This is a genomic window from Streptomyces minutiscleroticus (assembly GCF_014650875.1).
In the GTDB taxonomy this organism is placed as follows: Bacteria; Actinomycetota; Actinomycetes; order Streptomycetales; family Streptomycetaceae; genus Streptomyces; species Streptomyces minutiscleroticus.
The window spans coordinates 1-57671 of the sequence record NZ_BMVU01000026.1 but is presented as its reverse complement, the minus strand read 5'-3'; the positions used below and the strand labels follow the sequence as shown (position 1 = coordinate 57671).

Sequence of the window (57671 nt, the reverse complement as noted above, 5' to 3'; positions counted from 1 at the left end):
ACACACCTCACCTCTGTTGGCTGGCAGAACGAGCGGCCCGCCGGGCTCGCGGCGCCGCGTTTGGGGACGCGGCGGGCGACCGGCGACCGCACAGTGGTGCGCATGCCCGGGGGTACCGGAATTACGCCGAACGTGTGACGTGAAGAAAGGCGCGGCGGGAGGAACGGCGGAAACGGACCGCGCGAGGGCCCGGGGCGGCACCCCGGCCACCCGGTGATCGGCGTTCGGTGTCCACGGCCGGGCACCGTCGGCCGTCGGCGGCGGCCGACGATCGGTGACGGGTGATCGGTGACCGTGATCGGTGACCACCGGTGATCGGTAAATCGTTCGTGCCGGAGCGCGTCCTGCCCGTAGCGTGACCCGGCCGACGGGCCGCGGAGCGGCGGCGCGCGGCCCGGTGCCTCCGCGCCGGACATCGGAGCGCCGGACGACGACCACACGAGGGACGGTAGCGGTGGAACAGTGTCACGGATTCGCCGACGAGCGCTTCGGGGCCGTGGCCGACGCGTTCTCGCGGAACTTCACCGAGTTCCCCGAACTGGGCGCGGCGGTGACGGTGTTCGCGGGCGGCCGCAAGGTCGTGGACCTGTGGGCGGGGGTCGCGGACGAGCGGACGGGGCGGCCGTGGGCCCGGGACACGGTGGTACCGGTCTTCTCCTGCGCCAAGGGCATCGTGAGCCTCTGCGTCCACCTGCTCGCGCAGGAGGGGCGCCTCGACCTGGACGCGCCGGTCGGCCGGTACTGGCCGGAGTTCGCCCGGCACGGGAAGGAGGCGATCACCTGCCGCATGGTGCTCGGGCACCGGGCCGGGGTCCCCGTCCTGGACCGGGTGCTCTCCTTCGAGGAGATCGCCGCCTGGACGCCCGTGGTGCGCGCCGTCGAGGAGCAGCGACCGCTGTGGGAGCCGGACACCGCGTACGAGTACCACGGTCACGTCTTCGGCTTCCTCCTCGGCGAGGTCGTCCGGCGCGTCACCGGACTCACCCCGGGCGCCTGGTTCCGCCGGGCGGTGGGCGACCCGCTGGGACTGCGCGCCTGGATCGGGCTGCCCGCCGCGGAGGCGGACGGCCGCGCCCGGCTCTTCGAGGCCGAGGGGCGGCCCGGGATGCCGGGGCCCGAGCACCTGCTCACCCGCATCGTGACGATGAACGGCGCGCTGGTCTTCCCCGGTCTCGACGAGCCCCACGGCTGGAACGACCCGGCCCTGCTCGGCATGGAACTGCCCGGCGCCGGCGCCACCGCGTCGGCGGGCGGACTCGCCGGGCTGTACGCGGCGGCGGTGACCGGCGTCGACGGCCGGGAGCGGCTGCTGGCACCGGACACCGTCACGGACGCGGTCCGGGAGGTGTCGTCGGGCAAGGGCTGGCTGGGCTTCGACGCCGGGGCGCGCTGGGGCTCTGGCTTCCTGCTGGACTCGCCCGGTTTCCGGCCGCTGCTCGGGCCGCGCAGCTTCGGCAACGACGGGGCGGGCGGTCAGTTCGCCTTCGGCGACGACGGGTTCGGCGTGGGGTTCGCCTACGTCGCCAACCGCATGATCGGCCACGGTGACGCCCGCGCCACCCGCCTGGTCTCGGCGGTGCGCGGGTGCCTGGAGGGCTGACGGCCGCGGTGCGGTCCCTGCCCGCCCACGGCGTCCGTCCGGCGGGCGGCCGCGGGCCGGTGCCTGCCTCGGCGGGCGGTCGCCGTGGCGCCCGGTCCCGGACCGCGGTTCGGCGGACACGCGGGACGCGATGCGCGCGTCCGCCGAGGCGGACGCGCGTGTGAACGGTGTGGGGCGCGGCGGCCTCCGCGGCAGGGGCGGGCAGGACCGCGGCGGGTGCGGCACCGGCCCGCGGCCGGACGTGGAACCGCACGTCGAGGCGTCGCCGCCGGCCGAGGACACGCGTACGGCGGCGGTCCGCGCCGTCGACCGCGGCCGCCCGCTGCCGGCCGACGTGCGTGCGGATGACCGTCACGGGCCTGGTCCGACCTGCTCCGCTCCGCCTCCGGCGCCCCGGGCCGTACCGCTCCGTGCACGCCTTCGCGTACGTGCCCGTGGCCGTACCCGTGTCCGTGTCCGTACCCGTGCCCGTGTCGGCAGGCCGCCGGCCAGGACCTTCGTGACGACCCGTGGGTGGAGCAGTGCCGTCGGCCGCGACAGCATGTTGAGCACGCGGACGAACCTCGTGTACACCTCCGGCTCGGTGGTCGAGGCGCGCAGCACGCCCCGCAGGTACCACAGTGCCATCCGGTGCGGCAGCGACGGTGCGCGCTGCTGCCAGCCCCAGTCGGTGGAGGTCGACAGCAGCCACGGTTCGAGCGTGAGCCGGGCCAGCCTCCGCTGGAAGCGGCGCGTGACGCCCGGCGGCAGGCTCGCGTACGGGGACGGGGACGGGGACGCGCCCGGGAGTGCGGCCGCGCGGCGCGCGTGGGGTGCGAGGACCTCGCGCAGCAGGGCGGCCTCGAGCGCGGCCACGCCCATGCCCTGCCCGTAGACGGGGTTGAAGACGCAGACCGCGTCGCCGAGAGCGACCAGTCCGTCGGGCCAGCGCCGCAGACGGTGGTAGGCCAGGCGGCGGTTTCCGGTGAGCGCGTACGTCCGGGGCGATGTGCGCGGGCGCAGGGGCGCCAGGACGTCGGCGAGGGGAGCGCGCAGGGACCCGGCGAACTCCGCGAAGCCCTCGTCGCCGTGCGGCGGGCGGTCGTCCCCGACGCCCTGCAGGGTGACGAAGAACCGCCCTTCCTCGACCCTGGTGGCGAAGCAGCCGCGGCGGACCGACGGGGCCTGGAGGAACTCGACCATGAGCACCCAGTCGGGCCAGCGGCCACCGGGGTTGTCGTACAGACGGGAGGCGTAGCCCACGGGCGCGTCCAGCACGGTCTCACGGGGGTGCGGCAGTCCGAGGTCGGCCAGCCACGTGGGCAGATGCGAGGAGCGGCCGGCGGCCACGACGACCAGATCGGCCTTCAGTACGAAGGTGCCGGCGTTCCGGCCGGCGGCGCCGGTACCGGTGTTCCGTACGCCGGTGCCGGTGCCGGTGCCGACGTCGGCGTCCCGTACGCCGGTGCCGGTGCCGGTGCCGGTGCCGACGTCGGCGTCCCGTACGCCGGTGCCGGTGCCTGCGTCAGCGTCCCGTACGCCGGGGTCGGTGCTCCGGTCGTGGGCGGTCACACCGGTCACACGTCCGCGGGCCGTGTCCAGTCCCACGACCCGGCAGCCGTCCCGCAGGCGTACGCCCGGCAGCGCGACGACCCGCCGCCGCAGGTGGAACTCCAGGAAGGGGCGGGTGAAGGCCTGCAGGCGCACGCCCATCGTCCCGGAACGCGGTGCCCAGCCGTCGGCGAACAGGGCGCGGGCGTCGGCGCCGGCGTCGAACACCGGCGCCCCGGCTTCACTCAACTCCTGCCTGAACCCGGGGAACATGGCCTCGATCAGCGCGCCGCCGCGGGTGGTCAGCGCGTGGATGTGGTGTGCCTGCGGCACGCCGGAACGCGGGGCGCGCCCCGTGCCGAGACGGTCGCGTTCGACGAGTGTGACGCGGCGGAAGCTGTCGGACAGGGCACGGGCCGCGAGCAGACCGGCGACGCCCGCACCGACCACGACGGCCTCCCCGAAGGGACGGGCCTCGCCCTCGAGGGAGCGAGCGCCGTCCTCGGAGGAGCGAACCTCGTCCTCGGAGGAACGGGCGTCCTCCGCCGCCACCGGTACACCGCCCGCCGAATCCGCCGGCCTGGCCGGACTCACCGACGGCTGCTCGTCCGCAGGTCGGCTCATACGGCCACGCTACTCCTGCCTCGCGCCCGCGTCCCGGCCGCGCGGCACGCTTCTCCCGGCGGGCGGAACAGGCGGTGGTGAACGAACCGGGCCGCGGCGGCGTCGGAGTACGGGGCGTCGGCTTCGCCGCCGCCCGGGCGAGACTGCGAGAGAAGGTGTTCCGATGAGCGTGGCAACCGCTTCCGGCCGGGCCGACGGCCGGCGTCGGGGCCGGCGCCGGCCCCTGTGGCCGCTGCCGGTGGCGGCCATGGCCCTGGTGCCCGTGGCCTGTACGACGACCGCGAGCGACGGTGGCGTGCCCGCCGCGTCGTGCGCCTACATGGTCGAGTTCGACGGCCGCAGGTACATGGACGTGGCCGACGACGGATTCACCGTGGCCGACAGGATCGGCACCGCCGTCCTCCCCCCGTGCGACGACACACCGAACGACGATGACGGCACGGACACGGTGGCGACGTCGGCGGCCGCCTACGCGGTGGAGGGCATGGACCCCGGTGTCGCCATCGCCGTGGGGGACGCGCCCGACGACGTCCGGCTCGTCGCCGTCCACCGCGACGGCGGCCTTCCCACGGAGGTCCGGCGGCTGATCGGCGGGTGACCGCACGTGGGTGCGGGCGGACGCGGATGAACGCACGGACCCGCGGAGTCCGTCCGGGACCGGACGGACTCCGCGGGTGGCGGTGGCGGGGTGCCCGGGTCCCGTGCAGGGTGCGCGGGACCGGGCACCCCGCACGGGACGGTGGGACTTCCGCCCGTCAGTGGGCGAGACCGGCGGGCGGAGCCGCCTCCTCCTCGGCCATGCGCTCCAGGGCCGTGGTGGTCTTGAGCGGCTTCTCCTTGATGAAGAGGACGGCGATCAGGCCGATCACCGCGAAGGGCAGGGCCATCAGGAACAGGTCGCCCGTCGCCACTCCGTAGGCGTGCTCGACCACACCCTTGATCGGTTCGGGCAGGGTGCTCACGTTGGGCACCGCCCCGTGGCCGCCGCCGGAGGCACCCCCGGCGGCGTCGCCGGTGGCACCGGCGGGCAGTCCCGCCAGCCCCTTGGCCATCTCGTCGGCCACACGGTTGGCGAGCACCGCGCCCAGGACGCTGGTGCCGACGGTGCCGCCGAGGCTGCGGAAGAAGGAGAGGGTCGAGGTCGCGGCGCCCAGCTCATGCGCCGGGACGTCGTTCTGCGCGGCCAGCACCAGGTTCTGCATCAACATGCCGACGCCGACCCCCAGTACCACCATGTAGAGGCTGAGTACGCCGAAACCGGTCTCGGAGTCCAGCATGGACAGCAGGGCGAGACCCGCGACCATGATCACGCCACCGGCGATCAGGAACGCCTTCCAGCGGCCGGTACGGCTGATGATCTGGCCCGCGACGGTGGAGGAGACCAGCAGACCGCCGATCATCGGCAGGCTCATCAGACCCGCGACCGTGGGCGACTTGCCGAGGGCGACCTGGAAGTACTGGGCGAGGAACACCGAGCCGGCGAACATCGCGAGACCGACGAAGAAGCTGGCGAGGGTGGCCAGTGTGACGGTGCGGTTGCGGAACACCGTGAGCGGGATGACCGGCTCGGCCGCCCGCGACTCCACGAAGACGGCCGCCAGCAGCAGCACGGCGCCGGTGACGGTCAGCGCGGCGGTCTGCCAGGACGCCCAGTCGAACTGGTTGCCCGCGAGCGAGGTCCAGATCAGCAGGGCGCAGACACCGGCGACGATCAGGAAGGCGCCCAGCCAGTCGATCTTCACCTCGCGGCGTACGGTCGGCAGTCGCAGTGTGCGCTGCAGGATGGCGATGGCGGCCAGGGCGAAGGGGACGCCGATGAAGAAGCACCAGCGCCAGCCCAGCCAGTCCGTGTCCACCAGCACACCGCCGACCAGCGGGCCGGCCACGGTGCCGACGGCGAACACCGCGCCGAAGATGCCGCCGTAGCGGCCGAGGTCGCGCGGCGGGATGATCGCGGCCATGACCACCTGCGCGAGGGCGGTGAGACCGCCCGCGCCGATGCCCTGGATCACGCGGCTCACGATCAGCAGGCCGACACCGTGCGAGAAGCCGGCCACCAGCGAGCCGACGACGAAGAGGCCGAGCGAGAGCTGCAGCAGCAGCTTCTGGTTGAACAGGTCGGAGAGCTTGCCCCACAACGGCACGGTGGCCGTCATGGCGAGCAGCTCGGCGGTGACCACCCACGTGTAGGAGGACTGGCTGGCTCCGAGATCGGCGATGATCCGGGGCAGCGCGTTGGAGACGACCGTTCCGGCCAGGATCGCCACGAACATGCCGGCCATCAGACCGGACATCGCCTGGAGTATCTGACGGGGTTTCATCTGGGCAGGGGGCGCCTCGGCGCTCACAGCACTCACAAGATTCCTTCGAAGACTGGGACAGCTCGGTTCAGGACTCGTCGACCGGACGGGCGAGCCCCGCGGCCAGCTGATCGAAAACCTGGTGGAAGATGTCGAGGAGCGGTTCGGCGCCGTCGCGCTCGCGCCAGTGCGTCATCGCGACGCGGGTCGCGACGGCGTTGAGCGAGGCGAGCAGCAGGGCGTGGAGCTCGGCCCGGGGGCCCTCCGCACCCTGCTTCCTGAGGCGTTCGGCGAACGCCTCCGCGAGCGCCCGCTCCTCCTCCGCCTGCAGGCACAGCAGCCGCGAGGTCAGCTCGGGGGAGCGGGAGAGCACCAGGGCGACCAGCGACAGCAGTTCGCGGTCCAGGTCCGTCCCGGCGATCTGCTCGGCCATGGCGTCACGCAGCACGTCGAGCGCGGAGCGCTCGGCCGGGGCCTCGCGCACCGCCTGCCGGACGCGCTCCCCCGCCTCGGGATCGGGCAGGACGAACGCGTCCTCACGGCACTTGAAGTAGTTGAAGAACGTGCGCGGCGAGACACCGGCACGCTCGCTGATCGCCTCCACCGTCACATGCTGTGCGCCGTCCTCCGCCGCCAGCCGTACCGCGGCCTCGAACAGTGCGTGCCGGGTCGCCTGCTTCTTCTTCTCACGCAGCCCGGCGGGTCGCTCCTTGTCCACCACGCCTTGCACAGTACTGAAAAAATGCAGAGCTATGCAAAATATTTGCCCTCAGCCCGATATTTGCCGGCCACACCACGGTGTCAGGGCGTCGACGCGGCCGCCGCCGCCTCCCGGATGGCGGCGAGCTGCTCGTAGAGGGCGTCACCGGGGCACCGGGTGTTGTAGCCGTCGCGGTGCCCGTGGATGGCGGGGAAGGACAGCTTCGCGCCCTTGACCCAGGTCTTGCCCGCGTAGCTGCGGCCGTCGGCCCCGGCGGTCAGGGTGACGGTGCCGGTGGGGCTGACACCGTACTGTCCCAGCTTCCAGGCGGCGAGGTTCGCCACCGCCGTCATCGACTCCTTGGGCGGAGCGGTCTCCGTGTACGTGCCGAGGACGGCGACGCCGCTGGTCTCGCCGTTGAAGCCGTAGGCGTGCGCGCCCAGGACCGGCCGGTCGACGCCTCCCTTGCGCCCTTCGTAGATGGTGCCGCACTTGTCGACGAGGAAGTTGTAGCCGATGTCTTTCCAGCCCATCTGCTTGACGTGGTACACGTAGATGCCGCGCACGATGTCGGGCGCCTGCTCGCAGGTGTACTCGTTGGACTCGGCGGTGTGGTGCACGACCACCGCCTCGACCTTCCCGCCGGGCAGGTACCCCGGCTCCTCCGGGCTGATCGACTCGTCCGCGCCCCACTGTTCCCGTGTGGTGATCGGCGGCTGCGGCGCGGCGGCCGGCGAGGCCGGCGCATCACCCTCCGTTCCGCCGGACGGAACCGACGACGGCTCCGCCGGCACCGGCTCGACAGGGGGGTCACCGGCGGACGGTGGCACCGCCCCGCCCCCTGCGGACTCGGCCGACTCCGCGTCACCGCCATAGCCACCACCGCCACTGCCACTGCCACTGCCACTGCCACTGCCACTGCCACTGCCACTGCCACTGCCACTGCCACTGCCACTGCCACTGCCAGGGTCGATCATGTCCAGGCGCAGGCCCTGCGGCAGCCCCGCCGCCCCCGCACCGTCGACACGGATCTCGACACCGTCCGAGAGCCCGACCCACGCGGGGCCCGTCCCTCCGCGTCCGGCGCCCTCCTCCCCCGGCCCGCTGTCACCGTCCAGCCGCAGCCACCGCGACCACTCCCCCGTACCGGCGGCCCGGGTCCGCACCTCCACCTCGCCCGTGAGGCGGGCCGACGGCTCGGTCCAGGTCACCCCGACCATGCTGAACGGCCGCACGTCCTCGCGCCGCAGCGCCGTGCGCCGCCCGTCGTCACCGGCGTCCACCGGCAGCGTGCGGGCCGTGACGCGCACCGGTCCTCCGGCCCGCGCCGGCTTCCCCGCCCCCACCGGCCCTCCGGCCCGCTCCGGTCCCGGCGCACCCTCGGCCGACCGGATCGCGCCGGGCTCCTCGTCGGACGTGTAGTGCACCACCAGACCGGCCGTCACCGCGGTGACCACCGCGACCGCCGTCGTCGCCCCTCTCCGACGCCGCTTCATGCAGTTGCCACCCCTCCGTCACACCCGCCCGTACAGTCACCTATGCCTGTTTTGATACCAATCAGCAGATCGGACCGCATCCATCTGCCGGTCGTGTCTCGCTCCGCTCCGCTCCGGTTCACTCCGGCGGGGCAGCGCGGACGGGTGTGCCCGGCGTTTCCGGGAGGGCGTCCTCATGCGGGAGACACCCTTGTCCGGTGGCGCTGTCGACGAGGCGGCGCGGGCCGGCGCCACGGTACGCAGGCCCCGGCCGCAGCGCGACGACTGCGTGCGGCAGGCGCCGTCCTGGGTCGAGGGGCGGGCGGCCTGGAACACCCGGTGGTGGCACGGGGTGCGTTCCGGCGAACTCCCGGCGGAATCAGCGCGGCACGCCGATGGGTGTCCCGTCACCGCACGGCGCCGGAAGCGGCACTGGTGCGGCCCCGGACGGACACCGGCTGACCGACTGACCGACTGACCGGCTGTTTGGCCGATCGACTGTTCGGCTGTCCACTGCCGTTCGCGGACCGCGGGCGGTCACCGGGCCGTCGGGATTCTTCGCACCTGGGCGTCGGGGAGCTTGGCCCACCAGTGGCCGTAGCGGCCGTAGACCCGTGGATCGCGTTCCGCCAGCAGTGCCGTCAGCGCGTGGGCCTCCGCGGCGAGTCCGTCCCACGCCCCGGGCGACAGCTCGTGGAAGGCCGTGGCCTCGATGCCGCCCTCGACCGGTCGCCACACGCCGGCGACCTGGCCGTCGACCAGCAAGGTGGGCAGTACGTCGCCGTTGTTGCGGATCACCAGGGGACGGTAGGCGGGCGGGATCACCCTGCTGCGGTCGGCGTGGGCGAGCAGGACGCTGTCCCACATCGCCATGAGCCGGGGCGGGGCCGGAGTGTCCGCGGGCGGGCGCGGGGCGCCGGGCAGGTCGAACAGCACGGTGCCGTCAGGGCCCCGCAGCTCCTCGACGGCACCGTGGGACTCGTGCAGCGTACGGAGGGCCTGGCGGATCGACGTCCGCCGCACCATGGTGAACTGGGCCATGTCCGCCACCGAAGCCGGCCCGAAGCCGGCCAGGTAGCGCAGGAGGAGGGTGCGCAACGCCTCCTGGTCCGCCTCCCGTCCGGTGGGCACGGGCCCCGTCCGTGGCGCCGCGGCGTACGACGGGTGGTGGCCGAAGGACCAGGGCCCGCCGGTGGCCACGTGCAGCAGCGGCGCGTACGCCCGCAGTCCCCACCACGCCCCGGCCTTCTTCTCCACGCCGAGCCGCTCCTCCAGCCAGGCCTGCATCTCGGCGGCCGTGCGCGGCCGGCCGGCGAACTCCAGCAGGTGCGGGACGAGTTCCTCGCCGTCGGCCGGAGTCAGCCCGGCGGCGGCGAAGCGGGCTCCGAGCCGCGAGGCGTACAGCGTCGACTGCATCGCCCCGCGGAAGACGTGGTGGTCGTCGGCGTGGACGGCGTGGAGTGTGATCCGCATCAAGGTCGCCTTGACGATCGTGCGACCGGCGAACGCGGCGTCCAGTTCGGCCGGCGCGAACCCGGCGAGCCGGTTCCACAGCGCCAGGTACGGCGAGGCGGCGGACTGCGCCTGCAGCGCGACCACGCGGCGCACGGCGTCGGCGACGTCCAGTCGCTCCCGCTCCAGCAGCAGTTGACGGCCGAGTGTGGCTCGATTCAGCTCTCGCGCGGTGATCGACATGGTCGGGGATTGTGCCGTGCCACGCTCTGCGGACGCCAGCGCTCCTCTTCGCTCCCGCACCGCGCAGGGCGTACCTCCCCCGTGTGCACAGGCGTGCGTCCCGTACCGTGCAGGACGCGCGTCCCGTACCGCGCGGGGCACGGCGTGCGAAGTGCGGCGTGTGGTGTGCGAAGTACGGTGTGTGGCGTGCGGCATGCAGCGTGCGGAACGTGCCGCGCGGCGCGTTTTCCGCGCCGTTCAGAAGACCGGCTGCCCGATGCTCAGCAGGTTCCCCTCGCTGTCGCGGAACCAGGCGCCGCGATCGCCCCGCGCGCCCGTGCTCGCGTAGTGTCCACGGACCTCGACGATGCCGTCCCGCGTACGCCCGCCGCCGTACGCCGAGGACAGCTCGAACTCCTCGAACACCACGCCGCGCCGCCTCAGTTCCGACACCACCGCCTCGATGTCGTCGACCCGCCACGACATCTGGGTGAAGGTCCCGGGCGAGGTCCCGGCCGACTGGAAGAGCTGGAACTCCGCTCCCCCGCACCGGTACAGCAGTCCGCCCGGCCGCTCGTCGACGGGTTCGAGGCCGAGCCGTTCGGAGTAGAAGCGGCGTGCCCGGTCCAGGTCCTGCGCCGGAAGCCTGGTCGACACCCGTCCCTGCGCGAGGCCGCCGCCGTCGTCTGCGTCCATGCCCCCAGTGTGGCGCGCGCGACGGCACCGGACGCGAACGATCGCGCCGTTTCCTCTGCACATCGGTCCGCTCCGCATCGCCGCGCCGGCACCGGGGCCGGGACCGGCACCGCCCTGGTCGCACCCCGCACACGGTGTCCCGCACGGTCGGCCACCCCACACTCCGCTCACGCACAACATCTGCGAACGGCCCACACACATGCATCAGATCTGCGACCGCAGGGCACCCCTTCCAGAAGAATCATTGGCCAAAGTTTCCGCCGAATGTTGCAGAGGGACGCGTGGCAGACACCCACGACACATCAGGCCCCGGTCGGCTGTCCGTCATCCGCACCGTCACCGACGGCATCGTCGTCATCAGCCTGCGGGGCGAGATCGACCATCACACCATCGGGCATCTCCAGCGGGCTCTGGCGCCGGAGGACGCAGGGGCCGACTCCCGTGTCGTACGTATCGTGCTCGACTTCAGCGGGGTCACGTTCATGGACTCCACCGGCGTCAACGCCCTCATCTCGGTCCACCGCGCCCTGCGCGGCACGCCGGGCTGGATCCGCCTGGCCGGTCCGCAGCCCTCCGTCCGGCGCGTCATCGAGCTCGTCGGCCTCGACACCTTCATCGACTGCTATCCCACCCTGCACGGCGCGCTCGCACGCTGAGCGCGCCCGCACGGGGGGAAGGCCGCTCCCCGGGCTTCCCGGACTTCCCGGGCTTCCCGGGCTTCCCGGACCGCCCCGGACGGTCGCGCACCCGGTGCCCGGGACAGGAGGGCGTCACCCGGTGCGCGTCAGGATCGTCCGCGCCGCTCGTACGAGTGCGGCGTTGTCCGCGGCGGGAGATCCGTCGGGCAGTACCAGGACGTCCTCCAGGCCGATCCTCGTGTCCAGGCCCAGCCGGACCGCGACCCGCAGCACCGGCCAGGCGCCGCCCTCCTCCCCGTGCAGCAGCAGCGCGGGCGGCCGCGTCGGGGCCAGCTCCTCCAGCAGGGCGACGGCGGTCCCGCCGGCGGTGGCGGGGTCGGTGTCGGTGACCTCGGCGAGTACGCGCAGGACCCGGCCGGAGAGCGGTGAGGCGCGGAACCGGTCCGCCGCGCCGGTCCCCGAGAAGACGCCGGCCTCGACACCGACCCCGTGGCCGAGCAGCGCCTCGGCCACCCGCTCGGCCCCCTCCTCGTGCCAGTTCACCGAGGCGTGGTCGGGCAGGACGGTCCAGGAGCGCACCAGTTCCGCGCGCCGGCCGGGGTCGGGGGCCGCCCACGCCCCGGTCGTCACCCCGATCCGTACGCCGGGCGGCACGGCCAGGCGCACCGCGGTGACCGCCTCCGCGACGACGCGCGGCTCCAGCGAGTCGCGGCCGTCGGCGTCCTTGGGGTGGAGGTGGAGGTCCTCGGCCCCGGCGGTCACCGCCCGTGCCGCCGCCTCGGCCAGTTCGTCGGGCGACACCGGCAGGAACCGGCACTCCTCGCGCGTGCGCGCCCCGTTCAGGCACGCCTGCAACATGGTCACGACTGTGGAAGTGCCCGACGGCGCCGCAAGTACGCCCGGCCGGCGGCCGGGTCAGCGGTGCTTGATGCCGGCCGCGGCGTTGGGGGCGAGGGCGGGCCCGGTGACGGGGACGTCGCCGAGCGCCTGGTCGACGGCGGCCAGCAGGTCGTCGGAGAGCTCCACGCCGGAGGCGGCTGCGTTGCTGTGGACCTGCTCGGGGCGGGAGGCGCCGGTGATGGCCGAGGCGACCTCGGTGCGGCGCAGGACCCAGGCCAGGGCCAGGGTGGGCAGGCTCATCCCGGCCTCCTCGGCGATCGGGACCAGGCGCTGCACCGCCTCCAGGGTGGCGTCGCTGTAGACGAGGTCCTTGGACACCGCCATGTCGGCGGAGGCGAAGCGGCTGCCCTCGGGCACGGGCTGTCCGGGCTTGTACTTGCCGGTCAGCACGCCCTGGGCCAGCGGGGACCACACGATCTGGGAGATGCCGTTGGCGGCGGACAGACCGAAGACCTCGGCCTCGGGGGCCTGCCACAGCATGGAGTACTGCGGCTGGGAGGAGACGAACAGGTCGGGCCCGGCGATGTCGATCGCGGCCCGGATCTGCTCCGGGGTCCACTCGCTGAAGCCCAGGTAGCGGGCCTTGCCCTGCTCGACGACCTTCTGGAACGCCTCGATCGTGTCCTCGATCGGCACCGACGGGTCGAAGCGGTGGGCCTGGTACAGGTCGACGTAATCGGTCCTCAGGCGGGTGAGGGAGGCGTCGATCTGCTTCGCGATCTGCTGCGGGGACAGTCCCTGGTCGGCCGGGTCGTCGGACATCCGGCCCCACACCTTGGTGGCCAGGACGTAGGAGTCGCGCGGGCGGGACGAGAGGATCTCGCCCCACGCCGTCTCAGCCGCCCCCCGCCCGTAGACGTTGGCGGTGTCGAAGAAGTTGATGCCGGCCTCGAACGCCGCCTCGGTGCAGGCGCGGGTCGTCTCCGCCTCGACGCCGCCGGAGTAGGTGAGCCAGGACCCGAGCGAGATCTCCGAGACCTCCAGGTCCGAGCTGCCGAGCTTGCGGTACCGCATGAACGTTCCTCTCCTAGGGACGCGGTCTGTCCGGCGCCCCCGCGTCACGCCGCTGCATCCGGTACGGACGGGTCGGCGCGGGCGGGCGTGCGTGCGGGCGGATCACACCGCTGATGTCGTCACGGCCTCTGGCTACCCTGCCTCACCGATCGGGAACGCGCCGAGCCGACACCCACTGTGTCGCGATCCGACGACCCGATGGCCCGACGCCCCGGGGACCCGGTGACCCGGGCCCCGGTCTCGCGGGGCGGGCGCCGGGTGCGGTCGTACGACGAGGCGGGCCGGTCGCACGAGGGCTCCGGACGGCGCCGCCTACGCGTGCGAGTAGACCCGCACCCAGTCCACGAGCATGCGCACCGGCAACGCGGTGTCCTCGGTCACGGGGCCCGGCCACACACCGCCGACCGCCAGGTCGAGCAGCAGGTAGAAGTCGTGGTCGAACACCCATCGCCGGCCGCCCTCCCGTTCGCGGGTGTAGGAGTGGTACGCCGTGCCGTCGACGGTCCACGTCACACGGTCCCGCGTCCATTCGACACCGTAGGTGTGGAAGGCGTCGGCGTAATGCCCGCCCTCGGCGAGCGTGCGGCTGCCTCCCACGCCCTCGTCCCCGTACCCGGGCCCGTGCACGGTCCCGTAGACGGTGCCCGGCTCGCCTCCCACGACCTCCATCACGTCGATCTCCCCGTTGCCGGGCCAGGCGGTCGTGTCGTCGTTGTCGCCCATCATCCAGAAGGCGGGCAGGGTCTCCCCGGCCTCCGGAACCCTGATGCGGGCCTCGAACCTGCCGTACGACTGGGCGAACGTGCCCTTCGTCGTCAGCCGGGCGGAGGTGATGTCACAGCTTCCGTAGCGGCAGCCCTCCATGCCCGCGAGTCTCTCCCGGCGGGCGGTGATGACGAGGTGCCCGTCGCCGTCGGTGGCGGCGTTGGCCGTGCGGTCGGTGTAGTACTGCCACTCCTTGTTGCCCCACTGCGGCTCGCCGCCCAGGTCGTGCACCCACTTCTCCGGATCGGGAGCCTTCCCTTCGGCGCCGGAGAACTCGTCCGACCACGTCAGCCGCCATCCGTCGGCGGACCGGCGGGGGCGGTCGGTGTCCTGGTCGGCCCGCGCGGAGCAGGACACCGTCAGACAGAGGGCGAGGACCGCGGCAGCCGACCGGAGAACACTGCCGGTACGACGGGCGGCACGGGGAACACGGGGCACGGGAAGACAACTCCAGGGTGATCGGTGAACAGTCGACCAGTATGAGCGCCCGCCCGTACCCCGCGTTCCACCGGCCCGCCGTCCCGTCGGACCTGCTGCTCCTGTTCGCCGCGGACCGCGGCCTGGTCGGGGTCGGGGAAGTGCGCCGGTCGGCCGTCGACACGTACCGTCCCACCGCGCTCGCCGCGCGGACCACCGCGGGCCACCGAGGACAACATGGCGTCGATGACGGTGCTCCGGCGCGACGGGTTCACCGTCGTGGAGGACATCAGTGTCGAAGGCCGTCCAGGTGTGCGTCTTCGACGGCACCTTTGATCGGGACCGCGCCCGCGCCCGTGACCTCACCCGCACATGGCAGGCGCCGTGGGCCCGGCGCCGACCCGGTGGACCACTCGGTGTGTTCACGTTGTCAGGCCGTCAGCTCCGTGAGTGCCGGCGCCCGGGAGACGGTGTCATGGCGGATGTACCACTCGGTGGCGAGGAAGCGCTCCCGCTCGGCCGGTGGCATGCCGGCCAGCAGGCCCGGCGCTGCGCCCCGTGCCGCCTCGGTGCGGTGTGCCAGCACGGCGGCCCACTTCCGCTCCAGCCAGGGACCGACGTCCACGGTCGCGGTGACACGCTCGTCCGCGACGGTGTTGAGCGCCTTGCCCGCACGGGCCACCTCCCTCAGCGCCGGCACCGCCGAATGCGGGTGGGTGGCCAGGTAGAGGGCGCTCGGCTGCCACGGGTCACCGGCCTCCGGGAAGAGCCGTTCGAGCCCGGCCGCCTCGACGGCCAGCACGGTCGCCCGATGGGTGTGCACATGGTCGGGGTGACCGGTCAGGCCGCCGTAGGCGTCGTGGGTGACGACGATCTCCGGACGGAACCGTCGCAGGTGCGCCACCAGCCGTCCCACCGCCTCGTCGACCGGCACGTCACACCATCGCGGGCCGCCCGGCGCCGACCACGGGACCCGGGCGTCGGCGTAGCCGAGCAGACGCGGCTCGCCGGCGCCGAGGATGCGCAGCGCCTCGGCCAGTTCCCCGGCGCGCTGCGTGCCCTCGGCCCAGGTCGTGGTGACGACCGCGGTCCGGGCGCCTCCGGCCGCGTGCCGGGCGAGCACCCCGCCCGCCGACAGCGACTCGTCGTCCGGGTGCGCGAACACCGCGAGCAGACTCGGCACCGGCATCCGCGCATCACCTCCTATGTCGTTCCCCCACGCGAGGACGGCTCATCCTACGAGGGCCCGGCGGCGGCCGAGGTCCGTACGCCGGGTCCTTCCGGGACCGGCCGCGGAGGAGTTCGTACTCCTTGTACGGTCGGCGCCGCTCGGTGCGGAGCGCAGCGGACACACTGTCAGGGACACAGGGGCGGAAGGGGCCGCACACACGGTCAGACGCGCACGATCAGGCACACATGGTCAGGGGCACATGGTCAGGCACACATGGTCAGGGGCACATGGTGCGGGCGGGCCGGGCACGCGGCCGAGGTGGCACCGACCGGCCCGGGGCCGGCCTCTCGGCGCCTCTCGCGCTCCCGCGAGATGGCCTGATCCTCACTCCATGTGTTACCCATTTGGCTCTTCACCCACTGTCCCCGGGAGTACCCAGCGTGTCCGAGCACCCGCAGCAGCCGAACCAGCCGCCGCAGCCCCCGCAGCCGCCCCAGGCCGGCTACGGGTACCCGAACCCGGGCCCCGGACCGTACGCGGACGGACCGTACGCAGGCGGACCGTACGCAGGCGGACCGTACGCAGGCGGGCAGGCCGGGCCCTACGCGGGCGAACAGGCGGGCCCCTACGGCTACCCGCAGCAGGGCCATCCGCAGGGGTACCCCCAGGGCGGTTACGCCTTCCCGCCCGGCACCTACACCGGAGACCCCCACGCCCCCTACGGGTACGACCGCTTCGGCCGTCCGTACTCCGAGAAGTCGAAGATCGTCGCGGGCGTGCTCCAGCTCGTGCTCGGCTCTTTCGGCATCGGACGCTTCTACGTCGGCAACGTCGGCCTCGGCCTGGCTCAGCTCTTCACCTGCGGCGGGTTCGGCATATGGGCGCTGATCGACGGGATCGTCCTCCTGACCGGCAGTGACCAGACCGACGCCCAGGGGCGGATCCTGCGTGGCTGACGCAGCGGACGCGCCCGGGCCCGCCCGGCGGCGACGGCGGCTGTCGCCGCGGCACCCGGCCGCGGCGCCGCTCGCGGTGCTCGTCGCCGGTGCGGCCGGCTGCGCCTACCTCTACGTCACCGACCCGCACGAGCCGGGCCACCTGCTGCCGCAGTGCCCGTTCCGGTTCGTCACCGGTCTGCTCTGCCCCGCCTGCGGCGGCACCCGCATGGTGTACGACCTGATGCACGGGCACTTCGCCCAGGCCTGGCTGGACAACAGGATGCTGCTGCTCGCCTCGCCGTTCGCGCTCGCCCTGCTGGGCCGCTGGGCGGTGGAGGGACTGCGCGGCCGGCGCTGGCGGCCCCGGCCGGGTTCCCGGGCGCAGGCCGCGATCCTGGGGACCGCCGTGGTGTGGACCGTACTGCGCAATCTCGTCTAGCGGGCCCGCCCTGCCGGCCCACCCGGTCGGCCCGCCCACCCGATCGGCCCGCCCACCCGGTCGGCCTGGTCGGCTCGGTCGGCCCACCGAGCGGGCCGACCGGGCCGACGCGACGGCCGCGTCCGGCCATTGTCCGGATTCGATCACGGAATAGGCACGATAGATCACGGACTCTCTCACCTGTTGCACAAGCCTCCCTAGAATCACGGCTCACAGGGGGGAACGGCGACGAGGGATCTTCGCGGAAGCTCCCTCCTGCGCGCACACGCGCACCTCGGAGTACCCCGCGTCGGGGTTCCGCTTTTCTCCGTTCTCAGTGTGACCTCAGGAGCACCTTCCATGACCGTCCCCACCCCGCAGGCCCCCTACGGTGTCGACCCGCAGGGCCGCCCGTACTCCGACAAGTCCAAGATCGTCGCAGGCATCCTGCAGATCTTCCTGGGCGGCCTCGGCATCGGCCGCTTCTACGTCGGCTCCGTCGGCGTCGGCATCGCGCAGCTGCTCACCTGCGGTGGCCTGGGCATCTGGGCGCTGATCGACGGAATCATCTTCCTCGTCAGCAACGACCGCACCGACAAGCACGGCCGCGTCCTGCGCGGCTGACCGCGGCACGGCACGGCGGGAACCATCGCGGGCAAGGGCCCGCAGCGGGCCGGTCGCCCGTCGGACCGTTCCCGCCGCCGTGTCCCCTTGTTCCCTGGCAGGGCCTGATCAGCAGGACCCGATCAGCAGGCCCTGCCAGGGCTTTCCGCGGCCCGGGCCACCGTGGCGATCACACTGTTGGCATCGAGTGCTCGCGTGATGACGAGGTTCACGCGGTACGCGGGACACACCAACTGCCGCGGCCGACGACATTCCCACGGCCGGCGACGGTCCCATGACCGGCGACGGTCTCATGACCGGCGGGGCCGGTCGTGGTGATCGGCCGTCAGGGACTCCAGCACCTCCGCCGCGGCTCGCCGCGCACGCGGGGAGCCCGATGCCGTTCCGTCCGCCAGGCGCCGCAGGCCGGGCAGTGCCTCAGGAAGGCCGTCGAGCGCGTCGCGGACGTGCGGGACCGGGGCCCTTCCGGTCCTCAGGACGGCGATCAGGGCCCAGGCCACGGGACGGCGTTCCCACGGGCGGAGCCCGTCGCGGACCAGGGCGCCCAGACCGTCGACGACACCCGTGCGCACGCCGGCGTCGGGGTCGTCCAGGAACGGGAGCAGCATCCACACGGCGCTGAATCCCCCCAGTTCGCCCACGGCCGTGGCGGCGGCCGCCCGGACCGGACCGGGCGCCTCCGGATCGGCGAAGGCCCAGCGGAGGTGGTCGACGGCGGCTCCGGTGCCCAGGTCGCTCAGGGCCCGCACGGCGGGCAGGCCGGCCACGGGGTCGCGCAGCCACCGCTCCGCCGGCTCGGTCACCCGCCGGTCCCCGCGTCCCGTGAGCGCTTCCAGCAGTTCCGCCGCCGCCTGCGCGTCCCGCTCGTCCTCCAGGGCGGCCACCAGCGCGTCCGTGACCTCCGGGCGCCGCAGGCGCGACAGCTGCCGCGCCGTCGCGATCCGCACCTGGGGAGAGGGGGCCCGCACCTTCGGGAGCAGGGAGTCCAGCAGCCGCTCCACGCGAGGGCCCGGCAGCAGATGCAGGATCTCCACGAAGGCGGCGCCCGTGCTCTGTCCCACCTTGCCGATCAGGTCCTCCTGGACGGCCGGGTCGTCCTTGAACCGGTACACCAGGCGCCGGGCCCGGCCGCGGACCGCGTCGTCCGGATCGTCGAGCAGCCGTACCAGAGCCCCGGCGTCACCGGGGGCACCGAGCGCGTCCAGACCCGCCAGGGCGTTGTTCCGCAGGTGGTGGTCCGGGTCGCGGAGCAGCCGGGCGAAAGCCTCCGTGACCGCCGGGCCCGCCAGGCCCAGTCGGACCGCGGCGAGCGAGGCCCGGCGCCGCACCCCCGCGTCCGCGTCCCCCATCAGGACCGGCAGCACCTCGGCGCCCGCCTCCGGCACCCCGAGCCGGCCGAGGCCGAGGGCCGCGGCCGCGCGCACCTCGGGCGCCCGGTCGTCCGCCACCGCGACGAGCACACCGGCGTGCTCGGGCCGGCCGGTACGCCCCAGTCCCTTGACCGCCGCCGCGCGCCGCTGCGGCTCCGGTGCCGCCAACTCCCGCAGGAAGAAAGCGATCTGGTGTTCCGCCCCCATGTCCGTCGCACCCCCACGGCACCCCGTGACATCCCCTGCAAGGAAGACTCCCCAGCCGCTCAGGGGTTGTACGGCGGACGCCGGAGAGCGCGCCCCTCGTTCTCTTCGCCCTCCCCTCCACCCACTCGCCTCTCTTCACCCCCTCCAGGCTCTCCGGCCCTCCGGCTCTCCGGCCCTCCCGACCCTCCGGCCGTCCGGTCGCCGCCGCTCCGCCGACGCCGGCCTCGGGGACACCCCGCCCTCGTACCGCCGCGACCGGGCACGCGCTCGCTAGGGTGCGGGCGATGGACACAGTCGAACTGCTTCTGGACGAGGACACGGAGGGCCAGGTGCTCCGCGTGTGGGACCACCTGGCCGCGCGGGGGCGGCCCAGCCAGCGGAACCACACCCACCCGACGAACCGGCCGCACCTGACACTGGCCTCAGTGGACTCGCTGACCCCGTCGGCGGCGCAGGCCCTGCGGACGCACCTGGACCGCCCGGACCGCCCCGCCGTCCTCGACGGACTCGTCCGCTTCTCCGGCCGTACGCAGGTGCTGGCCTGGTACGTCCGGCCCGTGGCCGAACTCCTCGACCTGCACACCGCCGTCCACGAGACGCTCCTCGCCGCCGGCTGCGAGCCGTCCAACCCGCTGCTGCTGCCCGGTCGTTGGCACCCGCACATCACCCTCGGCCGCAGCCGCGCACCGGCATGGGACCTGCCGGACGAGGAGGTGTTCCCCCCGGACCTGCGCGGACCGGTGCACGGCCGCTTCACCGCCGCCCGCACCTACGACTCGCGGACCCGCACCACCAGGCTCCTCTCCCCGGCGTGAGCCACGTGCGCCCGGCCCGGGGCGGCACGCGCCCGCCCCGCCCCCGCTCACCCACTCACCCGTGCGTCCGCTCACCCGTGTGCCCGCCTCACCCGCTCACCCGTCGGCCGCGTCCAGTACCTCCTGCGCCTCGGCGGCCGCGGACTGCTCCTGGTGCCCTCCGTCTTCTGCCACCGCACCCCGGTGACCCTCATCGACCCCGAGCTGCCGCCGGCGCTGGTGTACCCCGTCGTCCAGTCCCCCGTCCTGTTCGCCGACCCGACCGCCCCCGCACCGGACAACGCGCTGGCCCGCCTGCTCGGCCCGAACCGCGCCGCCGTCCTGCGCGCGGCCGCCGAGGGCGGCACCACCGGCGAACTCGCCAGCAGGGTCGGCGTCAGCCGCTCGTCGGCCAGCGAGCACGCCACGGTCCTGCGCGACGCGGGCCTCATCGTCTCGGCCCGCCACCGCAACGCGATGATCCACACCTGTACGCCGCTGGGCAGGTCGATGCTGCGGTCGACGCTGTGAGGGGCCCGGGGCCGGCCTGCGCGCCGCGGACGGCCGGGCTCCGCCGTCCTCGCGGGAGCGCGGACGCCCGGGCTCCTCAGTCCGCCGGGCAGCAGCCCCCGCCGGTGGACGGCCGGTGCCCGGTGGACGGACGGTGCCCGGCGGACGGACGGTGTCCGGCGGCCTCGGGGGCGTCGCCCGCGAAGGTCTCCGTCCGGCAGAAGCAGGACGCCCCGACCGGTACGTCGGCCAGCGCGGCGGCGATCCTCAGCTGCTGCTCCACGATCCGCGCCTCCCCCGTCCTGCCCAGGCGCACGAGGCACTCGTGGAACCCGTGCAGGGACCAGACGTTGCCGGGGTGCTGGGAGGCGCGGGGCAGTGTGTCGTCCAGTCCCAGGTCCGCCCGGTAGACCGCCTCGGCCTCCGCGACGCGGCCCTGCTCCAGCAGCAGCGCTCCGTAGGCGTGCCGGGTCGGCTGCATCCACCCCCACGGCTCGTCGTAGGGCAGGCCGTCGTCCAGTGCGACCGCCCGCTCCAGCGCGGCGAACGCGGCGTCGTGGTCGCCCCTGCGGTACTCCAGCTCGCCGTCCAGCATCGCCGAGGCGACGGCCAGGATGTCGGAGCAGGTGTTGTTGAACAGCATGCGCGTGTCCGGGACCAGGGCGGCCGCCGTGCGGAACCGTTCGCGTTCCGCCTCGGCCTCGGCGATCCGTCCCATGGCGGAGAACGCGACGCCGCGGGCGTAGTGGAGCATCGCCGTGGTCACGCAGTACAGCCGCGGGTCCGCGGGCAGCGGCAGCGCGAGGACGTCGTCCCAGCGGCCGAAGCGGATCAGCACGTGGACCCGCATGGCGAGGAAGCCCTCCAGCCAGTCGGCCATGGGCGGGCTCTGCCTGCGCAGCAGTTCCTCCGGGATGGACTCCTCCAGGCGGGCCGCGGTCTCCAGGGCGACCTCCGAGCGGCCGAGGAACATCGCACCGTAGATCTTGAAGTGGTAGTTGTGCGACCGGTACAGGGTGTAGAAGTTCAGCGCCCCCTCGCGCGCGCGGTACTTCTCGTCGGCGGCGACGGCGGCGCTGTTGTCCGACACCACCCGCCGGTAGTCGCCGCACAGCACGTCCAGGTGCGAGGGCATGTGCTGCAGATGGCCCGCGTCCGGCACCAGGCCGCGCAGCCGGTCGGCCACCCGCAGCGCGGCCTCGGGCGTCGGGGACATCTCCATCAGGTGGACGTACAGGTGCAGGACGCCCGGGTGGACCTTCCCGCCGTCCGTGGCCACCGCCCGGTCGAGCACGGCCTTGGCCTGCGGCGTGCGCGCGCCCGCGGCCGGCTCCCCCGTCCGCGGGTCCCACAGCTGCCACGGGGTGAGGTTCATCAGGGCGTCGGCGTACAGGGCCGCGACGTCGAGGTCGTCGGGGGCGAGTTCGTGGACGGCGCGCATGCTGTCGGCGTAGGGCCCGTTCCACACCGAGCAGTCCTCCACCGCCTTCCCCTGCGGGTAGCGGGCCCGCAGCGCCCCGATCAGCGCCCGCTCCACCCCGGTGGCGGCCCCGGCCGCCTTCTCGTGCGCCAGCTCCACCGCGGCGTGGGTGCGCTCCACCGTCCGCGTCAGGTCGTCGGCGTCGAAGGACTCCCAGGGCTTGTTGTAGTTGGGGCCCAGCGCGTAGGCGATGCCCCAGTACGCCATGGCGCAGTCGGGGTCGGCCTCGGCGGCGGCCTCGAAGCAGGCCACGGCCTCCTCGTGGTGGAAGGCGTACGACCACACGAGGCCGCGGTCGAACCACCTCTGGGCCTCGGGGGACGCCGTCGTCACCGGACGGCCGTGGGAACCGAGTTCGTAGTAGTCCATGCGCCTCTCCTGACTGTGCGGTCACCGAACGGCACAACGACGCCGGGGCGCGGACGGGGCACGGGTGCGGCCGCACCGTGTTCACGGGGACGGCCGCACCGGGTCGGCGGGAACGGCCGCACCGTGTTCACGGGGACGGCCGTACGGGTCGCTGGGACGGCCGTTCCGGGGCCGGGGCGGCGCACCGCCCCGGGCCGCCACCCGGGAGGGCTCTTCCCCTTCCCCTGTCCCCCATGTCCCCCGCCCCGTCCGGTAACCGGCATTCTCCTGCTTCCGGCGGCCTTCGACAGCCCCGTTCGCGACGCGGGCGTGGGCGCGGGCCGCCGGAGCGCGCCCTACCCTCCCGCGCCCGCCCGCGAGCCGGCGGAGGCCATGCCGAGCCACGTGTGCGGGTTGCCCTCCCAGCACCAGCCGAGCTTCGGGGCCCTCTTACTGATCCAGAGGGCCGGGACCCGGCGGTCGCCGCAGCGCGAACCGCCCAGGGAGAAGCACTTGTTCTTCGCCAGCACCTGCGGGAACTGGGTGACCAGCGCGATGCCCTCCTCGATGGTGAGCGGGGTGCGGCCCCGCTCGGCGACGGTGCGCACGGCGTCCTGGGGGACGACGCCGCAGAACTCCTCGCCGCGCTCGACGCCGAGCAGCAGGTAGGCGTCCGGAGCGGGGAGTTCGAGCCCTTCTGGAGGGACGAACCGTTCGAGGGCGCCGGGTTCGAAGGAGCGGTCGACGAAGCCGGGCAGCCGTCCGCCGTGCAGGGCGGTGAGCGGCATCGTCTCCTCGATCGGGGCCACGCCGCGGGTGACGACCAGCAGGAACGGCACGCGGCCCGACTCCGGTCCGTACGGGCCGGCGGGAACCGCCGCGGCACGCGCGCGCAGCGGGGCCACCAGGGCGCCGAACCGCTCCGGGCCCAGGCCGGAGACCGCCGGGTAGCCCAGGTCGATCAGCGTGCGGACCTGGCGGTCGAACTCGGCCCCGCCGTCGAGGGCGGTCTCGGTCAAGGGGTCCCCTTCCGTCGCGTCGCCGCGCCGCCCGACGTGACGGCGCGAAAACTTACTACGAGGGTAAAATTACTCGCGTCGTAAACAAGGTGTCAACGCAAAAGTATGTCTGGAGTAAGATCCCGGCATGGGTACCGAGTCGAGCGCCGCGGCCGGCTCCGCGGGTACGGGGCTGCGCGAGGCCAAGAAGCGCGAGACGCGACAGCTGATCTCCGACCAGGCCACCCGTCTCTTCATCGAGCGGGGCTTCGAGCGCACGACCATCGCCGAGATCGCCGACGCCGCCCGCGTCGCCAAGAAGACGGTGACCAACTACTTCGCGCGCAAGGAGGACCTGGCCCTCGACCACCAGGACGCGTTCGTCGCCGGACCGGCCCGCACGGTCGCCGCACGCGGACCCGGCGAGTCCGCCCTCTCGGCGCTGCGCCGGGCCTTCCTGTCCGCGGTCGCCGCGCAGGACCGGGTCGCGGGCTTCGCGGGACCCGAGTTCAGCCGCATGGTCGCGGAGAGCCCGACCCTGTCGGCCCGTCTGCGCGACCTGCACGACCGGCGCGAGGACGCCCTGGCCGCCGCCCTCGCCGAGGCCACCGGCGCCCCGCCCGACGACATCACCCCCCGTACGGCCGCGTCCCTGCTCGGCGGCGTGCACCGCGTCCTGTTCCGCCGCATCCAGGACCTCACCCTCGCCGGGCGCACCGGCACCGAGATCGCCGCGGTGCTGGAGGACGAGGCCACGCGGGCCTTCGCGCTTCTCGAACCCGCCCTCGCCGACTACGCCCGCGCCTGAGCGGCGCCGCGGCCCCCGCGCCACCGGCGCCGTCCCGACGTCCGAGCACCCGGGTCCGACACCCGGACGCGCCCTCTGAGCGCCCGTTCCCGGCTCGCGGACGCGCCACCTGGGGCCCCGGGTCCGGCTCCCGGACGCCCGAGTGCCCGCCTCCGGCCCGGCCCAGCTCGGGCGTCCGGGAGGTCCGGCCTAGCGCGGGCACCCGGGCGGGTCCGGTCGGACACGGACACCCGGACGGTCCGGTGCCGCGGTCCTCAGTGCCGCGCGGGCGCGTCCCCGGAAGCGACCGCCCGCCGGCACCGCAGCGCGAGCAGGACGCAGCACACCGTTCCGACCGCCCCCGCTCCGCCGATGACGGCGCCGGCCGGCCAGAACTCGGCCGCGGCACCCGCCAGGGCCATTCCCACCCCCTGGATCGTCATCAGCCCGGCCGTCTGCACGGTCATGGCCCGCCCCTGCAGCTCCCGCGGCACGGCCTCCACGAACCAGCGGTCGAGGCCCAGGGTGTACGCGCCCGCCGCTCCGGCCGACACCAGCGCGAGCAGCACCCAGCCGAGGCCCGGGGCCCAGGGGACGAACAGCAGCGGCAGCAGTCCGCACGCCGCCAGGGGCAGCGCGATCCGGGAGCGCGCGGACGGGGACAGCAGCGACCCGGCGTACAGCTCGGCCGCGATCGTCCCGACCGGCATGGCGCACATCAGCAGGCCGACGGCGGCCGTGCCGGCCCCGATCTCGTCCGCGTACGCGGCGGCCAGCGCCTCGGGGGCGACCACGAACATCGGGGGCGCCCACAGCATCAGGAGCAGGACCCTGATCCGGCGGTCCGCGAAGACCTGCCGGAAGCCCTGGAGCGAGTACCGCATCAGCGGGCCGCCGCGGGCGCGGGCGGGCCGGCGCCGCGTGCCGAGGCGCAGCAGCAGGGCCGAGGAGAGGAAGGAGCAGGCGGTCACGGCCACGGCCTGACGGGGCGACACGACCGTGAGCAGGACCCCGCCGAGCCCGAACCCCGTGAGGACGGCGCTCTGCGAGACGATCCGCAGCAACGAGCGCCCCAGCACGAACAGGTCCCCGTCGCCGAGGACGTCGGTGAGCGTGGCCGTCCGGGTGCCGGTGAACACGGGCGCGACGACCGCGATCAGGCAGCGCATCGCGAGCAGGACGGCGACCGGCGTCCCGGGCAGCGCCATCACGGCCGCGCACACGGCACACATAAGGTCGCACACGACGAGCACCCGGCGCGGCGGGTGGCGGTCGGCGATGCCCGACAGGAGGGTGCCGCCCACGAGGTACGGCAGGAACCCGAGCGCGAAGACCAGCGAGCTCAGCAGGGGCGATCCCGTCAGCCCGTACACCAGCACGGTCAGCGCGATCTCGCTGACGACGACGCCCAGGAGGGAGAGGGCGTGGGCGGTGAAGAGGACGCGGAACTCCCGTACGGCGAAGACGCGGCGGTAGCCGGTGGGTTCGGGTCCGGGAGGGGCCGAGGCCCCGGGGGCCGCGCCGGCGTCCGGGGCGGCGGCGCCGACACCGACCACGGTGTCGACGCCGGCGTCGGGGAGCGCGTCGACGGCGGCCGGACGGGCTCCGGCGGTGCGGGGCGCGGCCGGCCGGCGGGGTCCGGCGGCCGGGTGTGCGGGGCGGGCGGCGTTCTCGTCTGGCATGGGCGGAAGCCTGCCGGTGACCGACGGCCCGGCGTAGAGTTTCGGTGTGGACCGAATCTTCGCTCCGCGTCACCGGCGGCGCGGACCTCGCCGGTGTCCGGACGCCGCCCCGGCCGCCTCGACCACCACGCTGTTGCCTCGCCCCAGCACCCCGAGAACCGCACCGTCACGCCGTCACACCGTTGCGTCGTCACACCGTCGCATCACCGCGTCGGTCCACCGAGGAGTCGCCGTGCCGTTCCACTTCCGCTTCGGGGAGGACGACTTCCTGCGGTGCCGCTTCGCGCTGTCGCCCCTGTGGGAGACGCACCAGGCCGTCCGCACCCTGAACCGCCCCGACCGGCACGGCTACCACCCGCGGTGGCTGCGCCGGACCCGTGCGGCGGCCGACGGCCTCGACCTGGCACCGCTGTGGCTGCTGATGCCCCGGCGCGGGTACTCCCCCGACTGGCTGGCCCCGCCGCCGATCGGTCCGGCGGCCACGTTCGAGGAGGAGATCGCGGTGGTCCGCGGAACCGATCCGGTGAGGGCCCGCGCCGACACGGCACGGGCCCTGGCCGACACCCCGGGCGCCGCCGAGTCCCCTCTCGCCCGCGACCTGCTCGCCGGCACGGAGCGTGGCGTCCTGCTGCTCGCCGATCTGCTGGAGGCCGCCTGGCACGCCCTCGTGGAGCCGTACTGGCCCCGGCTGCGGACGCTCCTGGAGGCGGACATCGCGTATCACTCCCGGCGGCTCGCCGAGGTGGGGCTGGGGGGTCTGCTGCCGGAGATCGACCGCCGTTTCGCCTGGTCCGCCGGGACGCTGACGGTGACGGGCCGCCACGAGGAGGAAGTGCAGGACCTGGACGGCCAGGGCCTGGTGCTGATGCCCAGCGCGTTCTCGTGGCCCGACGTCGTCACCGGTTTCGAGCCCCCGTGGCAGCCGACGCTGGTCTACCCCGTCCGCGGCATCGGCGGCCTGTGGGCCGAGCCCGCCGGCCGCGCCCCGGACGCCCTGGCCCGGCTCCTCGGGCGCGGCCGGGCGGCCGTGCTCGCCGCGCTGGACGAGCCCGCGGGCACCACGGTGCTGGCCCACCGCCTGGGGCTGGCCGCGTCGTCCGTCTCCGCCCACCTGTCGGTCCTGCGCGACGCGGGCCTGCTCACGGCGCGCCGCTACGGCCATCAGGTCCTGTACGAGCGGACGCCGCTCGGCACGGCCCTCGCGGCGGGGGAAGAGGCGGGGTGCTGAGGGCGCGCGCCGTCCGGGCCCAGGCTCACGCCCTCAGGTAGGCCAGGACCGCCAGCACTCTGCGGTGCGTCTCCTGCGCGGGCGGCAGGTCGAGCTTGGTGAGGATGCCGCTGACGTGCTTGCCCACGGCCGCTTCGGAGACCACCAGTGCGCGGGCGATCGCGCCGTTGGACCTCCCCTCCGCGATCAGGGCCAGGACCTCCCGCTCACGCGGGGTGAGCCGCTCCAGGGGGTCGCGGCGGCGGCGCAGCAGCTGGCGTACGACCTCGGGGTCGACGACCGTGCCGCCGTCCGCCACCTCGCACAGCGCGTCCACGAACTCCTCGACGTGCCCGACCCGGTCCTTGAGCAGATAGCCGACGCCCGTGCCGTCGCCGGAGTCCAGCAGCTCGGAGGCGTACGCCCGCTGCACGTACTGGCTGAGGACCAGGACGGGCAGCGCGGGCCGCTCCTCGCGCAGGCGGACCGCCGCGTGCAGGCCCTCGTCCTGGAAGCCGGGCGGCATGCGCACGTCCGTCACGACGATGTCGGGGGCGTGCTCCTCCACCGCGGCGACCAGGGCCGGCGCGTCGCCGACGGCCGCGGCCACCTCGTGGCCGCAGCGGTCGAGCAGGCCGACGATCCCCTCCCGCAGCAGCACGCTGTCCTCGGCCAGGACTACGCGCAGGGAGCGGCGGGCGCGGGGCGGTCGGTCCGTTCGCAAGGGATCTCCACACGCAGCAGGGTCGGTCCGCCGGGCGGACTGGACAGGGAGAGTCTGCCATCGAGCACCGACACCCGGTCCGCGAGCCCGGTGAGCCCGCTGCCCGCCGAGGCGTCCGCGCCGCCCCGGCCGTCGTCGCGCACCTCCAGCGTGAGCCGTCCGCCGCGGTGGCGGCCGGTCACCGCGGCGCGGTCCGCCCCGCTGTGCCTGGCCACATTGGCGAGGGCCTCGCGGACCACGAAGTACGCGGCCGACTCGACGGACCCGGGCAGCCGGCCGGGCAGGTCCAGGTCGACGTCCACGGGGACGGCGGAGCGGTCCGCGGCGTCGGCGACGGCGGCTTCGAGGCCGTAGTCGGTGAGCACCTCGGGGTGGATGCCGTGGATGAGTTCGCGCAGCTCCGCGAGGGCCAGGCCCGCTTCGTCGTGGGCCTTGGCGAGCCGGTCGGCGAGCGGGCCCGGCGGGGCGTCCAGACGGGCCAGGCCGAGTGTCATCGCCAGTGCCACCAGGCGCTGCTGGGCGCCGTCGTGCAGGTCGCGCTCGATGCGCCGCCGCTCCGCCTCGAAGGCGTCGACCAGGCGCACGCGCGACCGGGCCAGTTCGGTCACCCTGGCGTCCAGCTCCGCGTCGCGCGGGGCGATCAGCAACCGGGTCAGCTCGGCCCGGGCCCCGGCGGCGACGCCCAGGACGTACGCGCACAGGGCCATGAGGAGCAGTCCGAGCGCGGCCACCCCGAACGCGGCCGGCCAGTCCGTGACCGTCCACTGCTTGAGCACCTTCGCCTCCCGGCCGTCGCCGGCCGTGGCCATCAGCAGCGGGGTCGCGGCCACGGACAGCGGGAGGAGCAGCCCGACGGTGACGGCGAGGGCGTCGACGGGCCACAACAGGCCCGCGAACAGCAGGGCGTGGCCCAGCTCCCGCCAGGTCGCCCGCTCCCGCAGCCGGGTCGCCAGCCAGGGGCGCAGACCGGGCGCGGCGGGCGGCCGGTGCAGGCCGGGGACCGGGTCCGCGTCGACCATCCGCAGCCGGTACCGCTCGACGCGCGCCACCGGGAGGCCGGCGAGGGCCGTGAGGACGAGCAGGGGCAGGCCCACCAGGACGACCGCGAGCACTCCGCCCGCCACCGCCGAGACGACGATCCCCACGAGGGCGACGGCGCCGGTCACCGCGCCGGTGAGCAGGTAGGCGGCCGAGCGCCACGGCCAGGACGACAGCACGAAGCCGGTCCTGGACATGGCCTGCCACACGTTCCGAGGCTGCATGCGGATCACCGTAGAAGGCGCGTACGGGCCGGGGCCATCGGGCCGGACGGTGGACCTGGGGTAGGGCCAGGCCTACCCCAGGTCTCGGTCCTGCCGCACTGCGCCGGGGGGCCGTCGTGCGGTGTCGTGGAGCCACCGGGACGGGCACACGGCCCGGCGCCCGGCGCAGGGGACGCGTGGACGACGAAGGGGGACGTGTGATCGGCGGGACGGCCCGGAGGAACGGCCAGTGGGCACGGCGGAGGGGCGACGACGCGGCGGCACGGAGGGACGGCGACGCGGCGGCACGGAGGGACGACGGCGCAGCGGTACGGGGGGACGGTGACGCGGTGCGGCTGCGCTCCGTCAGCAGGCGGTTCGGGACGGGCGACGGCGCCGTGACGGCCCTCGACCGGGTCACCCTCTCCTTCCCCGAGGGGACCTTCACCGCGGTCATGGGCCCTTCCGGATCGGGGAAGTCGACGCTGCTGCAGTGCGCGGCGGGACTGGACCGGCCCACGTCCGGGTCGGTCACCGTGGGCGGCACCGAGCTGACGGGGCTGACCGAGGCCGGGCTGACCCGGCTGCGCCGCGACCGCGTCGGGTTCGTCTTCCAGTCGTTCAACCTGCTGCCGTCGCTGACCGCCGAGCAGAACGTGGCGCTGCCGCTGCGTCTGGCCGGCCGCCGTCCCGCTCGGGCCCGGGTCCGCGACGCGCTGCGCCAGGTCGGGCTCGGCGACCGGGCCCGGCACCGGCCGGCGGAGCTGTCCGGCGGCCAGCAGCAGCGGGTCGCCCTGGCCCGCGCCCTGATCACCCGCCCCGAGGTGCTGTTCGGCGACGAGCCGACCGGCGCCCTCGACCCGCGGAGCGGCCGTGAGGTCCTGGCGCTGCTGCGCGGCATGGTGGACCGCGGGGGCCGGACGGTCGTCATGGTCACGCACGACCCGGTGGCCGCCTCCCACGCCGACCGCGTGGTCTTCCTCGTCGACGGACGCGTCCACGGCGACCTCGCCGGAGCGCGCGCCGAGGACATCGCCGCGCACACGGCCGGGCTGGAGACCACGGCCGGGCCGGGAACGACCGCCGAGCCGGGGACGACGGGGACGAGGGCAGGGGCCGGAGCCCGGGCCGGCATCGGGACCGAGGCCGCGTCACGGGCGAGGGCCGGGACGGGGACCGGGGCCGGGTCGGGGACCGGGACCGGGTCGGGGACCGGGACCGGGTCGGGGACCGGGACCGGGTCGGAGGGCGTGTCGTGCTGAGCGTCGCCCTGAGCACCCTGCGCGCCCGCTGGGTCACCTTCGCCGGCAGTTTCGTCGCCCTGGCGCTGGGGGTCGCGCTGCTCACCGTGACGGGCCTGGTCCTCGCCTCGTCGAGGGACGCGCCCGACCGCAGGCCGGAGCGGTTCGCGGCCGCGCCCGTCGTGGTCAAGGGCGCGGACACGCTGCGGGTGCCCACCCCCGCCGGCGACCGCACCCGCCGGCTCGCGCATCCGCGCCCCGTGCCCGCGGCGGTCGTCGCCGGGCTGCGCCGGCTCGGCACCGTCGTCGAGGACCGGTCCTTCCCCGTACGGGCGGCGGGCGGACCCGCCGGCCTCGTCGGCCATCCCTGGTCCACCGCCGCGTTCGCCCCGTACGAGCTCACGGCGGGGCGCGCGCCCCGCGCCGCCGACGAGGTGGCCGTCGGCGGCGACTGGGCGGAGCCGGGCGAGCGCGTGCGCACCGGTCGCGGCACCGTGGCGGTCGTCGGCACGGTCGCCGCCCGCGGTGCCGGCGCCTTCAAGGACGCCGTCTTCTACACCGACGCGCGCGCCGCCCGACTGGCGCCCACCAGCACGCAGTTGGTGGTGGACGCGGACGAGGCGGCCGTACGCGCGGCGGTGCGCGGCAGCGCCGGCGTCCGGGTCCTCACCGGGGACGCGCGCCGGTACGCCGACGCGGACCCCGACCGGGACGCCGAGGCGCTGACCGCGATGAACGCCCTGTTCGGCACGGCGGGCGGCGTCAGCGCCTTCGTGTCGGTGTTCGTGGTGGCCTCCACCTTCGCCTTCGCGGTCGCCCAGCGGCGCCGGGAGTTCGGGCTGCTGCGCACCGCGGGCGCCACTCCGGGGCAGATCCGCCGCGCGGTCGCCGCCGAGGCGTTGGTGGTCGGCGTGCTCGCCTCGGCCGCCGGCTGCGCGCTCGGGGCGTACGGGGCGCCGCTCCTGGCCGCGTGGGCGGTGGACGGCGGTCTCGCACCGGCCTGGTTCGCCGTCGGCGACCACGCCTGGCCGTACCACGCGGCCTTCTGGACGGGGCTGCTCGTCGCCCTGTGCGGGGCGGCGGCCGCCGCCTGGCGGGCCGGGCGCACCGGTCCCGCCCAGGCGCTGCGCGAGGCGTCCGCCGACGCCGGGGCGATGACGCGGGGGCGCCTGGTCCTCGGTGCGGGGCTGCTGCTGACCGCCGCGGTGACGCTCGCGCTGACCCTGGCCGGCGACCCAGGCGACCTGCTGCACCGCAAGACCTACGTGAGCCGTCCGATGCTGCTGATCACCGCGGTCGCGCTGCTCGCGCCGGCCGCGGTGCGCCCGCTGACGCGGCTGCTCGCGTGGCTGCCGGCCCGGCTGCCCGGAGCGGGCGGCGTGCTGGTGCGCGAGAACGCCGCCGCCGGGGTCCGGCGCACCGCGGCCGTCGCGGCCCCCGTCCTGGTCACCGTCGCCCTCGCGGGCTCGCTGCACGGCGCGACGGCCACGCTGGAGGAGGCCGGGGCGGCGGAGGTGCGCGCGCGGACGGCCGCCGCGTTCGTCGTCACGCCGCCGGACGGCGCGGACTTCGACCCGGCGACCGTACGCGCGCTGCGCGCGGTCCCCGGCGCCGAGGTGTCCGCGACCGCGCCGAGCGCCGTGTACGTCCTGGAGGACGGTGTGGCGTTGGTCGGGTCCGAGGCCCGTGCCGCCGAGCCGGACGCGCTCGCGGCCACCGCGCGCCTGCCGCTCGCCGCCGGGCGGACGGCGGACCTGGACGACGGCTCGATCATTGTCAACGAGGAGTGGCGGCACCACACCGTGGGACAGCGGGTGCGGGTGTGGCTCGGCGACGGTACGCGCAGGACCCTGCGGATCGCCGCCGTCATGACCACCGGCACCGGTGGCAACGGCGTCTGCGTCACGCCCGCCAACGCCCCCGGCGCGGTCGTCGACCGGGTCGACGTCGCCCTCGCGGACGGGGCCGACGCGCACGCCGTGGCCGCCGGGCTGCGCGAGGCGGTGCGGCCGGCGGGCGGGCGGGTGCTCACCCGGGACGAGTGGATCGGCGCCACGCGTCCGGGGACCGACCGCACGGCCCGTCTCGGCTTTCTGCTGGTCCTCGGCATCGCCCTGCTCCACACCGGGATCTCCCTGGTCAACACGATGGTCATGGCGGTCTCCGACCGTGTGCGCGAGCTGGCCGCGCTCCGTCTGGCCGGGGCCACCCGGTGGCAGGTGCTGCGGCTGGTGGGCGCCGAGGCGCTGCTGGTCGTCGCGGTCGGCGCGCTGCTCGGCCTCCTGGCCGCCGGTCTCGAACTGGCCGGGATGTGGGGCGCGCTGCGCCTGCAGTCGGTGCGCAGTCCGGTCGAGCTGCCCTGGGCGGTCACGGCCACCGTCGTCGGCGCCTGCGCCGTCCTGGCCGTGCTCGCGTCCGTCGTCCCCGCAGCGCTCCTCCTGCGCCGCCGCGCCGTGGAGTCGGCGGGCGTACGGGAGTGACCTCCCCGGACCGCGCGTCGCACGTCGCACGGCACACGGCACACGGCACGGGAGCGTCACACGGTGCGCGGCGCCGGAAGGGGGCGGCCCCCGGCGTACGAGAAGGGACGGCCGTCCCGGCGGGGCGGCCGTCCCGTGGTGCGGTACGCCTACTCGTACTCGGAGACTCCCGCCGCGTCCACCAGGACCACACGGTGGTTGTACTGGACGGTGTAGTACCTCGCGGCCCCGGTGACGTAGGTGTCACCGGAGGGGAAGAAGTCGTCCGCGTTCACCGGCGGCCGGGTGGCCACGTAGGCCTGGCCCGCCGGGAAGCCGTAGACGGTCAGCGGCTTCTGCGTCGACGGGGACAGTCCCTCCGGGTACTCCGAGGCCTGCGGGTAGCCGGAGCCGTACAGGGTGGCGCCGTCCTCGCCGGAGCGGACCACGGTCACGTCCTCGGCCGGAGTGGTGTTGCGGCCGTGCGGGTCGTGGAACCACACCTTGGCGCCGCTGAACCAGATCGCGGTCCAGCCGCCCTTCCGGCCCGCCACCACGAACTGCTGGCCCGCCTGGACCGTGCTGCCCCAGTCGGCGATGTCGTCCGTGCCGGCGTCGGCGCCCGGGTGGACGGCCGGGTCGGCGAACAGGGGCGAGGACGCGTCCGGCGCGGTGTGCACCGGCAGGAAGTTGGACGGCGCCGTACGGTCCGTGCACTCCTGCGTGCCGCCGGTGGGGTCGTCGGCGGGGCACACGCGCACGGTCTGCTCGTTGCTCGCGAAGTCCGGCGTGATGGTCACCGCCGAACCCACCTTCGGCGCGTGCCGCGCGTGCCGTTCGCTCCGGGCGGCCGGCGAGCCGTCCGGGGCGCCCACCATCTCCATGAACGCGGACCAGTCCCAGTAGGGACCCGGGTCCCAGTGCATGCCCGCCACGTAGGCGTCGCGCGGACCGGGCACGTTGTCGTGGCCGACGATGTGCTGGCGGTCCAGCGGGACGCCGTACTTGTCCGCCAGGTACTTCACCAGGTCGGCGCTCGTCTCGTAGAGCCGCTGCGAGTACCAGGTGGCGCCCTGCGCGGCGAAGCCCTCGTGCTCGATGCCGATCGAGTGCATGTTGAACCAGTAGTTCCCGGCGTGGAACCCGATGTCCTTGCCGGGCACCATCTGCGTCACCGCGCCGTCCGAGGAGCGCACCACGTAGTGTCCCGCGGAACCGCTGGCGGCGTCCTGGAAGGTCTTGATCGCGGCGTCGTACGACGACTCGGTGTCGTGCAGCACGATGTAGTCGACCTTCACACCGTCCGCCGGACGGTCGGCGACCTGGCCGTTGGAGGCGGCCGCGGGCACGAAGGCGCACGACACCGTGGCGGGGCACTCGGTGTCGGTGGACTCCGCGCCCGCCTTCAGCCCCAGTTCGGCGAGCTGCGCCGTGCGGGGCCTGACGGAGCCCGCGGCGGCCAGCTCCACCCGCTGCCCGTCGTCCGTGCTGCGCGCCGCGCCGGACTCCACGGTCTCGAAGACGCGGTCGGCGAAGCGCCGTGCCGTCCCACGGTCCGAGGACTGGCTGTAGCGGGCGACCGCCCCGTACCAGGCCCCGGCGTCGGTGGAGGCGGAACCGGTGAGCCGGCGCTGGTAGGAGGCGAGGAGGGCGGCGCCGCCGCGGATGTTCTCGCGCTCGTCGGTGCGCAGCCTCCCGGCGGGCGTGCCCAGCAGCTCCGCCGCGGCGTCCAGGGTGTGCAGGGCCGGGTCGGACGTCAGTTCGTCGAGGTCGCCGCGGCCCGCCGCGCCGGCCGGCCCTCCGGCGACCATCTCCGCCGTGACGTCGGTGAGGTTCATCGGGCCGTAGCCGCCCGAGGTGTTGTGCTCGCCCTCGTGGGCCTCCCACCGGGACTCGTGGTACGAGACCCCGAGGAGCACCGGCAGCGGCACGCCGAACTCCTCCGCCGCGTCGGCGAAGTACGCCTGCCGCTCCTCGGTGCCGGCGTCGCCGCCCGGCCACGCCGCCTGGGCCGCGGACGGCAGGAGGGTGAGGCAGCCGGCGGCGAGGCCGCCCGCGACCACGCCGGCCAGCAGTCTTCCGGTTGTTCTTCTGCGTACGGACTTACTCAAGGATTCCCCTCGATGACGTACTCCCGCCGGGAGCGTGTCTTCCACAAGAGCGGTGTTCAGGTGGCCGTCCGCCGGGCCCGCTCGCCGACGGGCCGCTGCGCACCGGCCCGTCGCACCCGGGCGCAGGCCGGGACGCGCGAGCCCCGGCACGCAAGTGGGCTTCGGAGGGCGGGAGTTGAGACGGCCGGGCGCGACCCGGCTGCCCCGGCACCACCGCCGGAAACACTGGCACACGCCACAGCCGTCACGCCAGCGGTCCCCCGTATCCGAACCTCCGTGTACCCGAACGTACCTTTGACGCTCCGACACCCACACACTTCACCCACGAAAACGTCACAGGATGTCCATGGATGGCGCACCGGACCCGCGGGAGGGAAGGGAGGTCGAGGTCAGGGTTCGATGAGGCCGGCGCGGACGGCGTAGCGAGTGAGGTCGAGCCGGTCGCGCAGACCCAGTTTGTGCAGGAGGTTCGCGCGGTGCCGCTGGACGGTCTTGACGCTGATGACGAGGAGTCCGGCGATCTCCTTGGAGGAGTGCCCCTCGGCGACCAGCTTCAGGACCTCCTCCTCGCGCGGTGTGAGCACCTGGCCGGGGGTCTCCTCGCCGTGGCGGACACGGTCGAGGTAGTTGCGGATGAGGGCGGTGACGGCGCCGGGACAGAGGAACGGCTCGTCGTCCAGCGCGGCCCGGCACGCGGCGACCAGGTCCCGGTCTGCCACGGACTTGAGCACGTATCCGCAGGCCCCGGCCTTGAGCGCCTGGAAGAAGTACTGCTCGTTGTCGTGCATCGTCAGCATCAGCACCCGCAGGCCCGGCCTGCGCGCGGCCAGCTCGCGCGCGGCCTGCAGCCCGGTCAGACGAGGCATGGCCACGTCGAGCACGGCGAGGTCGACCTCGTGCGCGCGGGCCAGGTCGACGGCCTCGGCGCCGTCGCCTGCCTCGGCCACCACCTCCAGGTCCGGCTCCCGGTCGAGGATCATCCGCACCCCGCGGCGCACCAGCGCGTGGTCGTCGGCGAGGAGGATCCGGGCGGGAGCGGGAGCAGAAGTGGAGGTGGGAGCGGGAGTGGGGGCGCGTGGGGTGTCGGGCATGGTCACGGCTGCTTCCTGGGGACGGGGACGGTCAGGCGGATCTCCGTGCCGCCCGGCGGTACGGGAACGATGTCCAGGGAGGCTCCGACGAACAGGGCGCGCTCGCGCATGCCGCGGATGCCGGCACCCTCCGCGGCGGCGCCGAGGCCGCGACCGTCGTCGGTGACGGCCAGTACCACCGTGTCACCGGCGCGCCGCAGGCCGACCTCGGCCCGCGTCGCGCCGGCGTGGCGGGCGACGTTGGTCAGGCCCTCCTGCACGACGCGGTAGAGCACCAGCTCCGTCTCGTGGTCCAGCGCCGGCAGGTCGGAGTCGAAACGGCGCAGCACCCGCAGCCCGGTGTGCGTGGCGAACTCGGTGGCGAGCGAGGTCAGCGCGCTGACCAGACCGAGGTCGTCCAGGACGCCGGGGCGCAGCCGCCGTACCAGTCTGCGGACCTCGTCCAGGCTCGCCCGGGTGATCTCCTGGGCCTGCTGGAGCTCACCGCGCAGCGGCTCCGGCGCCTCGTCCGCCGCCCGCTTGAGGCCCAGCAGGATCGCGGTCATGCTCTGCCCGACCTCGTCGTGCAGTTCCTGGGCGATGCGGCGCCGCTCGGTCTCCTGCGCGAGCAGGGCACGGGCGCTGCTCGCGGCCCGCTCCCCCTCCAGCCGCTCCAGCATGGCGTTGAACGTCGTGATCAGCTCCGCGACCTCGCCGTGCCCCCGTACGGACAGCCGCTGGCCCGGGCGCAGCAGGTCCACGGTGGTCATCAGCCGGGTGAGCCGGACCAGCGGCGCCAGGCCGATCCGCAGCAGGGCCGCGTTGGCGACCAGCATGACGCCCAGGCCGCCCACGAGGACGACCGCCTCGGTCAGCAGGACGGGGACGGACACGGTCACCGGAGCCAGCAGGAGCAGCGCCGTGGCCGTGCCCAGCACCACCGCGTTGAGCCCGAAGATCCGCCAGTACAGGGACACCGGGTGACGCCTTCCTCCTCCATGGCCCGCCCCGCGCCGCGCCGCGTCACCCTTGCCGGTGACCGGACGCGCCGAAAGCGCGGCTGTGGCTCCTGGACCCGGTCCTGACCGGGCCTCCTGGCTTCGACCAGGTCTCCTGCCAGCCTGCCTCCGCCGGGGGTCCGCAGTCGATGGGCACTGACCCCCATTTCCGTGCGCGTGCCCTGCCCACGGCGGACACCGGATGGGTCGTCGGCCCCCGCGCAGATGGGTACCGCGCCCGATGGGCCGCGCGCGCCGGGGCCGCCATGGTGGAGTCATGACCGCTCACTTCGCCCCGGCCGGCCCCTCCGGTCCGACCGGTCCGTCCCGGCCGCCCACGAGGTCAGCCGGCGCCTCGAACACGCCCGCCTCACGCGGCCGGCCCAGCTGAGAGCCCTCGACGACAGCGCCCAGAACGTCGACGCGGTCGCACCGGCCTCCTCGGCGGCCGGCGGCGGAGCGGCCGACCGGCCGGCCGGCATCCGAACCACGAGCGGTGGCACCGGTCTCGGCCATGGAACCACCCCCTGTGCACCGCCGCGTCCTCAGCCATTACGGTGAGGACAGAGGGCAGCCGGCCGGGCTGCGCCCCTTCCGCGGAGGTCGGAGGAGACGATGGGCGGGGACGGGCACCGGGGCTCCGCGCAGCACCTGCCCAAGCTGCGGCTCGACGAACTCCTGGACGAGCTGCAGTCGCGGATCGACGCGGCGCGCGGCACGCAGGACCGCATCCACAACCTCCTGGAGGCCGTGCTGTCGGTCGGCCGGGAGCTGGACCTGCCGCAGGTGCTGCGGCGCATCGTCGAGGCGGCCGTGGTGCTGGTGGACGCCGAGTACGGGGCGCTGGGCGTGATCGGCGACGACCGCAAGCTGTCGGCGTTCCTGACCGTCGGCCTCGACGACGAGCAGCGGGCGCGCATCGGCGACCTGCCCAGCGGACACGGCATCCTCGGTGAACTGATCCGGCATCCGGAGCCCCTGAGGCTGTCCGAGCTCTCGGAGCACCCGGCCTCGTACGGCGTCCCGCAGCACCATCCCCCGATGCACTCGTTCCTCGGTGTGCCCATCCGGGTGCGCGACCGTGTCTTCGGGAACCTGTACCTCACCGAGAAGCGGGGTGCGGCGGAGTTCGACGCCGAGGACGAGGCGGTGCTGTCCACCCTCGCCGTGGCCGCCGGAGTGGCGGTCGAGAACGCGCGGCTGTACGAGGAGACCCGGCTGCGCGAACAGTGGCAACGGGCCGGTTCCGAGGTCACCAGCACCCTGCTGTCGGGGGCTTCGAGCGCCGAGGTGCTGGAGCTCATCGTGGAGCGGGCCCGCGAGATCGTCTCCGCCGACGTCGGGATGATCGCCGAGTACACGGCCGGGGAGGACCGCCTGGAGCCGGCCATCGCGAGCGGAACCGGTGCCGAGCGGTGGGCCGGCCTCGTCCTGCCGGCGCGGGACGACTTCGTCGGGGCCGCGCTGACCACGGCGGAACCGGTCGTCAGCGCGGACGTCGAGCGCGACGTACGGACCGGCGGCGGTGCCGACGCCGACGAGAGCAGGGGCGAGCGCGGGAGCGGGACGCAGTGGTCCGGGCTCGGGCCGGTCGTCGCGGTGCCGCTCGGCGCGGGCGGAAAGGCCCGCGGCGTCCTGCTGCTGGGCCGTCTGACCGGCCGTACGCCCTTCGCCGACGCGGACACCGGTCCGCTGCTGGACTTCGCGGGCCAGGCGGCGCTGGCGCTCGAACTCGCCGAACGCCGCCGGGACGCGGAGCAGATAGCGCTGCTGCAGGACCGCGACCGCATCGCGCGCGACCTGCACGACCTCGCCATCCAGCGGCTGTTCGCGGCCGGTATGACGCTGCAGAGCACCCAGCGTTTCATCGACCACCCCGAGGCCGTGGAGCGGCTGTCCCGGACCGTCGACGACCTCGACGACACCATCAAGATCATCAGGTCCACCATCTTCGGCCTCCGCACGCACGGCGGCTCGGCCGAGCGCGACGGCGCCCTGCGCGTACGGGTCTCCGAGGCCGTACGGGCGTCCGCGAGCTCGTTCGGCTTCGCTCCCGCGCTGCGGATCGAGGGACTCGTCGACACCGAGGTGCCCGAGGAGGTCGCGGACCACGCGACGGCCGTGCTCGCAGAGGCGCTCAGCAACGCGGCCAGGCACTCGGGGGCGCGGGCGGTGGACGTCCGTCTGCGCTGCTCGGACGGCGAGTTGACGCTCACGGTGACGGACGACGGCCGCGGCGTGCCGGACGGTGTCGCACGGAGCGGGCTGGCCAACATGGAGGACCGGGCCGCGGCGCTCGGCGGCTCGCTGCGGATCGGCGAGCGACCGGAGGGCGGTGGCACACGGTTGGTGTGGCGGGTGCCCACGACCCCGGCAGCCGGCTGACGCCCCCCTTCGCCCGGCTGACGTCCCCTCCGGCCGACCGGCGTCCCTTCCGCCCGGCTGACGCCCCCTCCGGCCGGCTCGCCGCGCGCCCGACCCGCCTGCCGCGCGGCCCCGCCGCCACTTCGTCGTGCGGCCGCGCCGCTACTTCGTCGTGCGGCCGCGCCGCTACTTCGTCGCGCGGCCGCCGTCGTCCGGCTGGTCCAGTTGGGAGGCGAGGACCGCGGCCTGCACCCGGCGCTGGACCCCCAGCTTGGCCAGCAGTCGGGAGATGTGGTTCTTGACGGTCTTCTCCGACAGGTAGAGCCGCTTGCCGATCTCACGGTTGGTCAGACCGTCCCCGATCAGGGCGAGGATCTCCCGCTCACGCGGCGAAAGACTCGCGATCTCGGGCGCGACGGGAGGCGTCGCGGCGGGGTCCGCGCGCAGCGAGCGCATGAGACGCGCCGTGGTCGCGGGGTCCAGCATCGACTGGCCCGAGGCGACGGTGCGGACGGCCGAGAGCAGGTCGGAGCCCCGGATCTGCTTCAGCACGTAGCCCGCCGCCCCGGCCATGATCGCGTTGAGCAGGGCGTCCTCGTCGTCGAACGACGTCAGCATCAGACAGGCCAGTTCCGGCATCCTGCTGCGCAGTTCCCGGCAGACCGTGATGCCGTCGCCGTCCGGCAGCCGTACGTCGAGCACGGCGACGTCCGGGCGCAGCGCCGGACCGCGCGCCAGGGCCTGCTCCACACTGTCCGCGTCACCGACCACCGCGATGTCCGGCTCCGCGTCGAGCAGGTCGGACAGGCCGCGCCGGACCACCTCGTGGTCGTCGACCAGGAACACCCGTATGGGGTTGTCCTCCGTGAAAGTGCGCGTCTCGGTCATGACGACCCCTCGTTCCCCGGTACCCCCGGCGGCTCCGGCGCCCCGATCGCCCTGGGGACCCCGCTGCCCGGCACCCGATGCCCAGTACTCGATGTCCGGCAGCGGACGGGCCACGGACCGCGGACCGCCCGCTCCTGAGGACGATCATCACTCGCCCGGGCCGAATGCACTAGGGCCGACCGGCCCCACTCGTCCCAGGAATGCGTGCTCCACGACGACCGCCGGCCCGTGCTCCGCGGCCGCGGGGCAGGACCGGACGGCCCCGAGGCCCGGGCCCCGGTCCGCGCTCCTCCTCGGCGGCCGCCCGCCGCGCTCCGTTTGCCGGTCGTGCCGCGCGGGCCCCGAACAGCCCTGCGGGACGGGGCCGTTCAGCCCAACGGGCACCGCCCTTCGGCATCCGGCGGGGGGCGGGTGCCAGGGACGAGAGTGAAGGTGTCAGGCACCGGCCGGACCGTCCCGGAGGGATCACCATGGCCGTACACGAGCACCCGCACCGCGGTCAGGGCCCCGGCCGCCACCTCTTCGGCGGAGACCGGGCCGCCGGAGTCCGCCTTCCACTCGTCCGCCGCCTCCGCCCGCTGCGCTGACCGAACGGGACGTCCCCCGGCGGACCCTGTCCGGGGCCGGGGGGACGACCGCCGTACGTACGTGTCGCGGCACCACACGACGCGCCACCGCCGGCCCCGACCACCCATCACAGACCGCCCACCACAGACCCAGGGAGTGGATCCCATGCCCCGCACCGTCACCGTGGGCCTCGACGGCTCGCCCGAGAGCCGCGCCGCCGCCGAATGGGCCGCCCGCGAGGCAGGGCTGCTCGGCCTGCCGCTGAAGCTGGTCCACGTCCGGGAGCCCGCGCCGGAGCCGGTGGCCCAGGTCCCGCTCCTCGACGCGGGGGCCTTCCGGCACCGGGGCGCGACGGGGGCGCCCCCGGCCAGGGGCCCGGAGAGGGTTGCGCGCGAGGCGGCCGAGGGCATCCGCCTGCGCCATCCCGGCCTCGACGTGACCACCGAGCAGCCGGCCGGCCGCCCCTCCGAGGTGCTGGCCCGCGCGGCCGGGGACGCCGAGCTGCTGGTCCTCGGCTCCCGGGGGCTCGGCGGTCTCGGCGGCTTCCTGGTCGGCTCGGTCGGGCTGTCCGTCGTGGCCCACGCCGAACGGCCGGTCGTGCTGGTCAGGGCCGCGGAGCAGGCCCCCGACGAGCACGAGGCGGACCCGGCGGGCGTGCCGTCCGCGGGGACGCCGTTCCGGCCGGTCGTCCTCGGGCTCGACATCGAGGACCCCCACGAGGAGCTGATCGGGTTCGCGTTCGCCGCCGCCCGCCGCCGCGGCACGTCCCTGCGCGTCGTCCACGGCTGGAACCCGCCGGCGTCCTCCGTCCACGCCCTGTCCACCGTCCCCGGCCTCTGTCAGTCACTGGCGCTGCGCGAGTCCGCCCGGCTCACCGAGGTGCTCCGCCCCTGGCGGCGGAAGTTCGCGGACGTGGAGGCGGCCGAGGAGTCCTCGTACGGCACCGTCGCCGGCCACCTCGTCGACGCCTCCCGCGAGGCCTCGCTGGTGGTCGTGGGCCGCCGGATCCGCCGCAGCCCGCTCGGCGCCCACATCGGCCCCGTCGCGCACGCCGTCCTGCACCACGCCGCCGCTCCCGTCGCCGTCGTCCCGCACGCCTGACACCCCGCGGAAGGACGAGGACGATGGGCCTGAACCCGCAACTGCCGCTGGTCGTGGGCGTGGACGGTTCCGAGGCGAGCCTGCGCGCCGTCGACTGGGCGGCCGAGGAGGCCGCCCTGCGCGGGGTACCGCTGCGGCTGGTGCACGCCTCGCTGTGGGAGCGCTACGAGGGCTCCGCCCTCTCCGAGGACCTCGGCGAGCCCGACGAACGGACCCTGGCCGAGGCCGTCGTCGAGGCCGCCGCACGGCGCGCCCACCGCCGCCGGCCCGGCGTGCCGCTCTCCACCGACATCCTGCCCGAGGAACCGGAGCACGCGCTGGTGCGCGAGAGCCGGCACTCCTGCGCGCTGGTGGTGGGCGGCGGCGGCCGCGGGGGCGCCTCCCCGCTCGCGCGGGGCCGGGACCTCGGCAGGGACGTCGCCGGGCTGCTGCTCGGCTCGGTGAGCCTGGCCGTGGCCGCCCACGCGGACTGCCCGGTGATCGTGTTCCGCGGCGGCCGGGACGGTGGTACGGGGGCCGGGGACCCCGGCCGCGTCGTCCTGGGTGTCGGGGACGGGACCGCCGCCCCGCCCGCGGTGCGCTTCGCCTTCCAGGAGGCCGCGTGGCGCGGGGTGCTCCTGGAGGCCGTACGGGCCTGGCGGTGCCCGGCGCACGGGACGACCGACCACCCCTTGCTCGCGGGAGACCCCGCCCGGTCGCACGAGCGGCGGGCCGCCGAGGACCTGGCGGCGGCGCTGCGCGGACCGGCGGCGGAACATCCCGGCGTCGCCGTCCGGCCGCGCACGGTCGAGGGGCACGCCCGCAAGGTGCTGGTGGACGTCTCGCACGGGGCCGGCCTGCTGGTCGTCGGCGCCGGGCGGCACGCGGGGCACTTCGGCTTCCATCCGGGCCGTGTCACCCACGGCGTCCTGCACCACGCGACCTGCCCGGTCGCCGTGGTCCCGCAGAAGACACCGTGAGCCTCCCGCGGAACACGGTGTCACAGGGCGGTACCCGCCGCCCTCCGCTCCGGTGCGGAGGGCGACCGTACGAGGCATGAGCGCCTGCTCCCCGCCTCGGCCCCTTCCTCAAGGGCCCGGCACCGCCCCGTTCACACTGTCATCCCGCCCTCCCGTCACCCCATGCTCTTCGCGCCGTCCAGTGACTCGCGGACGATGTCGGCGTGGCCGGCGTGCTGGGCGGTCTCCGCGATGATGTGCAGCAGGACCTGCCGGGCCGACCACCGGCCGCCGGGCTCGAACCACGGGGCCTTCGGCAGGGGGTGGGAGACGTCCAGGTCCGGGAGGGTGACGACCAGTTCGTCGGTGCGGCGGGCCGCCTCCTCGTAGTCGGCGAGCACGGCGTCCAGCGTCTCGCCGGGCAGCATCCGGAACTCGTCGGCCCGCCGGGCCCAGTCCTCCTCGGTCATGGCCGTGAAGTCGCCCAGCGCCGACGGCCCCTCCAGGACGAAGTCCGCCCAGTGCCGCTCGACCGCGGTGACGTGTTTGACCAGACCGCCCAGGCACAGCTCGCTGACGGTGGTGCGCCCTCCCGCCTGCTCGTCGGTGAGGTCGCGCGTGGTGAAGCGCAGGAAGTGCCGCTGCTTGGCCAGCGCGCCCAGCAGGTCGGCGCGCTCACCGGTGACGGCCGCGGCGTCCGCCGGTGCGCCGGAGGAGGCGTGGACGTGGGTGTCGACGGCGGCGTGGGTGTCGGCCGCGGTGCGGGCGGCCGGTCCGCCGGGGTCCGGTCCGTCGGGGGCCGACCCGCTCGAAGCCTGTGCGCCGACCGTCAGTTCGCTGGAAGTCATGGTCTCCGCCTTCACCGTTCCCGTGGTTCCTGCCGTTCTCGGTCGGGAACCACGCTAGGAGGCACAGCGGTCACTTTCCGACCTGAATCGGGGGATGCTCTACGGCATGGCGAACACCAGCACTCGGACACTGCGGCTGCTGTCCCTCCTCCAGACCCACCGTCACTGGCCCGGCACCGAGCTGGCCGAGCGGCTGGGCGTCTCCGTGCGCACCCTGCGCAGGGACGTCGACCGGCTGCGCGAGCTGGGCTACCCGGTCGAGGCGCAGCGCGGCGCCGACGGGGGCTACCAGCTCGCCGCGGGCGCGGTCCTGCCGCCACTGGTGATCGACGACGAGGAGGCGGTCGCCCTGGCCGTGGGTCTGCAGGCCGCCGCGCAGACCGGCGTGGAGGGCATCGCCGAGACCTCGGTCCGGGTCCTGGCCAAGGTGGCGCAGGTGATGCCGGCCCGGCTGCGCCGCAGGGTCGAGGCCCTGCGCGCGATGACCGTGGCCGCCTCCTGGAACGGACCGGCCGCGGCGGGCACCGACCCGGAGGCCCTCACCGCGGTCGCGCTGTCCTGCCGCGACGGCGAGCAGCTCCGCTTCTCCTACACCGCCGCCGACGGCCGGCGCAGCGAGCGGCACGTCGAACCGCACCGGCTGGTCTGCCTCGACCGCCGCTGGTACGTGGTCGCGTACGACCTCACCCGGCACGACTGGCGCAGTTTCCGGGTCGACCGGCTCACCGCGCCGAAGGGCACCGGCGCCCGGTTCCGGCCCCGCGACCTGCCCGCCCCGGACGCCGCCGCGTTCGTCCGCGCCGGTCTGGACTCCATGCCCCGCTCGTACGAGGTGGAGGTCCGGGTGGACGCCCCGGCCGCGGCCGTGCGCGAGCGGATCGGCCGGTGGAGCACGGTCGAGGAGATCGACGCCGCGCACTGCCGGGTGCGCATGACCGCCGACTCCCTGGACTGGCCGGCCCTGGCCCTGGGCATGGTCGGCGCCGACTTCCGCGTGCTCGGCCCGCCCGAGCTGCGCGACCGCCTCCACGAGTGGAGCGCCCGCTTCGGCCGCGCCTAGGCGACGCCGGCGCCCGACCGGGACAGGCGACGCCGGCGTCCCCTCCGGGGAAGGGACCGGCAGCAGCCGGGGAACGGCGTGCCGTGCACCGGCGGCGGGCCGGGCGCCGCCGGGGGTCACGGACCTGCCGGGGCGGCGGGCCGGTCCGCCGTCGCGGGCGGCGGTCGGTCCTCCGTCGTGCCCCGGGCCGCCGCGCGGAAGGACAGCGGCGTGCGGCCGTCGTGCTTGCGGAAGAACTTGCCGAAGTCGCCGGGGTCCGTGAAGCCGAGGTGGCGGGCCACGTCCGCCGCGGTGAGGTCGGTGTGGACCAGGAGGCGCTTGGCCTCCAGGACGATGCGCGCGTCCAGGTACGCCTTGGCCGTGGAGCCGGTGGCCGCGAGGGCGGCCCGGGTGAGCGTGCGCGTGCTGTAGCCGAGCGCCGCGGCGTAGTCGCCGACCCGGTGGGTGCGGGTGAAGTCGCGCTCCACGGCGGCGCGGAAGCGGGGGAAGGGGCCGTCCCTGGGCACGGCGGCGGGCGCCGCCGACGGGTGCGCGTGGGTCAGCCGCAGCAGCAGGACCGCGAGGAGCATCCGCAGGGTCCTGTTGTGCGCCTCCAGGGGCAGGGCGCCCAGGTCGTCGTACTCGGTGAGGAGGTGGTCCAGGGCCAGGCCCACCATCCGGGCGTGCGGCCCGTCCGGTACGACCGGCCCCTGCGCGGCCGGCGGTTCGTCCGGCACGAAGCCCGGGCGCCAGATCACGATGACACCGTCCGCCGTCTCCCACGGCCCCTCGGGCCCGGCCGCGTACTGGTGCACCTGTCCGGGGCGCACCCACAGCCAGCCGCCGGGCGGGACGACGTGCCGGGCGAAGTCCACCGTGTGGGGCAGCGGCCCGGAGTCCCGGTGCAGGTGGATGAGGTGGTGGAAGGCCGGGCGCTGCGGGCTGGACAGGTCGATGCCGCGGCGCCGGCCGCGCGCCCGCAGCTCCGCGAAGTCCACCACGTCCATGCCGATGGGCGCGCTGAGCGAGGGCCGGTAGGCGACCTCGGTGATCGTGACGCCGCCCTGCGCACCGCCGCGGGCCGGCCGGTCGCCGCTCCCGTACCGCGCCATGTGTCTCCGCCCGACTCCGGTGTGTCCGTTTTTCCCCATCGCTTGTCCCCAGCGTACCGCTCCGGTCCAGCGACGGCTCCTAGCGTGAAAGGAGGACAGGCCGACGGATGACCGAAAAGGAGCAGGTGCGCCGTGCGTTTGATCGTGGGGATGACGGGGGCGACCGGGGCTCCGTTCGGGGTGCGGCTGCTGGAGCGGCTGGCCGAGCTGCCCGAGGTGGAGACCCACCTCGTGATGAGCCGCTGGGCCCGGTCCACCGTCGAGCTGGAGACCGGCCGCACCGTGCGCGAGGTCGGCGAGCTGGCCGACGTGGTGCACGGGCCCGAGGACCAGGGCGCCACCATCTCCTCCGGCTCCTTCCGCACGGACGGCATGGTGGTGATCCCGTGCTCCATGAAGACGCTGGCCGGCATCCGCGCCGGGTACGCGGAGGGGCTGGTCGGCCGGGCCGCGGACGTGACGCTGAAGGAGCGCCGGCCGCTGGTCCTGGTCCCCCGGGAGACCCCGCTCAGCGAGATCCACCTGGAGAACATGCTGGCCCTGTCCCGGATGGGCGTGCGCATCGTGCCGCCCATGCCCGCCTTCTACAACAACCCCGCCACGGTCGACGACATCGTGGAGCACATCGTCTCCCGCGTCCTGGACCAGCTGGACCTGCCCGCGCCGGGCGCCGAACGGTGGGCCGGCCTGCGCACCGCCCGCCTCGACGGCCCCCGCCGCGCTTCCTGACCGCACGGCCGGGCCGCCCCGCGCCCGCATGACCGGGCCGGTCCGCGATCACACGGCCGGGCCGGCCCGCGCCCGCCGCGCCTCCCCTTCTCCCCCACCCCCCACACCGTGGTTCACGCAAGGAGACACCTTCATGCCCTACGACGACCTGCGCTCGTTCCTCGACACCCTGGAGAAGGAGGGACAGCTGCTGCGGATCACCGAGGAGGTGCTGCCGGAGCCCGACATCGCGGCGGCCGCCAACGCCGCGGGCCGCATCGGCGACGGTGCGCCGGCCCTGTGGTTCGACAACGTCAAGGGCTTCATGGACGCCCGGATCGCCATGAACGTCCACGGTTCCTGGCGCAACCACGCCCTCGCCCTCGGGCTGCCCAAGGAGACCTCGCCGCGTGAGCAGGTGGAGGAGTTCGCCCGCCGCTGGGACGCCTTCCCCGTCGCCCCCGAGCGCCGCGCGGACGCGCCCTGGCAGGAGAACACCGTCACCGGTGAGGACGTGAACCTCTTCGACATCCTCCCGCTGTTCCGCCTCAACGACGGCGACGGCGGCTTCTACCTCGACAAGGCCGCCGTGGTCTCGCGCGACCCCGAGGACCCGGACCACTTCGGCAAGCAGAACCTCGGCACGTACCGCATGGAGGTCATCGGGCGCGACCGGCTGGCCCTGCAGCCGGTCCCCGTGCACGACATCGCCAAGCACCTGCGCATCGCCGAGGAGCGGGGCGAGGACCTGCCCGTCGCGATCACCCTGGGCAACGACCCGGTGGTCCCCATCGTCGCCGGCATGCCCCTGCGCTACGACCAGTCCGAGTACGAGATGGCCGGCGCCCTGCGCGGCGCGCCGATGCCGATCGCGACCGCCCCGCACACCGGTCTGGACGTCCCCTGGGGCGCCGAGGTGGTGATCGAGGGCGTCGTCGAGTCGCGGGTGCGTCAGATCGAGGGCCCCTTCGGCGAGTTCACCGGCCACTACTCCGGCGGGCGGCGGATGCCGGTCATCCGCATCGAGCGGATCTCGTACCGCACGAACCCCGTCTTCGAGTCCCTCTACCTGGGCATGCCCTGGACCGAGTGCGACTACCTGGTCGGCCCGAACACCAGCGTCCCGCTGCTCAAGCAGCTGCGCGCCGAGTTCCCCGAGGTGCGCGCCGTCAACGCGATGTACACGCACGGCCTGCTCGTGATCATCTCCACCGCCAAGCGGTACGGCGGGTTCGCCAAGGCGGTCGGCATGCGCGCCATGACCACGCCGCACGGCCTCGGCTACGTCTCCCAGGTCATCCTGGTGGACGAGGACGTGGACCCCTTCGACCTCCCGCAGGTCATGTGGGCCCAGTCCGCCAAGGTCAACCCGAAGGAGGACGTCATCGTCCTGCCGAACCTGTCGGTCGTGGAACTCGCGCCCGCCTCCCAGCCGGCCGGTGTCACCAGCAAGATGATCATCGACGCCACGACGCCCGTCGCCCCCGACGTGCGCGGCAACTTCGGCACGCCGGTCAAGGACCTGCCCGAGACCGCCGAGTGGACCAAGCGGCTCCGCGCCCTCCTCGCCGACCGCTGACCACCCCGTGACACGGTGTCCGGCACCGCCCGCCGGGCACCGCCCCGGGCACCGCGTCACCGCCGCACCGCGAACGCCCCTTCGGTGAAAGGACCCCTCCCATGAACGCCACGGACGCCACGAACGACGCCCGCACCCCGGCCGGCCAGGACCGGCCCGCCCTCTGCCCGCGCTGCGCGCACGAGGAGATCACCGCGGTCGCGGACTCCCCCGTGCCCGGCGTCTGGCAGGTCTTCCAGTGCGCCCGGTGCCTCTACATGTGGCGCACGACCGAGCCCGCCCGCCGCACCACCCGCGAGGCCTACCCCGTCGGCTTCCGCATGACCGCGGCCGACATCGAGACGGCCTCCGAGGTGCCCACGGTGCCGCCGCTGCTGAACCGGTAGGCAGGCGGCCGCCAGGACGAGCGACACGCGACGAGCGACGGCGGAGGGACACACCATCACCAGGGTGTGTCCCTCCGCCGTCGCGTCCCTGACGTACGGTACGACGGCGGAAGACGGCGGGGACGGGCTGCCCGGACCGCCGGATCGTCGGCCGCCGGACCGGACCGCCGGAGCCGCCAGGACCACTGCGCGCACGAAAGGGGACGAGGTGTTCCGGACGACCGACCCCGCGACGCGGGACCCGGCCGCGGCGGCCGCCCGCCTCACCGGTCGTACGGCCGTTCACGCGCGGCCCCTGTCCGGGGCGCTCACCGAGGTCGTCCTCGACGACGGACGGGCGGTGATGGTCAAGCGCGGCGGCGAGCGCGCGGTACGGGCCGAGGCGGCCGGGCTGCGCTGGCTGGCCGGCGCCGGGAGCGTCCGCGTCCCGGCCGTGCACGGCGACGACCCGCACTGGCTGGTGACCGACCGCGTGCCGGCCGGGCGGGCGGACGCCGGCGGCGCGTTCCGCCTCGGCCGCGACCTGGCCGCCCTGCACGCCGCCGGCGCGCCCGCCTTCGGCGCCCCGCCGCCCGGCGGCCCCGAGGAGGCGTCCGTCGGTGAGGCCCCCCTGCGCAACGTCCCCGGGGACGACTGGCCCGCGTGGTACGCCGCACACCGCGTGCTGCCCTACCTGCGCCGCGCGGTCGACGACGGCACGGTCACCGGCGCGGAGGCGGCCCTGGTCGAGCGGGTCTGCGCGCGCCTGCCCGGGCTGGCGGGCCCGCCCGAGCCGCCCGCCCGGCTCCACGGCGACCTGTGGAACGGCAACGTGCTGTGGGACGCCGACGGGCACGCCTGGCTGATCGACCCCGCCGCGCACGGCGGGCACCGGGAGACCGACCTGGCGATGCTGCACCTGTTCGGCTGCCCGCATCTGGACCGCGTGCTGGAGGGCTACCAGGAGGCGGCCCCGCTCGCCGACGGCTGGCGGGACCGCGTCGGCCTGCACCAGCTCTTCCCGCTGCTGGTGCACACGGTGCTCTTCGGCCGCGGCTACGCCGAACAGGCCCTGGGCGCGGCGAGGGCGGCCCTGGCGAGGTGACGTCCGCCCGGCCTCCCCGCCCCCCGGCCCCGCCACCGGTACCGTGCACGGCACCGGCGCGGCGCCGACATGCCGTACGGCCGACGGGGTAGCCGGAGGTCCCACAGGCACGACGGAGGGGAGACACCTCGTGGTCGATCGGGGAAGAACGGGGACGCCGCGGCTCACAGACCTCGAACCCGGTACGGTCCAGCGCTCGCAACTGCGCCTGCGCATCACCGACATCGCCTGGACGGCCCTGTGCACCGTCCTGCTGCTCTGGGCCGTCCACAGCAGTATCGGCCTGGTTCGCGGGGCCACGGCATGGGCGTACTGCGCCGTCGCGTGGGTGCTCCTGGCCGTGGCGCTGACCCTGCGCGTCCTGACACTGCGGCGCAGGACACGGCTGTAGACCCCGCCGTCCGCGTCGCCCGGCGTCCCGTCCTCCGGACCGTCCCGGCCGGGGGACGGGGTGTCCGCCCCATGCGCGCACCCCGCCCCGGGTGTCCCCGGGGCGGGGTGCGTGTCGAGCGCCGGGCAGGCCTTGCACCTGCATCTCCCCGCAGGAAGCGGGGCGTCTTTCCTTGGACCACCAACGCGCGGCGTGCTGCCGGGAGTTCGGCGGCCGCTCATGATCGACTATAGCCCGTCGGGCGCCTCCCGCGCACCTCGCCCGGTGTGCTGTTCCGCCGCCGGCGAGGGTGAGCGGGCAGACTCGGTGCCATGACACGTTCCGTGACCGGTGGACCGGCGGCGGCCCGCGGACCGGCGGGCGAGCACCTGGACGTGGTGATCGTGGGCGCGGGCCTGTCCGGCGTCGGCGCCGCCCACCGCCTGCAGACCCGGTGCCCCGGCCTGGCGTACGCGGTCCTGGAGGCCCGGGCGGCGATGGGCGGCACCTGGGACCTGTTCCGCTACCCCGGCGTGCGCTCCGACTCGGACATGTTCACCCTCGGCTATTCCTTCCGTCCCTGGCGGGGCGGGAGGTCCCTGGCCGACGGCGCCGCCGTCCGGCGCTACATCGAGGACACCGCGCGCGAGTCCGGCGTCGAGCGGCACATCCGCTTCCGCACGAAGGTGGTGGGCGCCGACTGGTCCACGGCGCACGCCCGCTGGACCCTCGCCGTCGAGCGGACCGACGACGCCGGACGCGTCACGCGGTCCACCCTGACGTGCTCCTTCCTGTACGCGTGCGCGGGCTACTACGACTACGACCGGGGCCACTCCCCCCGCTTCCCGGGGATCGGGTCCTTCACGGGGACGGTGGTCCACCCGCAGTTCTGGCCGCAGGACCTGGACCACTCGGGCAAGCGCGTGGTCGTCATCGGCTCCGGCGCCACCGCCGTCACCCTGGTGCCCGCCCTGGCCGGGCGGGCCGCGCACGTCACCATGGTGCAGCGCACGCCCACCTGGATCGCTCCCGTCCCCGGCCGGGACCGGACCGCCGACCGGTTGCGGAGCCTGCTGCCCGCCGCGGTCGCGCACCGGCTGATCCGCGCCAGGAGCATCCTGTTCGGCATCGGCTTCCACCAGTTCTGCCGGCGCCGCCCGGCCGCCGCGCGCAGGCTGCTCACCGGCGTCGCGCGGCGTGCGCTGGGCGACACCGGCGGGCGGTTGGTGAAGGAGCACTTCACGCCCCCGTACGACCCCTGGGACCAGAGGTTGTGCGCCGCTCCGGACGGCGACCTGTTCACGGCGGTCAAGGAGGGCGCGGCGGAGGTCGTCACCGATCACATCGACGCGTTCGTGCCCGAGGGGGTCCGGCTGCGCTCCGGCCGGGTCCTGGCGGCCGACGTGGTGGTCACCGCCACCGGACTGCGGCTGCTGGCCCTCGGCGGCATCGCCCCGCGCGTGGACGGCCGTGCGGTGGACCTGGCCGAGCAGTTCGTGTGGCGCGGCGCGATGCTCACCGGCGTACCGAACCTCGCCCTGTGCATCGGCTACACCAACGCCTCCTGGACCCTGCGCGCCGACCTCACCCACCGCCTGGTGTGCAGGGTCCTGCGCCACATGGAGCGCCGGGACCTCGCCGCCGTCGTGCCCGAACCGGACCGTCCGCTCGCCGGGCGGCCGCTGCTCGACCTCGCCTCCGGCTACGTCCGGCGCTCCGTCGGCGCCTTCCCGCGCCAGGGCGACCGCGGTCCGTGGCGCCTCCGCCAGAACTACCTGCTGGACGCCGCCACCGTGCGCGCCCGGTTCGGCCGGACCCTGAAGGGCGTTCCGCGCTCGGCCGTGACCGCGCCGGCCGACCGGCCCGCCGGGTTCCGTACCGGAGCCGTCCGGTGAGCGCGGACGGGACGGTGGGGCGCGGTGTCGTCCCCGGTCCCCGCCGACGGACGCGGAAACCCCGCTGAGGAGCTCGCGAAAGCCCCGCTGACACGGCACGGAAGGCATCACTGACGGAGCACGAGGACCTCACCGGCGGGGTACGACGGCCACGGGGCAGTCCACGTGGTGGATCACGGCGCGGATCACGGGGCCGGTGCGCGGGCCGCCGGGCCGGGCGGTCGGCCGGCGTCCCACGACGAGGAGGCCCGCCCCGGTCGCCGCCCGCAGGAGCGCCCGGGAGGCCCGGCCCTCCGCCACCGTCTCCAGGACCTCCACGTCGGAGTACTTCTCGCGCCACACCTGGAGCACGGCGGAGAGGTAGCCGAGCCAGTCCTCGGCCTGCCGGCAGGCGGGCATCAGACCGATGTCGCCGGGGCCGAGATCGAGCAGGTCGGGCGGCTGCCAGGCGTGTACGGCCCGCAGCCGCGCGCGCCGGTTCCGGGCCGTCTCGAAGGCGAACTCGACGGCCTCGTCGCACGGGTCGTCGGCGTCGACGCCCAGCACCACGTCCCCGTGGCCGGTGTCCGCCGGGACCCCGTCGCCCCGTACCGGCGGCGGCGCGGCGGCGGTCGCCCCGCCGGCCCGCACGAGGACGACGGGACGCGCGGCCCGCGCCACCACGCCGAGGGCGACCGAGCCCACGAGGAAGCCCGTGAAGCCGCTCATGCCGCGTGAGCCCAGCACGAGCAGGTCGGCCTCCGCGGCCGCCGCCAGCAGGGCGGCGGTCGCGGGTCCCGAGACCTGCGCGCAGCTCACGTCGACGCCGGGACACACCGCGCGCACGTGCTCCTCCGCCTGCCGCACCGCCTGCGCCGCCGGTTGTCGCCGGACGGCGTCGGCCGCGCCGTCCTCCTCCTGGCGGGGGTTCCAGTACCAGGCGTGCACCAGGCGCAGCGCCCGCTCGCGGCGTACGGCCTCGCGGGCCGCCCACGCGGCGGCGGCCAGACTTTCGGCGGATCCGTCGACCCCGGCGGCAACGGGCGGGAGCTTCACGGCGCCTCCAACGGTGGATCTGCTCATCGGTGCCAGCGTCGCGCCGCGCTCCGCGCAAAGGGAGGGGCCGCCCGGTCACTCCCGGGACCGACCGGCCCATGCGGGCCCACGCTCCGCCCGTGCGGCCCGCTCGGTCACCCGCCCCGTACGCGCGGCCGCGGCCGGACGCAAGGGCCGCTCGGCCCATGGCCCCGGGCACCCCCGCGCCGGACGCTGGACCCGATTCCCGGAGGGAGCGCCGCGATGGCCGACAGCCAAGGAACCCCGGTCCACGAGGACCCGGTCCACGCTCTGCTGACCGACGGCACCACGATCCGGATACGGCGGGCGGGGCCCGGGGACCACGACGCCGTACTGCGGTTGTACGAGGGGATGTCCCCGGAGAACCTGCGCCTGCGGTTCTTCTCCGTCGGCCGGGGTCCGGCCCGGCGGGCCGCCGTCCGCGTGGCCGCCGGCCGCCCCGGCCACCTCGCCCTGGCCGCCGAGCACGACGGCCGCCTCGTGGGGCTGGCCGAGTACGAGGCCGTGCCCGGCGGCACCACGGCCGAGGTCTCGCTGGCCGTCGCCGACGACTGGCACCACCGCGGCGTCGGCACCCTGCTGCTCGAACACCTCGCGGACGCGGCCCGCCGCGCCGGCGTCACCGCCTTCACCCTCGTCGCCCTGTCCGAGAACGTCGAGGTGATGAGGGTGTTCCAGGACCTCGGGCTGCCGGTCGCCCGCCGCTTCGACGGTCCCGAGGTGCGCTGCACGGTCGACCTCACCGAGGACGAGACGTATCTGAACGCCGTGGACCTGCGCGGCCGGCTCGCCGACGTCGTCAGTCTGCGCCCCCTGCTGCGGCCCCGGTCGGTCGCCGTGATCGGCGCGGGCCGCAGGCCCGGCTCGGTCGGGCGCGCGATCCTGCGGAACATCGGCACCGGCTCCTTCACCGGGCGCGTGTTCGCCGTGCACCCGGAGGTCGCCTCGATCGCCGGGGTGCACGCCTTCCCGTCCGTCGCCGCGCTGCCGCAGGTGCCCGAGCTCGCCGTGATCGCCCTTCCCCCGGCGGACGTCCCCGGCGTCGCCGAGGAGTGCGGCAGGGCGGGTGTGCGCGCCCTGGTCGTCGTCTCCGAGGGCCTGGGCGAGCCGGGGTCGGCGGAGCTGATGGACGCGTGCCGCCGCCACGGCATGCGCCTGGTGGGGCCCGGCGGCGTCGGCGTCGCCAACACCGAGGACGGCGTCCGCCTGGACGCGACCCTGGCCCCCCGCCACCCGGGCGCCGGCTCGGCGGGGGTCGCCGTGCAGTCCGGCGGGGTCGGCGTCGCGCTGCTCGACGGCCTGGGGCGGCTCGGCATCGGCATGTCCAGCTTCGTCTCGCTCGGCGCCAAGTACGACGTCAGCGGCAACGACATGCTCCAGTGGTGGGAGGGCGACGGGCGCACCGGTCTGGCCCTGCTGCACCTGGAGTCCTTCGGCAACCCGCGCGCCTTCTCGCGCACCGCCCGCCGGGTGGCCCGCGCCCTGCCCGTCCTGACCGTGGACGCCGGGCGCTCGGAGCCCGGGCGGCGCGCGGCCGCGGCGCGCACCGCGGCGGCCGCGCCGCGCACCATGGTCCGCCGGGCGCTGTTCGCCCAGGCCGGCGTCACCGCCACCCGGACGACCGGTGAACTCCTCGACGCGGCGGCGCTGCTGCACTCCCAGCCGCTGCCGGCCGGGACCCGGGTCGCCGTGGTCACCAACACGCGCGGCGCGGGCGTCCTGGCCGCCGACGCGTGCGCGGACGCCGGGCTCGACGTGCCGCCGTTCGAGCCCGGCCTGGTGCGCGAGCTGCACGAGCTGCTCCCCGAGGGCGCCACCGCCGTCAACCCCGTGGACGCCACCGCGACCGTCGGCGAGGAGCAGCTGCGGGCCTGCGTGGACCGGCTGGCCCGGCACGGGGCGGTGGACGCCGTGCTGGCGGCGCTGGTGCCCACCGCGGTCGCCGCGGCCACCGGTGACGACCCGGTCCGGGCCCTGCTCCGCGACCGCGTGCCGCCGCCGCGCCCGGTCGTCGCGGTCCTGCCCGCCCAGGCGGCCAGGGTGGCGCTGCTCCGGGACCGGGCCGGGGGCGCCGTGCCCGCCTACTCCGACGTCCAGGACGCCGCCCGCGCCCTGGCCCACGCCGCGGCCCGGGCCCGCTGGCTGGGCCGGCCGCCCGGCTCCGTGCCGGAGCTGGACGGCGTGGACCCCGGGCGCGCCGCGGAGCTGGTCGCCGCGTACCTGCGCGACGAGCCGGCGGGCGGGCGGCCGGATCCGCGTACGGCGGCCGCGCTCGCCGGCTGCTACGGCATCCCGCTGCTGCCCTGGGCGTGGGCCCGCGACGAGGACGAGGCGGTGGCCGCGGCGCGGCGACTGGCGGGCCCGGACGGACGCGTCGTGCTGAAGGCCCACTGGCCGGGTCTGGCGCACCGGGCCGAGCAGCATGCCCTCCACCTCGACCTGCAGAACGAGTCCCAGGTCAGGGCCGCCCACCGGGATCTGGTCACCCGCTTCGGCGACCGTATGACCGGTGCGGTGGTCCAGCCGCTCGCCGAGCGGGGCACCGAGCTGTTCGCGGGCGCCGTGCAGGACGAGGTCTTCGGTCCGCTCGTGCTCCTCGGGCCCGGCGGCACCGCCGCGCTGCTGGCCGACCAGGCGGGGCGGCTCGCCCCGCTCACCGACCACGACGCGCGCGAGCTGGTCGCCTCGCCGCGCTGCGCCGCGCTGCTGTCCGGCCGCGCGGGCGCCCCGGCGACCGGCCTCGCGGCCCTGGAACAGCTGCTGCACCGGCTGTCGCGCATGGCCTGCGACCTGCCGCAGCTCGCGGAGGCGGGGCTCGACCCCGTCCTGGCCGGCCCGCACGGCGTCACCGTCCTGGACGTCCGCGTCCGGCTCGTCCCGCACCGCCCGCACGACCCGTACCTGCGCCGGCTGCAGCCCCGCCCACCTGCCGTGACGTGAGCGGCGCAGGATACACTGAAACTAGTTGCCCAGTACACGTTTTTCATCGCAGGGCGAACGACCCGAGGAGGAACCCGCCACGTGGCACGCGCGTCCCACCGCCGCACCACCGTCCCCGAATGGCTCCGTCACCCCCTGCGCGTGGCGAGCGGTCCCGTCCCCTACGGGACCGTGCTCCGCGGCGCGCTCACCACGGGACCGCTGCTGGCCGCCGGCGTCGCCGCACACCATGTGGCGTGGGGCGTCCTCGCGGCGCTCGGCGCCATGTTCGCCACCGTCAACGACCGGCCGGGGACCCGCCGCACCCGCGTGGTGCGGATCGGGGCGCCGGCCGCCGCGGGCGCCCTGGGCACCGTCCTCGGGACGCTGCTGACGATGTACCTGCCGCCGGCCGACGGCCTGCCGGACGGGCTGTGGGCGGTTCCGGTGCTCGCGCTCGCGGGCTGGCTGTCCGGTGCCGTCAGCGTGGTCGGGCCGGTCGGCTCCGCCGCGGGGCTGCAGTTCCTGGTGACGCTGCTGATCGCGGCCGGTTCGCCGCCGCACGGGCCGGTGTGGCTCGCGCCGCTGCTGGTGATCGCCGGCGCGCTGTGGCACCTGCTGGTGGTCCTGGCGACCCGGCCGCGGCCGCACCACGAGGAGCGGCGGGCCGTCGCCGCGGTGTACGAGCGGATCGGCGCCGTGCTGGCGGCGGCCGGGACCGGCAGCGGGCAGGCGGAGCGCCGTGCGCTGAGCGCCGCGCTCGACCACGCCCACGCCGTTCTGGAGCACCACCGCGGCCCGCGCCGGCTGCGTCGCGTCTCCCCCGCCGAGCGGGGGCTGCGCGCCCGGCTCACGGCGGCCGGCGCGGCCGCCGAGGCCTCCGTGTCCCTGCTCCACGAGGGCACGCCGCTGCCGGAGGCGGTCCTGGACGCGCCCCTGCACCTCGCGCACGCCGTGCGCACCGGCGGTCCGAGCGCGCCGCTCGTGCCGCCCGCGCCCCGGACCCCCGGGCAGCGCGCCCTGCGGGACGCCCTCGGCCACGCCGCCGAGGTCGCCCGGACCGACCGCCACACCGGCCCCGAGCTTGAGCCCGTGCCCGTACGGCTGAGGGACCACCCGGGGACGCGGCGGGCCCTCGGGCCGCTCGGCCGCTCCTACGGGCTGCGGGTCGCACTGTGCGTGGGCGCGTGCACGGCGGTGGCCGTGGTCCTGCACCCCGCCCAGTGGCACTGGCTGCCCGTGACCGCGGCCTTCGTCGCCAAGCCTGACCTGGGCCCGCTGTTCTCCCGCGTGGTCAGCCGCGTGGCCGGCACCGTCCTGGCCATCACCGGATACCTGGCGCTGGACGCCCTGCTCCCCTCGACGGCCGCGGCGCTGACGGCGGCGGCCCTGGGCGGCGCGCTCATCCCGGTGGCGGCGCGGCACTTCGCGTACCTGACCGCCGCGCTCACCGCCATCGTGCTGGCGCTGGCCGGGGTCGGCGGCACCGTCGGCGCCCCGGGCGCCCGGCTGACCGACACCCTGCTGGGCTGCCTGATCGCGCTCGGCGTGGGGCACCTGCCGCGCATCGGCGGCCGACGGTCGGCCGTGCACGAGCACTGGGCCGCCGCACTGCGGGCCGCCGAGGCGTACTTCGCCCACGTGGTCGGCGTCCCGCCGGGCGACCGCGCGGAGCTGGACCGGCTGCGGCGGGCCGCCTACCGGTCGCTGGCCGAGGCCCACACCGCGCTCGCCCAGGCCGCGTCCGAGCTGCCGCCCGCCGGGGTGCCCGCCACCCGCTGGGCTCCTCTGCTGACGGCCCTGGAACGCCTGGTGGACGCCACGACCGCGTGCGCCGTGCGGCTGCGCGACGGCAGGCCGCTGCCCGCCGACGAGAGCCGCCGTCTGGCGGACGCCCTGGCCCGCCTGGCCGCGGACGCCTCCGCCCGCCGCCCCACCGACTGGCCTCCCCTGCCCGCCCCCGCCGAGCTGCGCCCGCGCTGCACCAGCCTGGCCGAGGTGGCGCACGAACTGCACGCCGTCCGGAGGTTCACGCAGGCGGCCTGAGCCGGGACCGCCCCCGTGCACGGCGGCCGGCCCGCCGCCTCCGGCGAGGCGGCGGGCCGG

At 75.2% G+C, this 57671-nt stretch carries 46 protein-coding genes and 1 pseudogene; 24 read left to right on the top strand and 23 right to left on the bottom strand.

Annotated elements, in window-relative coordinates; all coding sequences use genetic code 11:
* Positions 1-454 precede the first annotated feature (454 nt).
* Complete coding sequence (locus tag IE271_RS23565) at positions 455-1600, top strand: serine hydrolase domain-containing protein (RefSeq protein WP_190192404.1); 1146 nt, start codon at positions 455-457, stop codon at positions 1598-1600.
* Positions 1601-1951: 351 nt separating this feature from the next.
* On the opposite strand, the gene IE271_RS43375 is transcribed toward IE271_RS23565, so the two are convergent.
* Positions 1952-3754, bottom strand: coding sequence for an NAD(P)/FAD-dependent oxidoreductase (locus IE271_RS43375; protein ID WP_190192403.1), 1803 nt, complete (start codon positions 3752-3754; stop codon positions 1952-1954).
* A gap of 163 nt (positions 3755-3917) precedes the next feature.
* On the opposite strand from IE271_RS43375, the gene IE271_RS23555 reads away from it, so the two are divergent.
* Positions 3918-4352, top strand: a complete 435-nt coding sequence (locus IE271_RS23555) for a DUF6281 family protein (protein ID WP_229919517.1) — start codon at positions 3918-3920, stop codon at positions 4350-4352.
* A 157-nt stretch (positions 4353-4509) separates the two neighbouring features.
* On the opposite strand, the gene IE271_RS23550 is transcribed toward IE271_RS23555, so the two are convergent.
* From IE271_RS23550 to IE271_RS23530, 5 genes are all read right to left on the bottom strand, one after another.
* Positions 4510-6075, bottom strand: coding sequence for an MDR family MFS transporter (locus tag IE271_RS23550; protein ID WP_190192457.1), 1566 nt, complete (start codon positions 6073-6075; stop codon positions 4510-4512).
* A gap of 67 nt (positions 6076-6142) precedes the next feature.
* On the bottom strand, positions 6143-6775 hold the full coding sequence (locus IE271_RS23545) for a TetR/AcrR family transcriptional regulator (protein ID WP_190192402.1): 633 nt from the start codon (positions 6773-6775) through the stop codon (positions 6143-6145).
* 80 nt (positions 6776-6855) lie between these two features.
* Positions 6856-8250 (bottom strand): peptidoglycan recognition protein family protein, encoded by a 1395-nt coding sequence (locus IE271_RS23540; protein ID WP_190192401.1) that lies wholly within the window; start codon positions 8248-8250, stop codon positions 6856-6858.
* Between the two features lie 516 nt (positions 8251-8766).
* Positions 8767-9924 (bottom strand): winged helix DNA-binding domain-containing protein, encoded by a 1158-nt coding sequence (locus IE271_RS23535; protein ID WP_190192400.1) that lies wholly within the window; start codon positions 9922-9924, stop codon positions 8767-8769.
* Positions 9925-10161: 237 nt separating this feature from the next.
* Positions 10162-10599, bottom strand: a complete 438-nt coding sequence (locus IE271_RS23530) for a VOC family protein (protein ID WP_190192399.1) — start codon at positions 10597-10599, stop codon at positions 10162-10164.
* Positions 10600-10880: 281 nt separating this feature from the next.
* Here IE271_RS23530 and IE271_RS23525 point away from each other — a divergent pair, with 281 nt between their 5' ends.
* Entirely contained in the window at positions 10881-11255 is a 375-nt protein-coding gene (locus IE271_RS23525) for an STAS domain-containing protein (RefSeq protein WP_190192398.1), read from the top strand.
* A gap of 114 nt (positions 11256-11369) precedes the next feature.
* Here IE271_RS23525 and IE271_RS23520 read toward each other — a convergent pair whose 3' ends face one another.
* The 4 genes and pseudogenes from IE271_RS23520 to IE271_RS23505 all read right to left on the bottom strand — a co-directional run bounded on the left by IE271_RS23520 (position 11370) and on the right by IE271_RS23505 (position 15522).
* The gene (locus IE271_RS23520) at positions 11370-12095 is read right to left on the bottom strand and encodes a 3-keto-5-aminohexanoate cleavage protein (protein WP_190192397.1); all 726 of its coding nucleotides are present in this window, start codon (positions 12093-12095) and stop codon (positions 11370-11372) included.
* A 57-nt stretch (positions 12096-12152) separates the two neighbouring features.
* Entirely contained in the window at positions 12153-13151 is a 999-nt protein-coding gene (locus tag IE271_RS23515) for an aldo/keto reductase family protein (protein ID WP_190192396.1), read from the bottom strand.
* 393 nt (positions 13152-13544) lie between these two features.
* Positions 13545-14147: pseudogene (locus IE271_RS23510) on the bottom strand (glycoside hydrolase family 16 protein); the annotation flags it as partial.
* A 616-nt stretch (positions 14148-14763) separates the two neighbouring features.
* Positions 14764-15522, bottom strand: coding sequence for a PIG-L deacetylase family protein (locus IE271_RS23505; protein ID WP_190192394.1), 759 nt, complete (start codon positions 15520-15522; stop codon positions 14764-14766).
* Between the two features lie 422 nt (positions 15523-15944).
* Between IE271_RS23505 and IE271_RS23500 the strand changes: the two genes are divergently transcribed.
* The 3 genes from IE271_RS23500 to IE271_RS23490 all read left to right on the top strand — a co-directional run bounded on the left by IE271_RS23500 (position 15945) and on the right by IE271_RS23490 (position 17484).
* Entirely contained in the window at positions 15945-16460 is a 516-nt protein-coding gene (locus IE271_RS23500; protein ID WP_229919515.1) for a TM2 domain-containing protein, read from the top strand.
* The gene (locus tag IE271_RS23495; protein ID WP_229919514.1) at positions 16453-16881 is read left to right on the top strand and encodes a DUF2752 domain-containing protein; all 429 of its coding nucleotides are present in this window, start codon (positions 16453-16455) and stop codon (positions 16879-16881) included. Before IE271_RS23500 ends, IE271_RS23495 begins: the two co-directional genes overlap by 8 nt.
* Before the next feature lie 339 nt (positions 16882-17220).
* Positions 17221-17484 (top strand): TM2 domain-containing protein, encoded by a 264-nt coding sequence (locus tag IE271_RS23490; RefSeq protein WP_190192392.1) that lies wholly within the window; start codon positions 17221-17223, stop codon positions 17482-17484.
* A gap of 290 nt (positions 17485-17774) precedes the next feature.
* Here the strand turns inward: IE271_RS23490 and IE271_RS23485 are convergent, their stop codons facing one another.
* Positions 17775-19061 (bottom strand): HEAT repeat domain-containing protein, encoded by a 1287-nt coding sequence (locus IE271_RS23485; protein WP_190192391.1) that lies wholly within the window; start codon positions 19059-19061, stop codon positions 17775-17777.
* A gap of 284 nt (positions 19062-19345) precedes the next feature.
* Here IE271_RS23485 and IE271_RS23480 point away from each other — a divergent pair, with 284 nt between their 5' ends.
* Positions 19346-19876 (top strand): 2'-5' RNA ligase family protein, encoded by a 531-nt coding sequence (locus IE271_RS23480; RefSeq protein WP_190192390.1) that lies wholly within the window; start codon positions 19346-19348, stop codon positions 19874-19876.
* Positions 19877-20029: 153 nt separating this feature from the next.
* Positions 20030-20386, top strand: coding sequence for an ArsR/SmtB family transcription factor (locus tag IE271_RS23475; RefSeq protein WP_229919513.1), 357 nt, complete (start codon positions 20030-20032; stop codon positions 20384-20386).
* Between the two features lie 76 nt (positions 20387-20462).
* On the opposite strand, the gene IE271_RS23470 is transcribed toward IE271_RS23475, so the two are convergent.
* Complete coding sequence (locus IE271_RS23470) at positions 20463-22214, bottom strand: tetratricopeptide repeat protein (RefSeq protein ID WP_229919512.1); 1752 nt, start codon at positions 22212-22214, stop codon at positions 20463-20465.
* Positions 22215-22549: 335 nt separating this feature from the next.
* The gene (locus tag IE271_RS23465; protein ID WP_190192389.1) at positions 22550-23212 is read right to left on the bottom strand and encodes a DUF5701 family protein; all 663 of its coding nucleotides are present in this window, start codon (positions 23210-23212) and stop codon (positions 22550-22552) included.
* A 127-nt stretch (positions 23213-23339) separates the two neighbouring features.
* Here IE271_RS23465 and IE271_RS23460 point away from each other — a divergent pair, with 127 nt between their 5' ends.
* Complete coding sequence (locus IE271_RS23460) at positions 23340-23999, top strand: TetR/AcrR family transcriptional regulator (protein ID WP_190192388.1); 660 nt, start codon at positions 23340-23342, stop codon at positions 23997-23999.
* A 254-nt stretch (positions 24000-24253) separates the two neighbouring features.
* Here IE271_RS23460 and IE271_RS23455 read toward each other — a convergent pair whose 3' ends face one another.
* Positions 24254-25660: an MFS transporter gene (locus IE271_RS23455; protein WP_190192387.1), complete on the bottom strand. Its 1407-nt coding sequence runs from the start codon at positions 25658-25660 to the stop codon at positions 24254-24256.
* A 232-nt stretch (positions 25661-25892) separates the two neighbouring features.
* Here IE271_RS23455 and IE271_RS23450 point away from each other — a divergent pair, with 232 nt between their 5' ends.
* The gene (locus IE271_RS23450; RefSeq protein ID WP_190192386.1) at positions 25893-26888 is read left to right on the top strand and encodes an ArsR/SmtB family transcription factor; all 996 of its coding nucleotides are present in this window, start codon (positions 25893-25895) and stop codon (positions 26886-26888) included.
* Positions 26889-26913: 25 nt separating this feature from the next.
* On the opposite strand, the gene IE271_RS23445 is transcribed toward IE271_RS23450, so the two are convergent.
* Positions 26914-27528 (bottom strand): LuxR C-terminal-related transcriptional regulator, encoded by a 615-nt coding sequence (locus IE271_RS23445; protein ID WP_229919524.1) that lies wholly within the window; start codon positions 27526-27528, stop codon positions 26914-26916.
* A 17-nt stretch (positions 27529-27545) separates the two neighbouring features.
* On the bottom strand, positions 27546-28853 hold the full coding sequence (locus tag IE271_RS23440) for a sensor histidine kinase (RefSeq protein ID WP_190192385.1): 1308 nt from the start codon (positions 28851-28853) through the stop codon (positions 27546-27548).
* A 329-nt stretch (positions 28854-29182) separates the two neighbouring features.
* Here IE271_RS23440 and IE271_RS23435 point away from each other — a divergent pair, with 329 nt between their 5' ends.
* The gene (locus tag IE271_RS23435; RefSeq protein WP_190192384.1) at positions 29183-30094 is read left to right on the top strand and encodes an ABC transporter ATP-binding protein; all 912 of its coding nucleotides are present in this window, start codon (positions 29183-29185) and stop codon (positions 30092-30094) included.
* Positions 30088-32553 carry an FtsX-like permease family protein gene (locus tag IE271_RS23430; protein WP_190192383.1) on the top strand — a complete coding sequence of 822 codons (2466 nt, stop codon included), beginning with the start codon at positions 30088-30090 and terminating at the stop codon, positions 32551-32553. Before IE271_RS23435 ends, IE271_RS23430 begins: the two co-directional genes overlap by 7 nt.
* 149 nt (positions 32554-32702) lie before the next feature.
* Here IE271_RS23430 and IE271_RS23425 read toward each other — a convergent pair whose 3' ends face one another.
* From IE271_RS23425 to IE271_RS23415, 3 genes are all read right to left on the bottom strand, one after another.
* A complete protein-coding gene (locus IE271_RS23425; protein WP_229919511.1) occupies positions 32703-34643 on the bottom strand; it encodes a peptidoglycan recognition protein family protein in 1941 nt (646 codons plus the stop codon).
* A 389-nt stretch (positions 34644-35032) separates the two neighbouring features.
* On the bottom strand, positions 35033-35734 hold the full coding sequence (locus IE271_RS23420; protein WP_190192382.1) for a response regulator: 702 nt from the start codon (positions 35732-35734) through the stop codon (positions 35033-35035).
* 2 nt (positions 35735-35736) lie between these two features.
* Positions 35737-36690, bottom strand: a complete 954-nt coding sequence (locus tag IE271_RS23415) for a HAMP domain-containing sensor histidine kinase (protein ID WP_190192381.1) — start codon at positions 36688-36690, stop codon at positions 35737-35739.
* A 636-nt stretch (positions 36691-37326) separates the two neighbouring features.
* On the opposite strand from IE271_RS23415, the gene IE271_RS23410 reads away from it, so the two are divergent.
* The gene (locus IE271_RS23410) at positions 37327-39096 is read left to right on the top strand and encodes a sensor histidine kinase (RefSeq protein WP_190192380.1); all 1770 of its coding nucleotides are present in this window, start codon (positions 37327-37329) and stop codon (positions 39094-39096) included.
* Between the two features lie 165 nt (positions 39097-39261).
* On the opposite strand, the gene IE271_RS23405 is transcribed toward IE271_RS23410, so the two are convergent.
* On the bottom strand, positions 39262-39963 hold the full coding sequence (locus IE271_RS23405; protein ID WP_190192379.1) for a response regulator: 702 nt from the start codon (positions 39961-39963) through the stop codon (positions 39262-39264).
* A 732-nt stretch (positions 39964-40695) separates the two neighbouring features.
* On the opposite strand from IE271_RS23405, the gene IE271_RS23400 reads away from it, so the two are divergent.
* Both IE271_RS23400 and IE271_RS23395 read left to right on the top strand, forming a co-directional pair.
* Positions 40696-41631 carry a universal stress protein gene (locus IE271_RS23400; RefSeq protein ID WP_190192378.1) on the top strand — a complete coding sequence of 312 codons (936 nt, stop codon included), beginning with the start codon at positions 40696-40698 and terminating at the stop codon, positions 41629-41631.
* 23 nt (positions 41632-41654) lie between these two features.
* Positions 41655-42590 carry a universal stress protein gene (locus tag IE271_RS23395; RefSeq protein ID WP_190192377.1) on the top strand — a complete coding sequence of 312 codons (936 nt, stop codon included), beginning with the start codon at positions 41655-41657 and terminating at the stop codon, positions 42588-42590.
* Between the two features lie 155 nt (positions 42591-42745).
* Here IE271_RS23395 and IE271_RS23390 read toward each other — a convergent pair whose 3' ends face one another.
* Positions 42746-43417: a DinB family protein gene (locus IE271_RS23390; RefSeq protein WP_190192376.1), complete on the bottom strand. Its 672-nt coding sequence runs from the start codon at positions 43415-43417 to the stop codon at positions 42746-42748.
* 106 nt (positions 43418-43523) lie between these two features.
* On the opposite strand from IE271_RS23390, the gene IE271_RS23385 reads away from it, so the two are divergent.
* On the top strand, positions 43524-44477 hold the full coding sequence (locus tag IE271_RS23385; protein ID WP_190192375.1) for a helix-turn-helix transcriptional regulator: 954 nt from the start codon (positions 43524-43526) through the stop codon (positions 44475-44477).
* 116 nt (positions 44478-44593) lie between these two features.
* Here the strand turns inward: IE271_RS23385 and IE271_RS23380 are convergent, their stop codons facing one another.
* A complete protein-coding gene (locus tag IE271_RS23380) occupies positions 44594-45568 on the bottom strand; it encodes a helix-turn-helix domain-containing protein (RefSeq protein WP_229919510.1) in 975 nt (324 codons plus the stop codon).
* A 132-nt stretch (positions 45569-45700) separates the two neighbouring features.
* Here IE271_RS23380 and IE271_RS23375 point away from each other — a divergent pair, with 132 nt between their 5' ends.
* From IE271_RS23375 to IE271_RS23350, 6 genes are all read left to right on the top strand, one after another.
* The gene (locus IE271_RS23375) at positions 45701-46297 is read left to right on the top strand and encodes a non-oxidative hydroxyarylic acid decarboxylases subunit B (protein WP_229919509.1); all 597 of its coding nucleotides are present in this window, start codon (positions 45701-45703) and stop codon (positions 46295-46297) included.
* Positions 46298-46430: 133 nt separating this feature from the next.
* A complete protein-coding gene (locus IE271_RS23370; protein ID WP_190192374.1) occupies positions 46431-47855 on the top strand; it encodes a non-oxidative hydroxyarylic acid decarboxylases subunit C in 1425 nt (474 codons plus the stop codon).
* A 101-nt stretch (positions 47856-47956) separates the two neighbouring features.
* Positions 47957-48241 carry a non-oxidative hydroxyarylic acid decarboxylases subunit D gene (locus tag IE271_RS23365; RefSeq protein WP_190192373.1) on the top strand — a complete coding sequence of 95 codons (285 nt, stop codon included), beginning with the start codon at positions 47957-47959 and terminating at the stop codon, positions 48239-48241.
* Positions 48242-48449: 208 nt separating this feature from the next.
* Positions 48450-49325: a fructosamine kinase family protein gene (locus tag IE271_RS23360; protein WP_190192372.1), complete on the top strand. Its 876-nt coding sequence runs from the start codon at positions 48450-48452 to the stop codon at positions 49323-49325.
* Between the two features lie 130 nt (positions 49326-49455).
* Positions 49456-49716 (top strand): hypothetical protein, encoded by a 261-nt coding sequence (locus tag IE271_RS23355; RefSeq protein WP_190192371.1) that lies wholly within the window; start codon positions 49456-49458, stop codon positions 49714-49716.
* A gap of 311 nt (positions 49717-50027) precedes the next feature.
* Positions 50028-51590 carry a flavin-containing monooxygenase gene (locus tag IE271_RS23350; protein WP_190192370.1) on the top strand — a complete coding sequence of 521 codons (1563 nt, stop codon included), beginning with the start codon at positions 50028-50030 and terminating at the stop codon, positions 51588-51590.
* A gap of 129 nt (positions 51591-51719) precedes the next feature.
* Here the strand turns inward: IE271_RS23350 and IE271_RS23345 are convergent, their stop codons facing one another.
* Positions 51720-52652 (bottom strand): universal stress protein, encoded by a 933-nt coding sequence (locus IE271_RS23345; RefSeq protein ID WP_190192369.1) that lies wholly within the window; start codon positions 52650-52652, stop codon positions 51720-51722.
* A gap of 216 nt (positions 52653-52868) precedes the next feature.
* On the opposite strand from IE271_RS23345, the gene IE271_RS23340 reads away from it, so the two are divergent.
* Entirely contained in the window at positions 52869-55586 is a 2718-nt protein-coding gene (locus IE271_RS23340) for a bifunctional acetate--CoA ligase family protein/GNAT family N-acetyltransferase (RefSeq protein ID WP_190192368.1), read from the top strand.
* Between the two features lie 81 nt (positions 55587-55667).
* Positions 55668-57611 (top strand): FUSC family protein, encoded by a 1944-nt coding sequence (locus tag IE271_RS23335; RefSeq protein ID WP_190192367.1) that lies wholly within the window; start codon positions 55668-55670, stop codon positions 57609-57611.
* Positions 57612-57671: the final 60 nt, after the last annotated feature.

Coding starts and splice junctions, on each gene's coding strand:
- IE271_RS23505 (WP_190192394.1), bottom strand. CDS start 15,522: ATGCCGGTGCCGAGTCTGCTCGCGGTGTTCGCGCACCCGGACGACGAG.
- IE271_RS23550 (WP_190192457.1), bottom strand. CDS start 6,075: ATGAAACCCCGTCAGATACTCCAGGCGATGTCCGGTCTGATGGCCGGC.
- IE271_RS43375 (WP_190192403.1), bottom strand. CDS start 3,754: ATGAGCCGACCTGCGGACGAGCAGCCGTCGGTGAGTCCGGCCAGGCCG.
- IE271_RS23485 (WP_190192391.1), bottom strand. CDS start 19,061: ATGGGGGCGGAACACCAGATCGCTTTCTTCCTGCGGGAGTTGGCGGCA.
- IE271_RS23470 (WP_229919512.1), bottom strand. CDS start 22,214: ATGGACTACTACGAACTCGGTTCCCACGGCCGTCCGGTGACGACGGCG.
- IE271_RS23365 (WP_190192373.1), top strand. CDS start 47,957: ATGAACGCCACGGACGCCACGAACGACGCCCGCACCCCGGCCGGCCAG.
- IE271_RS23380 (WP_229919510.1), bottom strand. CDS start 45,568: ATGGCGCGGTACGGGAGCGGCGACCGGCCGGCCCGCGGCGGTGCGCAG.
- IE271_RS23410 (WP_190192380.1), top strand. CDS start 37,327: ATGGGCGGGGACGGGCACCGGGGCTCCGCGCAGCACCTGCCCAAGCTG.
- IE271_RS23440 (WP_190192385.1), bottom strand. CDS start 28,853: ATGCAGCCTCGGAACGTGTGGCAGGCCATGTCCAGGACCGGCTTCGTG.
- IE271_RS23390 (WP_190192376.1), bottom strand. CDS start 43,417: ATGACTTCCAGCGAACTGACGGTCGGCGCACAGGCTTCGAGCGGGTCG.
- IE271_RS23555 (WP_229919517.1), top strand. CDS start 3,918: ATGAGCGTGGCAACCGCTTCCGGCCGGGCCGACGGCCGGCGTCGGGGC.
- IE271_RS23420 (WP_190192382.1), bottom strand. CDS start 35,734: ATGCCCGACACCCCACGCGCCCCCACTCCCGCTCCCACCTCCACTTCT.
- IE271_RS23515 (WP_190192396.1), bottom strand. CDS start 13,151: ATGCGGTACCGCAAGCTCGGCAGCTCGGACCTGGAGGTCTCGGAGATC.
- IE271_RS23530 (WP_190192399.1), bottom strand. CDS start 10,599: ATGGACGCAGACGACGGCGGCGGCCTCGCGCAGGGACGGGTGTCGACC.
- IE271_RS23535 (WP_190192400.1), bottom strand. CDS start 9,924: ATGTCGATCACCGCGCGAGAGCTGAATCGAGCCACACTCGGCCGTCAA.
- IE271_RS23480 (WP_190192390.1), top strand. CDS start 19,346: ATGGACACAGTCGAACTGCTTCTGGACGAGGACACGGAGGGCCAGGTG.
- IE271_RS23460 (WP_190192388.1), top strand. CDS start 23,340: ATGGGTACCGAGTCGAGCGCCGCGGCCGGCTCCGCGGGTACGGGGCTG.
- IE271_RS23455 (WP_190192387.1), bottom strand. CDS start 25,660: ATGCCAGACGAGAACGCCGCCCGCCCCGCACACCCGGCCGCCGGACCC.
- IE271_RS23340 (WP_190192368.1), top strand. CDS start 52,869: ATGGCCGACAGCCAAGGAACCCCGGTCCACGAGGACCCGGTCCACGCT.
- IE271_RS23370 (WP_190192374.1), top strand. CDS start 46,431: ATGCCCTACGACGACCTGCGCTCGTTCCTCGACACCCTGGAGAAGGAG.
- IE271_RS23350 (WP_190192370.1), top strand. CDS start 50,028: ATGACACGTTCCGTGACCGGTGGACCGGCGGCGGCCCGCGGACCGGCG.
- IE271_RS23385 (WP_190192375.1), top strand. CDS start 43,524: ATGGCGAACACCAGCACTCGGACACTGCGGCTGCTGTCCCTCCTCCAG.
- IE271_RS23520 (WP_190192397.1), bottom strand. CDS start 12,095: ATGTTGCAGGCGTGCCTGAACGGGGCGCGCACGCGCGAGGAGTGCCGG.
- IE271_RS23490 (WP_190192392.1), top strand. CDS start 17,221: ATGACCGTCCCCACCCCGCAGGCCCCCTACGGTGTCGACCCGCAGGGC.
- IE271_RS23395 (WP_190192377.1), top strand. CDS start 41,655: ATGGGCCTGAACCCGCAACTGCCGCTGGTCGTGGGCGTGGACGGTTCC.
- IE271_RS23400 (WP_190192378.1), top strand. CDS start 40,696: ATGCCCCGCACCGTCACCGTGGGCCTCGACGGCTCGCCCGAGAGCCGC.
- IE271_RS23405 (WP_190192379.1), bottom strand. CDS start 39,963: ATGACCGAGACGCGCACTTTCACGGAGGACAACCCCATACGGGTGTTC.
- IE271_RS23345 (WP_190192369.1), bottom strand. CDS start 52,652: ATGAGCAGATCCACCGTTGGAGGCGCCGTGAAGCTCCCGCCCGTTGCC.
- IE271_RS23540 (WP_190192401.1), bottom strand. CDS start 8,250: ATGAAGCGGCGTCGGAGAGGGGCGACGACGGCGGTCGCGGTGGTCACC.